General features: G+C 64.7%; 51 protein-coding genes and 1 tRNA gene (1 of these 52 running past the window's edge). 30 read left to right on the forward strand and 22 right to left on the reverse strand.

Annotated elements, in window-relative coordinates; all coding sequences use genetic code 11:
• Positions 1 to 330, forward strand: partial view of a fused DSP-PTPase phosphatase/NAD kinase-like protein gene (locus ACSSV4_RS15855; protein WP_454276066.1) — the 3' portion only. Its footprint begins 354 nt before the window's first position; the window shows 330 of its 684 coding nt (coding positions 355-684); the start codon falls outside the window, past its left edge; its stop codon occupies positions 328 to 330.
• An 8-nt stretch (positions 331 to 338) separates the two neighbouring features.
• Here the strand turns inward: ACSSV4_RS15855 and ACSSV4_RS15860 are convergent, their stop codons facing one another.
• Complete coding sequence (locus tag ACSSV4_RS15860; protein ID WP_454276067.1) at positions 339 to 1508, reverse strand: FAD-dependent oxidoreductase; 1170 nt, start codon at positions 1506 to 1508, stop codon at positions 339 to 341.
• Positions 1509 to 1593: 85 nt separating this feature from the next.
• A complete protein-coding gene (gene dksA / locus ACSSV4_RS15865) occupies positions 1594 to 2049 on the reverse strand; it encodes an RNA polymerase-binding protein DksA (RefSeq protein ID WP_454276068.1) in 456 nt (151 codons plus the stop codon).
• Between the two features lie 159 nt (positions 2050 to 2208).
• Here dksA and ACSSV4_RS15870 point away from each other — a divergent pair, with 159 nt between their 5' ends.
• The 6 genes from ACSSV4_RS15870 to ACSSV4_RS15895 all read left to right on the forward strand — a co-directional run bounded on the left by ACSSV4_RS15870 (position 2209) and on the right by ACSSV4_RS15895 (position 8586).
• Positions 2209 to 3048 (forward strand): AAA family ATPase, encoded by an 840-nt coding sequence (locus tag ACSSV4_RS15870; RefSeq protein WP_454276069.1) that lies wholly within the window; start codon positions 2209 to 2211, stop codon positions 3046 to 3048.
• Between the two features lie 174 nt (positions 3049 to 3222).
• A complete protein-coding gene (locus ACSSV4_RS15875; protein ID WP_454276070.1) occupies positions 3223 to 4587 on the forward strand; it encodes a DUF2927 domain-containing protein in 1365 nt (454 codons plus the stop codon).
• 3 nt (positions 4588 to 4590) lie between these two features.
• On the forward strand, positions 4591 to 4758 hold the full coding sequence (locus tag ACSSV4_RS15880; protein WP_454276071.1) for a hypothetical protein: 168 nt from the start codon (positions 4591 to 4593) through the stop codon (positions 4756 to 4758).
• A 5-nt stretch (positions 4759 to 4763) separates the two neighbouring features.
• Positions 4764 to 5948 (forward strand): vWA domain-containing protein, encoded by a 1185-nt coding sequence (locus tag ACSSV4_RS15885; RefSeq protein ID WP_454276072.1) that lies wholly within the window; start codon positions 4764 to 4766, stop codon positions 5946 to 5948.
• Between the two features lie 462 nt (positions 5949 to 6410).
• A complete protein-coding gene (gene secG, locus ACSSV4_RS15890) occupies positions 6411 to 6770 on the forward strand; it encodes a preprotein translocase subunit SecG (RefSeq protein WP_454276073.1) in 360 nt (119 codons plus the stop codon).
• A gap of 172 nt (positions 6771 to 6942) precedes the next feature.
• Positions 6943 to 8586, forward strand: coding sequence for a CTP synthase (locus ACSSV4_RS15895; protein WP_454276074.1), 1644 nt, complete (start codon positions 6943 to 6945; stop codon positions 8584 to 8586).
• Positions 8587 to 8613: 27 nt separating this feature from the next.
• Here the strand turns inward: ACSSV4_RS15895 and ACSSV4_RS15900 are convergent, their stop codons facing one another.
• Both ACSSV4_RS15900 and ACSSV4_RS15905 read right to left on the reverse strand, forming a co-directional pair.
• The gene (locus tag ACSSV4_RS15900; protein ID WP_454276075.1) at positions 8614 to 9564 is read right to left on the reverse strand and encodes a class I SAM-dependent methyltransferase; all 951 of its coding nucleotides are present in this window, start codon (positions 9562 to 9564) and stop codon (positions 8614 to 8616) included.
• Between the two features lie 108 nt (positions 9565 to 9672).
• Positions 9673 to 10245, reverse strand: a complete 573-nt coding sequence (locus tag ACSSV4_RS15905; RefSeq protein ID WP_454276076.1) for a hypothetical protein — start codon at positions 10243 to 10245, stop codon at positions 9673 to 9675.
• Between the two features lie 169 nt (positions 10246 to 10414).
• On the opposite strand from ACSSV4_RS15905, the gene ACSSV4_RS15910 reads away from it, so the two are divergent.
• From ACSSV4_RS15910 to ACSSV4_RS15935, 6 genes are all read left to right on the forward strand, one after another.
• Entirely contained in the window at positions 10415 to 10852 is a 438-nt protein-coding gene (locus ACSSV4_RS15910; RefSeq protein ID WP_454276077.1) for a tellurite resistance TerB family protein, read from the forward strand.
• Between the two features lie 52 nt (positions 10853 to 10904).
• Complete coding sequence (locus tag ACSSV4_RS15915; RefSeq protein ID WP_454276078.1) at positions 10905 to 11345, forward strand: tellurite resistance TerB family protein; 441 nt, start codon at positions 10905 to 10907, stop codon at positions 11343 to 11345.
• Entirely contained in the window at positions 11342 to 12085 is a 744-nt protein-coding gene (locus ACSSV4_RS15920; protein WP_454276079.1) for a phosphate/phosphite/phosphonate ABC transporter substrate-binding protein, read from the forward strand. The genes ACSSV4_RS15915 and ACSSV4_RS15920 overlap by 4 nt, the downstream gene beginning before the upstream one ends.
• A 156-nt stretch (positions 12086 to 12241) precedes the next feature.
• On the forward strand, positions 12242 to 12982 hold the full coding sequence (locus ACSSV4_RS15925; protein ID WP_454276080.1) for an ABC transporter ATP-binding protein: 741 nt from the start codon (positions 12242 to 12244) through the stop codon (positions 12980 to 12982).
• A gap of 30 nt (positions 12983 to 13012) precedes the next feature.
• Positions 13013 to 13732 carry a transporter substrate-binding domain-containing protein gene (locus tag ACSSV4_RS15930; protein WP_454276081.1) on the forward strand — a complete coding sequence of 240 codons (720 nt, stop codon included), beginning with the start codon at positions 13013 to 13015 and terminating at the stop codon, positions 13730 to 13732.
• A gap of 57 nt (positions 13733 to 13789) precedes the next feature.
• Positions 13790 to 14671, forward strand: a complete 882-nt coding sequence (locus tag ACSSV4_RS15935; protein ID WP_454276115.1) for an ABC transporter permease — start codon at positions 13790 to 13792, stop codon at positions 14669 to 14671.
• Positions 14672 to 14775: 104 nt separating this feature from the next.
• On the opposite strand, the gene ACSSV4_RS15940 is transcribed toward ACSSV4_RS15935, so the two are convergent.
• On the reverse strand, positions 14776 to 15648 hold the full coding sequence (locus ACSSV4_RS15940; RefSeq protein WP_454276082.1) for a WYL domain-containing protein: 873 nt from the start codon (positions 15646 to 15648) through the stop codon (positions 14776 to 14778).
• Positions 15649 to 15719: 71 nt separating this feature from the next.
• Here ACSSV4_RS15940 and ACSSV4_RS15945 point away from each other — a divergent pair, with 71 nt between their 5' ends.
• Together ACSSV4_RS15945 and ACSSV4_RS15950 are read left to right on the forward strand one after the other, a co-directional pair.
• On the forward strand, positions 15720 to 16526 hold the full coding sequence (locus tag ACSSV4_RS15945; protein ID WP_350136317.1) for an ABC transporter permease: 807 nt from the start codon (positions 15720 to 15722) through the stop codon (positions 16524 to 16526).
• A gap of 4 nt (positions 16527 to 16530) precedes the next feature.
• The gene (locus tag ACSSV4_RS15950; RefSeq protein ID WP_454276083.1) at positions 16531 to 17130 is read left to right on the forward strand and encodes a nucleotidyltransferase family protein; all 600 of its coding nucleotides are present in this window, start codon (positions 16531 to 16533) and stop codon (positions 17128 to 17130) included.
• 136 nt (positions 17131 to 17266) lie between these two features.
• Here ACSSV4_RS15950 and ACSSV4_RS15955 read toward each other — a convergent pair whose 3' ends face one another.
• Entirely contained in the window at positions 17267 to 20848 is a 3582-nt protein-coding gene (locus ACSSV4_RS15955; RefSeq protein ID WP_454276084.1) for a Hint domain-containing protein, read from the reverse strand.
• A gap of 348 nt (positions 20849 to 21196) precedes the next feature.
• Between ACSSV4_RS15955 and ACSSV4_RS15960 the strand changes: the two genes are divergently transcribed.
• Entirely contained in the window at positions 21197 to 21418 is a 222-nt protein-coding gene (locus tag ACSSV4_RS15960) for a hypothetical protein (protein ID WP_454276085.1), read from the forward strand.
• Between the two features lie 131 nt (positions 21419 to 21549).
• Here the strand turns inward: ACSSV4_RS15960 and ACSSV4_RS15965 are convergent.
• A tRNA-Leu gene (locus tag ACSSV4_RS15965) sits at positions 21550 to 21635 on the reverse strand.
• 132 nt (positions 21636 to 21767) lie between these two features.
• Here ACSSV4_RS15965 and ACSSV4_RS15970 point away from each other — a divergent pair.
• Together ACSSV4_RS15970 and ACSSV4_RS15975 are read left to right on the forward strand one after the other, a co-directional pair.
• Positions 21768 to 22346, forward strand: a complete 579-nt coding sequence (locus tag ACSSV4_RS15970; RefSeq protein ID WP_454276086.1) for a YqaA family protein — start codon at positions 21768 to 21770, stop codon at positions 22344 to 22346.
• Positions 22346 to 22810 (forward strand): disulfide bond formation protein B, encoded by a 465-nt coding sequence (locus ACSSV4_RS15975; protein ID WP_454276087.1) that lies wholly within the window; start codon positions 22346 to 22348, stop codon positions 22808 to 22810. The genes ACSSV4_RS15970 and ACSSV4_RS15975 overlap by 1 nt, the downstream gene beginning before the upstream one ends.
• A 104-nt stretch (positions 22811 to 22914) precedes the next feature.
• Here the strand turns inward: ACSSV4_RS15975 and ACSSV4_RS15980 are convergent, their stop codons facing one another.
• Together ACSSV4_RS15980 and mgtE are read right to left on the reverse strand one after the other, a co-directional pair.
• Positions 22915 to 23472, reverse strand: a complete 558-nt coding sequence (locus tag ACSSV4_RS15980) for a 5-formyltetrahydrofolate cyclo-ligase (RefSeq protein ID WP_454276088.1) — start codon at positions 23470 to 23472, stop codon at positions 22915 to 22917.
• A complete protein-coding gene (gene mgtE, locus ACSSV4_RS15985) occupies positions 23469 to 24854 on the reverse strand; it encodes a magnesium transporter (protein WP_454276089.1) in 1386 nt (461 codons plus the stop codon). Before mgtE ends, ACSSV4_RS15980 begins: the two co-directional genes overlap by 4 nt.
• Before the next feature lie 134 nt (positions 24855 to 24988).
• Between mgtE and guaD the strand changes: the two genes are divergently transcribed.
• Together guaD and ACSSV4_RS15995 are read left to right on the forward strand one after the other, a co-directional pair.
• Positions 24989 to 26272 (forward strand): guanine deaminase, encoded by a 1284-nt coding sequence (gene guaD, locus ACSSV4_RS15990; RefSeq protein WP_454276090.1) that lies wholly within the window; start codon positions 24989 to 24991, stop codon positions 26270 to 26272.
• Positions 26273 to 26340: 68 nt separating this feature from the next.
• Complete coding sequence (locus ACSSV4_RS15995; RefSeq protein ID WP_454276091.1) at positions 26341 to 26583, forward strand: hypothetical protein; 243 nt, start codon at positions 26341 to 26343, stop codon at positions 26581 to 26583.
• Between the two features lie 65 nt (positions 26584 to 26648).
• On the opposite strand, the gene ACSSV4_RS16000 is transcribed toward ACSSV4_RS15995, so the two are convergent.
• The 3 genes from ACSSV4_RS16000 to ACSSV4_RS16010 all read right to left on the reverse strand — a co-directional run bounded on the left by ACSSV4_RS16000 (position 26649) and on the right by ACSSV4_RS16010 (position 29287).
• Entirely contained in the window at positions 26649 to 27989 is a 1341-nt protein-coding gene (locus tag ACSSV4_RS16000; RefSeq protein ID WP_454276092.1) for an 8-oxoguanine deaminase, read from the reverse strand.
• Between the two features lie 85 nt (positions 27990 to 28074).
• A complete protein-coding gene (locus ACSSV4_RS16005) occupies positions 28075 to 28866 on the reverse strand; it encodes an inositol monophosphatase family protein (RefSeq protein ID WP_454276093.1) in 792 nt (263 codons plus the stop codon).
• 52 nt (positions 28867 to 28918) lie between these two features.
• Positions 28919 to 29287 (reverse strand): helix-turn-helix domain-containing protein, encoded by a 369-nt coding sequence (locus ACSSV4_RS16010; RefSeq protein ID WP_454276094.1) that lies wholly within the window; start codon positions 29285 to 29287, stop codon positions 28919 to 28921.
• A 301-nt stretch (positions 29288 to 29588) separates the two neighbouring features.
• Here ACSSV4_RS16010 and ACSSV4_RS16015 point away from each other — a divergent pair, with 301 nt between their 5' ends.
• Complete coding sequence (locus ACSSV4_RS16015) at positions 29589 to 30557, forward strand: NADPH:quinone oxidoreductase family protein (protein WP_454276095.1); 969 nt, start codon at positions 29589 to 29591, stop codon at positions 30555 to 30557.
• Here ACSSV4_RS16015 and ACSSV4_RS16020 read toward each other — a convergent pair.
• Positions 30538 to 31413 (reverse strand): LysR family transcriptional regulator, encoded by an 876-nt coding sequence (locus ACSSV4_RS16020; RefSeq protein WP_454276096.1) that lies wholly within the window; start codon positions 31411 to 31413, stop codon positions 30538 to 30540. The genes ACSSV4_RS16015 and ACSSV4_RS16020 overlap by 20 nt on opposite strands.
• A 105-nt stretch (positions 31414 to 31518) precedes the next feature.
• Here ACSSV4_RS16020 and ACSSV4_RS16025 point away from each other — a divergent pair, with 105 nt between their 5' ends.
• Both ACSSV4_RS16025 and ACSSV4_RS16030 read left to right on the forward strand, forming a co-directional pair.
• Entirely contained in the window at positions 31519 to 31731 is a 213-nt protein-coding gene (locus tag ACSSV4_RS16025; RefSeq protein WP_454276097.1) for a DUF1127 domain-containing protein, read from the forward strand.
• Positions 31732 to 31897: 166 nt separating this feature from the next.
• Entirely contained in the window at positions 31898 to 32677 is a 780-nt protein-coding gene (locus ACSSV4_RS16030; protein WP_454276098.1) for a Bax inhibitor-1/YccA family protein, read from the forward strand.
• A gap of 206 nt (positions 32678 to 32883) precedes the next feature.
• Here the strand turns inward: ACSSV4_RS16030 and rpmG are convergent, their stop codons facing one another.
• The 6 genes from rpmG to ACSSV4_RS16060 form a co-directional block, all read right to left on the reverse strand.
• Positions 32884 to 33051, reverse strand: coding sequence for a 50S ribosomal protein L33 (gene rpmG / locus ACSSV4_RS16035; RefSeq protein WP_007799108.1), 168 nt, complete (start codon positions 33049 to 33051; stop codon positions 32884 to 32886).
• A gap of 136 nt (positions 33052 to 33187) precedes the next feature.
• Positions 33188 to 33799 carry a cell wall hydrolase gene (locus tag ACSSV4_RS16040; RefSeq protein ID WP_454276099.1) on the reverse strand — a complete coding sequence of 204 codons (612 nt, stop codon included), beginning with the start codon at positions 33797 to 33799 and terminating at the stop codon, positions 33188 to 33190.
• A gap of 166 nt (positions 33800 to 33965) precedes the next feature.
• A complete protein-coding gene (locus ACSSV4_RS16045) occupies positions 33966 to 36506 on the reverse strand; it encodes a putative PEP-binding protein (protein ID WP_454276100.1) in 2541 nt (846 codons plus the stop codon).
• A gap of 242 nt (positions 36507 to 36748) precedes the next feature.
• Positions 36749 to 39004, reverse strand: coding sequence for a glycine--tRNA ligase subunit beta (gene glyS / locus ACSSV4_RS16050; RefSeq protein WP_454276101.1), 2256 nt, complete (start codon positions 39002 to 39004; stop codon positions 36749 to 36751).
• Positions 39005 to 39009: 5 nt separating this feature from the next.
• Complete coding sequence (locus ACSSV4_RS16055; protein ID WP_454276102.1) at positions 39010 to 39534, reverse strand: DUF6446 family protein; 525 nt, start codon at positions 39532 to 39534, stop codon at positions 39010 to 39012.
• Positions 39534 to 40463, reverse strand: a complete 930-nt coding sequence (locus ACSSV4_RS16060) for a glycine--tRNA ligase subunit alpha (RefSeq protein WP_454276103.1) — start codon at positions 40461 to 40463, stop codon at positions 39534 to 39536. The genes ACSSV4_RS16055 and ACSSV4_RS16060 overlap by 1 nt, the downstream gene beginning before the upstream one ends.
• Positions 40464 to 40630: 167 nt before the next feature.
• Between ACSSV4_RS16060 and ACSSV4_RS16065 the strand changes: the two genes are divergently transcribed.
• A complete protein-coding gene (locus ACSSV4_RS16065) occupies positions 40631 to 42406 on the forward strand; it encodes a serine protease (RefSeq protein ID WP_454276104.1) in 1776 nt (591 codons plus the stop codon).
• Between the two features lie 135 nt (positions 42407 to 42541).
• Positions 42542 to 42835, forward strand: a complete 294-nt coding sequence (locus ACSSV4_RS16070) for a hypothetical protein (RefSeq protein ID WP_454276105.1) — start codon at positions 42542 to 42544, stop codon at positions 42833 to 42835.
• A gap of 290 nt (positions 42836 to 43125) precedes the next feature.
• Here ACSSV4_RS16070 and ACSSV4_RS16075 read toward each other — a convergent pair whose 3' ends face one another.
• The gene (locus ACSSV4_RS16075) at positions 43126 to 44394 is read right to left on the reverse strand and encodes an RsmB/NOP family class I SAM-dependent RNA methyltransferase (protein ID WP_454276106.1); all 1269 of its coding nucleotides are present in this window, start codon (positions 44392 to 44394) and stop codon (positions 43126 to 43128) included.
• Positions 44395 to 44462: 68 nt separating this feature from the next.
• Between ACSSV4_RS16075 and ACSSV4_RS16080 the strand changes: the two genes are divergently transcribed.
• On the forward strand, positions 44463 to 44654 hold the full coding sequence (locus ACSSV4_RS16080; protein WP_454276107.1) for a DUF1674 domain-containing protein: 192 nt from the start codon (positions 44463 to 44465) through the stop codon (positions 44652 to 44654).
• Between the two features lie 25 nt (positions 44655 to 44679).
• Here ACSSV4_RS16080 and ACSSV4_RS16085 read toward each other — a convergent pair whose 3' ends face one another.
• Both ACSSV4_RS16085 and dapB read right to left on the reverse strand, forming a co-directional pair.
• Positions 44680 to 45033, reverse strand: a complete 354-nt coding sequence (locus ACSSV4_RS16085; protein WP_454276108.1) for a dihydrodipicolinate reductase — start codon at positions 45031 to 45033, stop codon at positions 44680 to 44682.
• Positions 45034 to 45092: 59 nt separating this feature from the next.
• Positions 45093 to 45911, reverse strand: coding sequence for a 4-hydroxy-tetrahydrodipicolinate reductase (dapB, locus tag ACSSV4_RS16090; protein ID WP_454276109.1), 819 nt, complete (start codon positions 45909 to 45911; stop codon positions 45093 to 45095).
• Between the two features lie 130 nt (positions 45912 to 46041).
• On the opposite strand from dapB, the gene ACSSV4_RS16095 reads away from it, so the two are divergent.
• From ACSSV4_RS16095 to ACSSV4_RS16110, 4 genes are all read left to right on the forward strand, one after another.
• Entirely contained in the window at positions 46042 to 46461 is a 420-nt protein-coding gene (locus ACSSV4_RS16095) for a TIGR01244 family sulfur transferase (RefSeq protein ID WP_454276110.1), read from the forward strand.
• Positions 46458 to 47189, forward strand: coding sequence for a 2-dehydro-3-deoxygalactonokinase (locus tag ACSSV4_RS16100; protein ID WP_454276111.1), 732 nt, complete (start codon positions 46458 to 46460; stop codon positions 47187 to 47189). The genes ACSSV4_RS16095 and ACSSV4_RS16100 overlap by 4 nt, the downstream gene beginning before the upstream one ends.
• 156 nt (positions 47190 to 47345) lie before the next feature.
• Positions 47346 to 48125: a 23S rRNA (adenine(2030)-N(6))-methyltransferase RlmJ gene (gene rlmJ, locus ACSSV4_RS16105; RefSeq protein ID WP_454276112.1), complete on the forward strand. Its 780-nt coding sequence runs from the start codon at positions 47346 to 47348 to the stop codon at positions 48123 to 48125.
• Between the two features lie 78 nt (positions 48126 to 48203).
• Positions 48204 to 48644, forward strand: coding sequence for a hypothetical protein (locus tag ACSSV4_RS16110; RefSeq protein ID WP_454276113.1), 441 nt, complete (start codon positions 48204 to 48206; stop codon positions 48642 to 48644).
• Positions 48645 to 48682: the final 38 nt, after the last annotated feature.

Raw genomic sequence — 48682 nt, forward strand, 5'->3', positions numbered from 1 at the left:
GCGGATATCGAGGCGCTGATCCGCGCCTTCCGCGAGATCGAGCGGCCTTTCGTGATGCATTGCAAGTCGGGCGCGGATCGCGCCGGGCTGGCGGCGGCGATCTATCTTATGGTGATCGAGGGTCGCACCGTCCGTGATGCGCGCCGGATGCTGGGGGTGAAATACCTGCATTTCAGATGGTCGCATACCGGCATTCTCGATGTGATTCTCGATCACTACGAGGCGCGGCACAGGCAGACGGGGATCGGCTTTGAAGACTGGATCACCATGGAATACGATCCCGACGCGCTGCAAGCCGCCCATGCGCAGGGGCGCAGGCCCCCGCGATAGCCGCCCGCTTAGGCGGCGCGGGTCACGTCATGCCCGTAAAGCCAGTCGAACTGGCGCATCATCCGGTCCGGCGCGACGCGGCCCCCGGCGCGCAGCGCGGCATGCGCGGCCCATCGCAGCGGCGGGAAGGACAGGTGATATTTCCACGCATTGCGGCTCGCCGCCGCGACCACCCGCGCCGCGCGCCCCTCACGCCGGGCCTGATAGGCGGCAAGGGCGGCCTCGCGGTCCGGCTCTGCGGCCAATGCATCGCCCAGCACCCAGGCATCCTCGAGCGCCATGCTCGCGCCCTGCGCCATGAACGGCAAGGTCGGATGCGCCGCATCCCCCAGGAGCGCCAGCCCGTCGCGCTGCCAGACCTTCGCCACCGGATGCCGGAACAGCCCCCACAGATGCACCTCCTCGACCGCGCCCAGCATGGCGCGCACCTCCGGCCCGAAATCGCCGAACGCCGCGCGCAGCGCCAATGGGTCGTCGCGCTGGCTCCAGCTTTCCTCGGTCCAGGCGGCGCGCTCCTGCACGGCCACGAGATTGAGCAAGTCGCCGCCGCGCAGCGGATAGCTGACCACATGGCGCATCGGGCCCATATGGACCTGCGCCTCGGGGCCGCGCGCCCAGAGGTTCGGCACGATCGCCCGCCACGCCACCTGACGGGTAAAGAACGGCACCGCAGGGCTGTTGAGGGCGTGGCGCACCACCGAATGCAGACCATCGGCCCCGATCACCAGGTCGGCCTCGGTCTGTGCGCCGCTGGCCAGATGCACGCGCGGCTGCGGGCCGCCCTCGACCGCCGCGACCTTTTGCAGAAGGCGGAGGCGCACGCCCGCCGCGCGCGCGGCCTCGGCAAGCACCTCGATCAGATCGGCGCGGTGGGTGAAGTAGTAATCGCCGCTGTCGAGCGCCCCGAGATCGAGCCGCAGCACTTCGCCCCTTTGATAGTCGCGCAGGCTGACCGCACGCGCCTGCACCGCCCGGGCCCGCAATTCGGCGTCCAGCCCGAGGGCGCGCAGAACCGCAAAACCGTTGGGGCTGATCTGCAGGCCCGCGCCGACCTCGGATATCTCGGGGGCCTGTTCGAGCACGCTGACATCGGCCCCGCGCAGCGCCAGCGCCCGCGCCACGGCGAGACCGCCGATCCCGGCACCGATCACGCATATCCTGAGCGCATTGATCTGCATTCCGCCCCTTTCAAGACAAAACGCGCCGGAGAGTGATCCCCGGCGCATCATTGGCAAAACGTGTCGTCGCGGCGCTCCGGTGCCGTCACTCGTCGCGGTGAACCTTCTCGCGCCGCTCGTGACGCTCCTGCGCCTCGAGCGTCATCGTCGCGATCGGGCGCGCATCCAGCCGCTTGAGGCTGATCGGCTCGCCGGTCTTCTCGCAAAATCCGTATTCGCCCTGGTCGATCCGGCGCAGCGCGGCGTCGATCTTGGCGACCAGCTTGCGCTGACGGTCGCGGGTGCGCAATTCCAGCGCGCGGTCGGTTTCCTCGCTCGCGCGGTCGGCCACATCGGGGATCGCGCGGGTGCCATCCTGTAGCCCCTCAATTGTCTCGCGGCTTCCCTCCAGCAACTCCAGCCGCCACTTGATCAGCTTGCGGCGGAAATATTCGAGCTGGCGTTCGTTCATGAACGGTTCGTCTTCGGCCGGCTGGTAATCCTCGGGCAGAAAAACTTCGGCTTTCATCTCGATCCCCTCATCAAGGCCAGTGTCTGGCATCGTGAACTCCTCAGACAGTGGGTGCCCCATTGCCGGGTGATCTACACGCGCCTGCCCGGATTGTCACTAGTCAATCACATGCCATTGATGTGAATTGTCGAACCGACTAGTTTAGCTGCGACACCGCTGCGCGCGGTCCCGAAAAGGATTGATAAACCGATGAAATTCGAAGGCACCGATGCCTATGTCGCCACCGCTGACCTGACCGTTGCGGTCAATGCCGCGGTTACGCTGGAGCGCCCCTTGCTGGTCAAGGGAGAGCCCGGAACAGGCAAGACCGAACTGGCCCGGCAGGTGGCGCAGGCGCTCGGGCTGCGGCTGATCGAGTGGAACATCAAATCCACCACCCGCGCGCAGCAGGGGCTCTATGAATACGACGCCGTCAGTCGGCTGCGCGACAGCCAGCTGGGCGAGGAACGCGTGCATGACGTGCGCAACTACATCCGCCGTGGCAAGCTCTGGGAGGCGTTCGACGCAGATGAAAAGGTGGTGCTGCTGATCGACGAGATCGACAAGGCCGATATCGAGTTTCCCAACGATCTGCTGCAGGAACTCGACCGCATGGAATTCCATGTCTACGAGACCGGCGAGACGATCCGCGCCCGCCACCGCCCCGTCATCATCATCACTTCGAACAACGAAAAGGAACTGCCCGACGCCTTCCTGCGGCGCTGTTTCTTCCACTACATCCGCTTTCCCGAGGCCGACACCATGCGCCGCATCGTCGAGGTGCATCATCCCGGCATCAAGCAGGCGCTGCTCACCGCAGCACTCACCCAGTTCTACGAGATCCGCGATCAGCCGGGCCTGAAGAAAAAGCCCTCCACCTCCGAGGTGCTCGACTGGCTCAAGCTGCTTCTGGCCGAGGATCTGGCCCCCGAGGACCTGCGCCGCGACGGCGCGGATGCGCTGCCGAAACTGCACGGCGCGCTGCTCAAGAACGAGCAGGACGTGCATCTCTTCGAACGGCTCGCCTTCATGGCCCGACGGCAGCGCTGAGCGATGCGGATGCGGGCACGCCCCGGCCGCGCAGAGACGCAGCACCGCGGCGTTGACGCAGGCGCGCACGGCCACGATTTCGCCCCGGTCGCACCTTATGCAGGTCAGGATGGGCCGCAACCATCCAACCCAGCCCGCACACCGGTCGCGGGCCTTTCCAATCCGGGGGGCCTGATGCGCCGCACCATTCTTCCGATCTGCCTGCTGCTGGGGGCCTGCGCCCCCGGCGAGACTGGCCGCGATGCCGCCGCCACGCGCGCCGCGCCGCCGCAGGAAAGTGTGATGCCGCCCATGCGGGCCTTTTCCACGCCCAATCCGGCGCCGCCGCAACGCTCCAACCGCGACATTGCCCGCGACTTTCTCGATCTCGCCTTCGAGCTGGAATCAGGCCGCAGGCTGCCGCATTTCTCCCGGTTCGACGAACCGATCCTGCTGCGCGTGACCGGTGCGCCACCACCCTCGCTGATGGCCGATCTCGACCGGTTGCTGCACCGTCTGCGCAGCGAAGCGGGGATCGAGATCCGTCTGGTGCGCGACGCCACGGCGCATATCACGATCGAGGCCGTCACCCGCGACGATATCCGCCGCCATCTGCCCACGGCGGCCTGTTTCGTGGTGCCCAACATCTCGCGGCTCAGCCAGTATCGCTCCGCGCGCGGCACCGACTGGACCCGCATCACCCGGCGCGAAAGGATCGCGATCTTCGTACCCAACGACACCAGCCCGCAGGAGATCCGCGACTGCCTGCACGAGGAACTGGCACAGGCGCTCGGGCCGCTCAACGATCTCTACCGGCTCACCGACAGCGTGTTCAACGATGACAACGTGCATGCGGTGCTGACCGGCTTCGACATGCTGATCCTGCGCGCCTATTACGCGCCGGAATTGCGCTCGGGCATGACGCTTTCGCAGGTCGCGGAACGCCTGCCCGCCATCCTCAGCCGCCTCAACCCCGCGGGCGACCGGATCGAGCCGCGATATCCAGAGGCCACGCCACGCGCCTGGATCGAGGCGATCCAGACCGCGCTCGGCCCCGATATCCGTGGCCCCGCGCGCCGCACGGCGGCGCTCGACGCCCTGCGCATCGCGCAAGGGCTGGGCTGGACCGACCACCGCCGCGCCTTCAGCCATTTTGCCTTGGGCCGCATCGCGCAGGCCGACGATCCGGGCTTTGCCGAGGATCAGTTCCTGCGCGCCGACCAGTTCTATCAGCGCGTGCCGGGCACCGACCTGCACCGCGCCTTCACCGCCGCGCAACGGGCCGGTTACACGCTCGCACGCGGCGATGGCGCGACCGCGCTCGACCTGCTCAACCCGCATCTCGGCACCGCCGAGCGCCACGAGAACGCGGCCCTTCTGGCGACCATGCAGATGCTGCGCGCCGAGGCGCTCGAGCTCACCGGCCGCGTGTCCGAAGCACACGCCGTCAGGCTGGACAGCCTCGGCTGGGCGCGCTACGGCTATGGGGCGGATTGGGCGGTGCGCGCGAAACTGCGCGAAATCGGCGCTCTCAGCCCCCTCAAGGGATCGGACGGGTAGAACATGATCGTCATCATCGGAGCAGTCATGGGGACCATCGGCGGCGCGACCGTCGCCTATCGACGCAAGGGCAAGCTGGCCGACATCCTGCTTTATGCCTTCGTCTATGGGCTGATCTTCGGGCTGGCCGGTCTCTTCGCGACGCTGATCATCCACCGCAGCACCATCTGAGCGCGATGTTCCTGCCGTTCTTCGAAAACTTGCGCAAGGCGGGCCTGCCGGTTTCCATACGCGAATATCTTACCTTTCTGGAGGCGATGCGCGCCAATCTGGTGATCTACGATGTCGAGGGGTTCTATTACCTCGCGCGCAGCGCGATGGTGAAGGACGAGCGCCTGATCGACCGTTTCGACCGGGCCTTTTCCGCCAGTTTCTCGGGGCTGGACAGCATCACCATGCAGGATGTGCTCGACGCGGTGGACCTGCCCGCCGACTGGCTGGAGAAGATGGCCGAAAAGCACCTGAGCGCCGAGGAAAAGGCCGAGATCGAGGCGCTTGGCGGGTTTGACAAACTGATGGAGACGCTCAAGGAGCGGCTGCGCGAACAGGAAGGCCGCCATCAGGGCGGCTCGAAATGGATCGGCACTGCGGGCACCTCGCCCTTCGGGGCCTATGGCTACAACCCCGAAGGCGTGCGCATCGGTCAGGATGAGAGCCGCCACCGCCGCGCCGTCAAGGTCTGGGACAAGCGCGAGTTCCGCAATCTCGATGACAGCGTCGAGCTAGGCACGCGCAACATCAAGGTGGCGCTGAGACGCCTGCGGCAATGGGCTCGCGACGGCGCGCGGGAGGAGCTTGACCTCGACGGCACCATCCGCGCCACGGCGGAGCATGGTTATCTCGACGTGAAAACCCGGCCCGAGCGGCGCAACGCCGTCAAGGTGCTGCTGTTTCTCGACGTCGGCGGCTCGATGGACCCGCATATCAAGGTGGTGGAAGAACTCTTTTCGGCGGCACGCGCCGCGTTCAAGCATCTCGAATACTACTATTTCCACAACTGCCTCTATGAAGGGGTCTGGCGCGACAATGTCCGGCGCTGGGATGCGCAGACGCCGACATGGGAGGTGCTCAATACCTACGGTGCGGATTACAAATGCATCTTCGTGGGCGATGCCAGCATGAGCCCTTACGAGATCGCCTATCCGGGCGGGGCCAACGAGCATTGGAACGCCGAGGCCGGTCAGGTCTGGCTGGAACGGGCGCGTGCGCAATGGCCCGATCACCTCTGGATCAACCCGGTGCCGCGTCGCGAATGGGACTACACCCAGTCCATCGGCATGATCCGCGAGATCTTCGACGACCGGATGGTACCGATGACGCTTGAAGGGCTCGATCAGGGAATGCGCGCGCTGGTGCGCTAGGAACGCGCCGAACCCGGCACATGCGGTGCTGCCGGTGGGACTAGCGACATCAGTGGCCTGAAGTGGACCTTTAGTATGAACGAGATGAGCCGCGCGGTGCCCGACCGCCGGGTGGACGCAGCAACCTCGGTGGACCGCACTTTATGTCGGCCAAACACTCCCGCGTTTTCAATGGCTTGAAACGTTGCAAAAGCGCCCGCCCGGTGGTGCGGTCGGGCGCTGCGCGGCGGTGCCTCCGGCACCTTGATTCCGCGCATTGGCACCAAGGTTAAACGGCAGCTCCAGGCCAGTTTCTTCCGGTCGCGCGCCACCAATCCCGGCGGGATCGGGCTGCGGCTCTCGGCCCTTATTTCTGGGCTTGGCGTGGCGTAACCCCGCCGCCCTATATTGCCGGGTTGCGGGCAGCACCGGAATTGCATAGATACCGCCCAGACCGCGATCAAGTGATAGGCCCTGTGACCCATGGAAAACGTCGTCCTGACCATCCACCTGCTTCTGGCGCTCGCGCTGATCGGCGTGGTGCTGCTGCAACGCTCCGAGGGCGGCGGGCTTGGCATGGGTGGCGGTGGCGGTGCCATGACCGGCCGGGCCGCGGCAACCGCCTTGGGCAAGGCCACATGGATCCTCGCGGCTGCCTTCATCGTGACATCGCTCACCCTCACCATCATTGCGGCGCAGAAGTCGGCGGGCAGTTCGGTGCTCGACCGTCTTGGCGACCAGCCTGCCCCGACCGAGCAAAGCGCGCCCGGCCTGCCGGGCGATGGCTCGCTCCTGCCGCCGCCCTCGGGCGACAATGCACCGCTGACACCCACCGCCGACTGACCACAAACCATTGAGGAGTGCGCGGCCACCGCAACATGATCTTGCGGTCGGCTTGCGCATTCCTTTCGAATCCTCTATTGGTTAAATCCCGTGATGGATGGCCTTTTCAGGGCCATTCCGGGCTTTTGATCAAGCATCACAAACGCAGCATCACGGGGGGCTTTGCGCGCGCATGGCACGTTACATCTTCATCACCGGCGGCGTCGTTTCATCGCTTGGCAAGGGCCTTGCCTCCGCCGCGCTCGGCGCGCTCTTGCAGGCGCGCGGCTTCTCGGTCCGGCTGCGCAAGCTCGACCCCTATCTCAACGTCGATCCCGGCACGATGTCGCCGTTCGAGCATGGCGAGGTCTTCGTCACCGATGACGGGGCCGAAACCGATCTCGATCTCGGCCATTATGAACGCTTTACCGGGGTGCCTGCGCGGATCACCGATTCCGTCTCCTCGGGCCGCATCTATTCCAATGTGCTGGAGCGTGAGCGGCGTGGCGACTACCTTGGCAAGACCATTCAGGTCGTCCCCCATGTCACAAATGAAATCAAAGACTTCCTCGCCGTAGGCGAGGACGAGGTCGATTTCATGCTGTGCGAGATCGGCGGCACCGTTGGCGATATCGAGGGCCTGCCGTTCTTCGAGGCGATCCGCCAGTTCAGCCATGACCGGGCGCGCGGGCAATGCATCTTCATGCACCTGACCCTGCTGCCCTATCTCGCCGCCTCCGGCGAGCTCAAGACCAAGCCGACGCAGCACTCGGTAAAAGAGCTGCAAAGCATCGGCATCGCCCCCGACATCCTTGTCTGCCGCTCCGAACAGCCGATCCCCGACAAGGAACGCGAAAAGATCGCGCTCTTCTGCAATGTCCGCAAGGAACATGTCGTCGCCGCCTATGACCTCAAGTCGATCTATGAGGCGCCGCTCGCCTATCACCACGAAGGGCTCGACCAGGCGGTGCTCGACGCGTTCCAGATCAGTCCCGCGCCGCGCCCCGACCTCACGGTCTGGCAGGATGTGGTCGACCGAATCCACAACACCGACGGCGCGGTCAATATCGCCATCGTCGGCAAATACGTGCAACTTGAGGACGCCTACAAATCCATCAAGGAGGCGCTCATTCACGGCGGCATGGCCAACCGGGTCAAGGTCAATGTCGAATGGGTCGATGCCGAGATTTTCGAGCGCGAAGACCCTGCCCCGCATCTCGAAGGCTTCCACGCCATTCTGGTTCCGGGCGGCTTTGGAGAGCGCGGCACCGAAGGCAAGATCAAGGCTGCCGAATTTGCCCGCACCCGCAAGATCCCGTACCTCGGGATCTGCCTCGGCATGCAGATGGCGGTGATCGAGGCGGCGCGCAACGTCGCCGGGCTCAAACATGCGGGCTCCGAGGAATTCGACCTTGAGTCGGGAAAAAAACGCTTCGAGCCGGTGGTCTACCACCTCAAGGAATGGGTCCAGGGCAACGAAAAGGTGAGCCGCAAGGTCAGCGACGACAAGGGCGGCACCATGCGGCTCGGGGCCTATGACGCGGTGCTCAAGGCGGGCTCACGCGTGGCGCAGATCTATGGCACGACCCACATCGACGAACGCCACCGCCACCGCTACGAAGTGGACACCAAGTATCGCGAGAAACTCGAAGACTGTGGCCTGACCTTCTCGGGCATGTCCCCCGATGGCCGCCTGCCCGAGATCGTCGAATGGTCGGATCACCCGTGGTTCATCGGCGTGCAATATCACCCGGAACTGAAATCCAAACCCTTCGCGCCGCACCCGCTCTTCGCCGATTTCGTGCGCGCGGCGGTCGAGACATCGCGTCTGGTGTGACGCGATGCCCGATCATGGGGCACGCGATCACTTGATGCAGAGGATACAGCGGCGGGTCTTGTTGCCATAGGGTTCCTGTTCGAACCCGGTCCAGCCCGCCTGCGGGATGCCATGAACCTCGACCACGTCGCGAAAACCGACGAGATAGGCCAGATCCACCAGCGCCCGATAGGTCGGGTGGAGCTCCATTCCCACTGCGGTAGCGGCGTGTTCGCTGGCCGCCGCGCCGGTCCCCAGAATGAACCCCGAAAACGGCTCGCGATGGGTCACCGTATCGAGAACGGCGACGTGTCGCGTCAACGCAAAGGTCTTTTTCATCATCTCTACCGGCTGCGTGATGTGATACATCAGCCCGAGATTCAACACCACGTCGAACGGCTCGGATGGGGTGAAATCATAGATATCGGCAACCGATAAATCCATCTCCACGCCGTAATGCGCCCGCAGCATGCGGGCCTTGACAATATTGCCGTTGCGTATGTCAAAGCCCTGTACCTGAGCGGCGCCGCGCAGCTTGGCCTCGACCGAGAAGCCACCCCAGTTGCAGGCGATGTCAAGCACGCTGCGCCCCTGAACCCCGCCCTCCAGGACCTGTTCCAGCCCCGTGAAAATCAGGTTCAGCCGGTAATCCGCACGCTTTCGGGCAAGGGCGTAGGCCCCCGACAGGCCGTCCAGCGCCCCCATGGTGCCATATCGCGCCGAGAGCGGCATATGGTAGCCCCAGCCATTCGGCCCTACCTTCTGCAACAGCGCCTCGGCTGCCGTATCCGACAGGTTGTCTCGCGCATGGGCTTCGGCCACCGGGGGACGAAAGGGAATGTCGTAGAAATCGACGACCTGCTCGATATCGGCCAACCCTGCCGCCTTGGCCGCAAAAAAATAATCGCCATAGCGTTGACCGAGTTCGGGGCTTTTGTGATCCAGCTCGCGCTTTGCGAAAGGCGCGAGCTTGCGTGTCGTCTTTCGTTTCAATGCCATTCTTCATATCCGTTCTTGTTCTTGTATCAACGCAACATATGTGCCGGGATAAGCAGGCCCTGCGCAAGAACAGATAATCGGGTCGCACGCGAACGTGGACTTTTTTTCTCAGCCGCGCGGCTCCTTGTATTTCAGGATATCGCGATCCACGCCCAGCCCGATCACCGGGGCCAGAAGGGCACGCCACAGGCTCGGGCGTTCGTTCCGCCAGGCGCTTTGCTCGGGCGGCGCGCACAGTTCGTCATTGAGCATCGGGCCGAGAATCGCCTCGTCAAGGATCCAGCGCCCCCGCCGCAACTCCTTGCGATCCGCCGCCTGATAGTCGAGCCAGCGGGTCACCGTGGCGTGACATTTCGGCTTGCGGCCCGGCTCGACCAGATAGAAGCCGCTGTTGATCCGCAGGCATATATTGTCCAGCACCCGCGTCACCGGTCGCAGTTGATCGGGCACGTGCGGTTTGGGCATGTAGTTGAACCGCTCCGGCCCGCCGTTGAAGAACACACAGACCGCGCTACCCAGATCGAGCCCCTTCTGCGCCATCGCCCATCCCAGCACCCGCTCGGGATGCAGCGTCCAGTCATAGGCGACCACCGCCTTCGACAGATCATCCGGGCCAAGGCCTCGAAAATGCGCCACCTGCGCCTCGGCCGACATCTCCGCCCAATCGTCCGGTAGCCGCATTTCAGTCTCCGTGAATTTCAAACACCCCTGCCGTCAAAATCACGCGACAAAGCGCGCATTCTTGGGAGCAATTGTGGCAGTGATGCGGCGCTGCACATTTTCGTGCGGATGCCGTGACATCGGCGAGATTTCGCTTGGGGAGACGCGTTGCCCGCATTAGGCTGGTCTCATGCTTTCCCGTATCCTGCACGCCTTTTCGGCGCCCAAGCCCGCCCCCCTTCCCGAACCGGACGAAAAGCTGGCGCTTGGCGCGCTGATGGTCCGGATCGCCAAATCCGACCGCCATTACGACCTGACCGAGATCAAGCGGATTGACCGTCTTCTGACACGGCTTTACGGGCTGGGGCCGATCGAGGCGGCCAAGATGCGCGCCATCTGCGAGAGACTCGAACATGCCGCCCCCGAGACCGACCGCTTCGGCCATCTGATTCGCGAAACCGTCAGCCTCGAGGCCCGCGTCGCCGCGCTCGAGACGCTGTGGGAGGTGGTGCTTGCCGATGGCGAGAGCGAGCCACGCGAACTTCAGGTGCTCGATGCGGCACGCGAGGCCATGGGCCTCAGCCCTGCCGACAGCGACACCGCCCGCGCGCAGGCTGAGGCACAATAGCCCGCGCGATTCGCCATTGGCCCGCGCGCCGGATCGCCCTATACCTGTGACCATGTTCGCAGATCTTCTCAACCGGCTGTTTCAGCCCGAACCCGACCCGCTCGACGATGGCGATGCCCGTCTGGCGCTCACCGCCCTTCTTGTCCGCGTCGCCCGCAGCGACGGTGACTATGCCGCCTCCGAGATCATCCGCATCACCCGGATCATCGAGGCGCGCTATGCACTGTCGCACGCTGAGGCCGAGACGCTGCGCATGGACGCCGAAACCCTCGAATCGGAGGCCCCCGATACCGTCCGATTCACCCGCGCGATCAAGGATGCCGTCCCCTACGAGGACCGCGTCGCGGTGATCGAGGCGCTGTGGCAGGTGGCCCTTGCCGATGGCGAGCGTGAGAGCCACGAGGATTCGCTGCTGCGGCTGGTTTCGAACCTGCTGGGTATTTCCGACCGCGACAGCGCGCTCGCCCGGCAACGGGTCACGCCCACCGAATGATCGCCGCCCTGCCGATGTATGACCGGCCCGAGACGGCGGCAGCCAATGACCGGCTCTGGCAGGGCCTGCGCGCCGGTTTGGGATACGGCCCCGAAACCCTCAGCCGCGACGGCGATCTCTGGGACATCTGGCAAAGTCCCGTTCTGCTCATCGCACAGACCTGCGGCTACCCGTTCCGCGCCCGACTGCACCCGCATGTGCAGCTTGTCGGCACGCCTGTCCTCGCCCTGCCCGACACGCCGCCGGGGCACTATCATAGCGCCATCGTCATCCGTGCCGACGATCCGCGCGAGACCCCGCAGGACTTTGCCAGCGCTCCCTTCGCTTATAACGAGGCGCTCTCGCAATCCGGCTGGGCCGCGCCGCAAAACTGGGCCGCCGCGCGCGGCTTCAGCTTCTCGAACCCGGTCAAGACCGGCGCGCACCGCGCCTCGGCCCTGGCCGTCGCCGAGGGCCGCGCCGACATCGCCGCCATCGACGCGCTGACCTGGGACATCCTGCACACTCATGATCGATTCACCGACGGTTTGCGGGTTCTCGCCCGCACCGACCCGACCCCGGCCCTGCCCTATATCACCGCACGGGCCAATGATCCGGTGCCGCTCTTTGACGCTCTGCGAACGGCCATCGCCGGTCTCTCGCAAGGCGACCGCACAACCCTCGGCATCACCGGCCTGATCCGTCTGCCCGCAACGGATTATCTTGCCGTGCCCAATCCCTCGCCACCGCCTCCGAATTGAGCTGACGATACGTCAATTCGGACGCCAGCCCCGCCATTCGCCCGCATTGCAAGTTGCATTGCACCATTTTTTCAGCCCTATTGTCATGAAAACGATAAACGACCAGCCAACAGGGTGACGCGCTTGACCACGACTCCGGTCCTCGAAATCCGTAATATGCACAAGGCCTACGGCGCGCTCGAGGTGATCAAGGGCGTCGATATCACCGCGCCCAAGGGGCATGTGATCTCGCTCATCGGCTCGTCCGGTTCAGGCAAGTCCACCATCCTGCGCTGCGCCAACCTGCTCGAGGACAGCCAGCAGGGCGATATCCTGTTCAAGGGCGAGCCGGTCAAATGGCGTGGCGAGGGGCTGAACCGCCACCCGGCGGATGCGCAACAGGTGCTGCGCATCCGCACCAACCTTTCGATGGTGTTCCAGCAGTTCAATCTCTGGGCGCATATGACCATCCTGCAAAACGTGATGGAGGCCCCCGTCACCGTTCTGGGCCGCGACCGCGCCGAGGCCGAACACGCCGCGCGCGGCTATCTCGACAAGGTCGGCATCGGCGACAAATGCGACGCCTACCCGGCGCAACTGTCGGGCGGCCAGCAACAGCGCGCCGCCATCGCGCGGGCGCTCTGCATGGAACCCGAGGCGCTGCTCTTCGACGAGCCCACCTCGGCCCTCGACCCCGAGCTTGAACAAGAGGTGATCCGCGTGATCAAGGATCTGGCCAACGAGGGCCGCACGATGATGATCGTCACCCATGACATGAGCATGGCCCGGGATGTGAGCGACCATGTGGTCTTTCTCCATCAGGGCCTGATCGAGGAACAGGGCGCACCCGACGCGCTGTTCCGTGCACCGAAATCCGAGCGGCTGCGGGGCTTTCTCAGCTCCACCATGGCCGCCTGAGAGCAACCAACCAAAGGGAGAAAACCACTCATGAAGAAACTCATGCTTTCCACCGCCGCCTTCGCCATGATGGCGGGCATGGCCATGGCACAGGACGTCGTCCGCCTCGGCACCGAAGGCGCCTACCCCCCGTGGAACTTCATCAATGACGCGGGCGAGGTCGACGGCTTCGAGCGCGAGCTTGGCGACGAACTCTGCAAGCGCGCCGAGCTCAACTGCGAATGGGTGACGAACGACTGGGACAGCATCATTCCCAACCTCGTCTCGGGCAACTATGACGCCATTATCGCCGGCATGTCGATCACGGACGAGCGCGATCAGGTCATCGACTTCACCCAGAACTACACGCCCCCCGATCCGTCGGCCTATCTCGGCATGTCCGAGGGCGTGGACGTGACCGGCGGCGTGATCGCCGCGCAGACCGGCACCATCCAGGCGGGCTATGTCGCCGAAACCGGCGCGACCCTGCTGGAATTCGCCACGCCCGAAGAAACCGTCGCCGCCGTCAAGAACGGCGAGGCCGATGCCGTTTTGGCCGACAAATCCTACCTCGCGCCCATTGCGGCGGATGATCCCAACCTGATGTTCGTCGGCGAAGACGTGCCGCTTGGCGGCGGCGTCGGCATGGGCGTGCGCGAATCCGACGGCGAGTTGCGCGAAACCTTTGATGCCGCGATCCAGTCGATGAAGGATGACGGCTCGCTCAACGAAATGATCAAGAAGTGGGAAGTCTCCTCGACCTTCGAGTGATCCAGTCCCGCCCCCGCGCGCCCTGCGCGGGGGCCTCTCCACCCGAGGGAGGCCGCCATTTTTTCCTTCTGCGCCGATCCTGCCAGCCTTGAGGGCCTGAAATGGCTGTCGTGCTACCTCACCACGGGCAAGCACGCCAATCTCTATGTCGCCACCGGCACCGTGCTGCTCTTGCTGGCGATCACCGCCCCCACCGCGCTCGCCTTCGGCTTCGGCGGAGCAATGGCCGCGCGCTCACGCTTTGCGCCGCTCAGCTGGTTCGGCAAGGGCTATATCGCCATCGTGCGCGGTGTGCCCGATATCGCCTTCTTTCTGTTCTTCGTCATCGCTCTCGATCAGCTCTTCGAGGCGATCCGCCACAAGGTCAAATGCCCCGACTGGGATCAACCCATATGGCAGGGCAATGATTTCGTGGTCTGTCAGGCGGCCAAGCTGCCGCTTGGCAATGATCCGCAATGGATGCATGAAACCTACGGCTTTTTCCTCGCCGTGCTGACCTTTGCCATCGTCTTCGGGGCGTTTGCCGCCAACGTCCTCTATGGCGCGATGCGCGCCGTCCCGCATGCGCAGCTTGAGACCGCCGCCGCCTACGGCTTCTCGCGGCGTCAGACCTTCTGGCGCATCCTCGTACCGCAGATGTGGGTCTATGCGCTGCCCGGCCTCAGCAACCTGTGGATGGTGCTGACCAAGGCCACGCCGCTGCTCTTTCTGCTGGGTGTCGAGGATATCGTCTACTGGGCGCGCGAGCTGGGCGGCACCGCCAACCCCCGCTTTACCGATTACCCGCATGGCGACTGGCGGATGTGGTATTTCCTCGGCCTCATGGTCTTCTACCTCGGCCTCACCCGCATCTCCGAGATCTACCTCGAACGCCTGATGCAGCGCCTCACCCACGGCCAGGCCACCACCGGCGGCGAAGCGCAGAGGAAAGCGGCATGATATGCCTCCTTTCCCCGCGTCATCCCGGGCTTGACCCGGGATCTCTCAACCACAAGAGACCATGCCTGACGTCCTGTCGCGAAGACACAGTTTGGTGTGCAAACCTACTGAACCTGCTCTTGCGCCCACTCGGTCATTTCGCGCAGAAATTCAAATTCACTCGGCACGATAACACGATCAGCCTGGATCACTCCCGAAATGCTTTGAATAAGCCTTTGCAGCCTCGCTTCTGGCCAATGCACGATTACGGTAAGTGCTTCATCAAGTTCGTTTTGAGTTGGTCTCATTCGACAAACCAATCTGCCAAGCTTGTCGAAGGTATCAAGGTCCGGGAGTTCCGTGATAATGCCTTCCTGTGCCAAACACTCGGCTTCCGTTTCGGTGAAAAGCATGATCCTGTCAGTTTCTTCAGGATGCAAAAGGTTGTCGACCCTTGCCGCCGCCGCGAGAACCACAATAGCCGGCTTCAACTCACGCCGAAGCAACGTGTATGGAGAAGCAGAAGTACTAGAAACTGCTTTTTTCGGATTGTTGGCAGGGTTCTCCACCTCGTATCCGGTGTCACCCGCAATCACCTCAGCGAAGAACGGAATGGCCGCTTCAACGACGCCGTCGTCGTCAATCACGCCCTCAATGCGGTCCATTCGGAAAAGCCTGTGAGCGCGCCTCTCGTGACAAGTAGCTCCTACGTAACTCACATTACCGCGTTTCTCGATCCAGCGCGTCGTAACTCTCCGACGACTGCAATTCCCGGCAGCGTCGCGGTAATCGATGACGAGAAAAAGTGGTTCAAGGTCAAACCGGATCGCTTTTTCCACCGGTTGAGCCACTTGCTCAAAACCAGCTTCGTGGATTTCATTTCGTTGATCTTCGGACAGGTCAACAGTCACGAAGAAATCAGGTGGCGGAGCAAAAGTGATCTCAACGATGGCGGTTTCGCTTGGCGTTCTTTGCCTCAACCAAGAAAGAATACCCACAACGCCACTCCAATAATTCTCGTGATTAGGATGTATCCAAGATACTCAACTCTCCATATGAGGCAAGCGGCATGAGTTGCTGGCAGACCGTTCAAGACTACGCCTTTCGCTCGCTCGGCTACGGCGAACGCCTGCTCCCGCGCGAGGGCTATACGCTGTGCGAGCATTTCACCCTGATCGGCTCCGGCCTGATCTGGAACGTCTATTTCGGCACGCTCGCCCTGCTGGCCGGGTTTTTCCTCGCCACACTTGTCGCCCTCGGCAAGGGCGCGCAGAACCCGGCAATCCGCAAGCCCTCGGAATGGTTCATCTTCGTCTTTCGCGGCTCTCCGCTCTTCATCCAGTTCTTTTTCGCCTATTTCCTGTTCCTCTCGCTGAAATCCGTCTCGCCCGTGTTCGACGCCTTCACCTCCGCCTGGCTCGGGGCACTGATCGTTCTGTTTCTCAACACCGCCGCCTATTCGGGGGAAATCTTCTACGGCGCGCTGCGCTCCATCCCCAAGGGCGATGTCGAGGCCGCCGATGCCTATGGCTTCACCGGCATGGCACGGTTTCGCCGGATCATCTGGCCCACCATGCTGCGGCTGGCCTGGCCCGCCTATACCAACGAGGCGATCTTTCTCTTCCACGCCACCACGCTGGTGTTCTTCTCGGGCTTTCCGGCCTGGCAACAACGCGGCGACGCGCTCTATTACGCCAATTACTTCGCTGACAAGACCTTCAACCCGTTCGTGCCCTACCCGATCCTTGCGGGCTATTTCATCCTGCTCACGCTGGTGATCATCGGGATCTTCGGGCTGATCAACCGCCACCTCAACCGCCACCTGCCGCAAGAGGCACGGCGCGGGCTGAAACTGCGGATGAACGTGATCCGCTGACGGCATGGCCGATGTGCTCATCCTCATTCCCGCCGCCGGTGCCTCGTCGCGGATGCGCGGGCGCGACAAGTTGCTGGAAGAAGTGCGCGGTGCGCCCCTCCTGCGCGACCGGGTCGAGATGGCGCTCGGCCTCGGGCACCCCGTCCTCGTCACCCTGCCCCCCGACCGCCCCCTGCGCGCCAAGGCGCTGCGCGGTGTCACGGATCCGACCCTCTCGACGGTCGTCGTCGAGGACGCCGCCACCGGCCTTTCGGCCTCACTCCGGGCCGCCGCTGACCGGGCGATGCGCGACGGTCATGCGGGTCTTATGGTGCTGCTGCCGGACCTGCCGGACCTCACCAGAACTGACATCAAGACCGTTCTGGAGGCCCATGATAATATTGGAATTACACGCGCCACGTCCGAGGATGGTGTCGCCGGGCATCCGGTTGTATTCCCATCACATCTGCTCGCCGGGATGCGCCATCTGACCGGCGACCGGGGCGCGCAGGATCTGCTGCGCCGTCATCCGGTGACACTGGTGGCCCTGCCCGGAGCACATGCCACAACCGATCTCGACACACCCGAAGCCTGGGCCGCATGGCGCGCACGACAGACAGGCTGAGACAGCACTGTCTCCAAAACAGAAACAATCCCGGCACATGGCCGGGATTGTTTCCACTCGAAACCGGGACAGCCCCCGCAACCGATTCCTTTTTGGTCGGCCCTCACCGAAGGCCGACCGGCTGCAAAGGGGTTAGTTACTCGACCAACAAACGCGCTTCGTGCTTCTTGAGCGACCGGCGCGCGGCCTGATAGGCCGTCAGGCCCTGCGCATCACGCAGTTCCGGGAAAAGCTCGAAAATCTCGTCCCGCTGCTCGACACCCATGCCATCCAGTACCTGCTCGCCGGGCTGGAAGCTTTCGGTCCAGGCACCGTTCGACAGGACCACCTCATGCTGGTCGAACATGAAGTGAATATAGGTCGTGCCGCTCGCCTCGACCTGATCGACGCCTTCCATGCCGGTCAGGTGCTTGGCCGCCGCCAGAACCTCGCGCTCCTCGAAATAGAGCGCGGCACGCTCGGAATTGAGCAGCAGACGGTGCTGCGGGCTGACCAGCATGTCGCGTTCCGGCAGGCCATGACCAAGCGCACCGGCGCGGATCAGGACCGGCTTGAGATGCGGAGAATTCCGCAGGTCTTGCGCGTCGAGCGCACGATGCCCGACCCAGCGGATTTCCTGCAACCCGTTGTCGCGGGTGATCACCCGGTCGCCCGGCTGCAACTCCTCAACCAGCTTTTCCCCGCGCGGCGTCGCGATCAGCGTGCCGGGCGTGAAGCAGGGGATCAGGTTCTCGATTTCACGGAATTCCAGCGAGCCGGTGACACTGTCATCGGACCCAAGGAAATTCACCGTGCCAGAGGTCGAGTCGCCATCCGCATCGGTCGTTTCGCCAACGATCTCGAACCGGCCCAGACCGCGCAGGTCGAGCGTGTCGACATCGTCGTCCACGCCGTCATCGGTGCTGTCGCCAGTCTCGCCGTCGATCGTGTCACCCGCGCCGACATCGAGGAACACATCCCGGTCGTTGCCGCCAGACATGAAATCGGCCCCGCTGCCTCCGGAAACCGTGTCATTGCCGTTATTGCCGCGCAACTCGTCATCGCCGTCGCCGCCGGAGACGACATCGTCGCCGTCGCCGCCGTTGATCACGTCCTCGCCCGCGCCGCCCTCGAGGCTGTCATTGTCGAACAGGCCCCGGATCGTGTCGTCGCCGTCGCCGCCGAGGATGGTGTCATTGCCGAAATTGCCTTCGAGCGAGTCGTTGTCGATCCCGCCGTCGATGAAATCGTCGCCGTCCCCGCCGATGATCGTGTCGTTGTCATCCTGACCGAAGATCGTGTCGTTTCCGGCCCCGCCATTGATCAGGTCGTCGCCATTGTCGAGCACAGGATCCGTGGCATCGGGGATGTTGAGAGAGTCGGGGAACCTCGGGTCGAGCCCGCCATAGACGATATCGTCGCCATCGCCTGCATTGATCGTATCCGACCCCTCGCTGCCGATGATCGTATCGTTCCCGTCGCCGCCCTCGACGCTGTCGGCGTCAATCCCGGCGTCGATCAGGTCATTGCCCGCGCCGCCAAAAATCGTGTCGGCATCGTCACCGGTCGAGATGACGTCATCGCCATCGCCACCGTCGACGAAGTCGCGGTCGTCATTCGGGAAGGGATCCGCCGGCACGTCGGGCGGAAAGCCGAGGTCGGGCAGCGGCCTCGCCGACAAAGGCGCGCCCGCGTCGATCGTGTCATTCCCGGCCCCGCCAAAGATCGTGTCGCTGCCGACATCGCCAATGATGCTGTCGTCGCCGCCAGCACCCTCGACCTCGTCGTCGCCCAGACCTGCCAGGACGGTATCGTCGCCGTCACCCGCACGGATGCTGTCGTCATTGGGCGCGGCCCCAGGCAGGAGCGCGTCCTCGGCATCAACGAAATCGCCGTCCGGATCGCCATCATAGGCCGTGTCGATCAGATCGGCCCCGACCGTGCCGTCAATGATACCGTCGCGGGTCGGCGGCGGCGCGTCGCCGACCGTGACCGTGACGGTGGACGTGGCGCTGCCGCCATTGCCGTCCTCGACAGTATAGTCGAACGTATCGGTACCGCTGAACCCGGCATCGGGCGTATAGGTCACCGTGCCATCGCCATTGACCGTCGTGGTGCCATTGGCCCCGTCCGTGGCGCTCGCGACGCTGAGCGGATCGCCGTCCACGTCGCTGTCATTGGCGAGCACGTCAATCGTCACCGGCGTCTCGAAATCGGTGGTGCCGCTGTCAGGCCCGGCAACCGGATCGTCGTTTACCGGGTTCACCGTCACCGTCACCGTGCCGGGTGTCGTGTTCCCGTTGCCGTCATCGGCGGTATAGGTGATGGTGTCGGTGCCGTTGAAATCCTGGTTCGGCGTATAGGTCAGCGTGTTGTCATCATTGATCGTCACCGTGCCGTTGGTCGCGGTCGAACTGCCGATGGTCAGCGTGTCGTTCTCGGGGTCGCTGTCATTGGCCAATACCGGAATATCGACCGGGGTGTCCTCGTCGGTCACGGCCGTATCGGGCTGCGTCACGGGCGCGCCGTTTTCGGGCAGGATCAGGTTCTCGATCTCGGCAAAACTCATCTCGCCCGAGACCGTGCCATCTGTGGCGATGAACTCGATCCGCCCCGAGGTGGAGTTGCCGTCGGGATCGTCGGTTTCCTCGGCCACGCGCAGCGGGCCCGAACCGCTCAGGTCGAGCGTGTCATTGTCCACGCCGGTGCTGCCGCCATCGACCACATCGCCCGCAGTTCCGCCGATGATGATGTCCTCATCCGCGCCGCCGATAATGGAATCGGCCCCTGCCCCGCCGGTGAGCACGTCATTGCCGTCCTCGCCCAGCAGCGTATCGTCGCCCTCCTCACCGATCAGCGTGTCGTCTCCCGGCGCGCCGGTATCGACGACGCCACCGCCCTCGGTGTTGAAATACACATCGGTAACGTTGATGCCGTCGGAATCGCCCACCGGATCGGTGTAGCGGATTACGAGTTGTGACACCGGCCCCGCGATACCGACCTGCAGCGCGTTGTCGGGGCTGTCATCATTGCCCGACCCGCCGCCTTCGGCCTCTTCGCCACTGACCACCGATACGTTGGCGCCGCCCGTCAGCGTCATCGGAAGCAGATTGTCATCGGCATCGAAGGCGAAGATCTGTACATTCTCGGTGCCGTCCAGATCGTTGATCTGGAACGAAACATCCGTCACATCTCCCGAGAATTGCAGCTTGAGATCGGTGGTGTTGGCATTCGCGAACGCCGCCGAAAGCGAACTGTTGGCATCGGCAGGCGCGCCGCCGGTCACCACGCCGGAGACGTCCTGTGTGTTGTCGGCGAATTCCGTCTCGACCTCCCCGGTGGAGGAGAGAACCGAGAAGGTCACGTCAACCGAACCGGTATCCTGCGTGAAAAACACGATCGGATCGCCCGACTCGATCGGATTGGCATCGTTCAGGTCGGGTGCCAGGTCCCACTGAAAGACCTCACGTCCGCCACCGCCACCAGAGCCGTCGCTGTCGCCCACGAGCAGATCATTGCCCGCGCCACCCTCGACCGAATCGCTGCCGGAACCGGCAAAGACCGTATCATCGCCCGCACCCGACAGGATTGTGTCATCCCCGCCGAACCCGTCAACGACATCGTTATCGGTGCCGCCCGGACCGTCGCCCGCGTCGATGCGCTCGCCCTCGGGGTCGGCAGCAAATGTCGCATCGATACGATTGTCGCCGTTATCGCCTTCAACCCTGTTCGTCGCCATGTTCTTCTCCCACTACACTCCAGGACGGACATCCGCCGCAACCTGCTAAAATCATCGTCCCCATGCGGATGTTGCCATCAAGCGGGGCGACCGTCGCAACCGGTTTTCAAGAAGAGTGACCACAAGGTCCGTGACGGACGGGATCAAACGATCCCGACCCAAAGCCGCACGTCGATTTCTCAATCAACACACTAGACGATCACACTCTGTCACGCGTGACGGATCACGCGCCGGATTACGTGCGGTCGCCCCCAGACCTAGCAACTTCACCCCCCAGTTGGGCTATTCTTTTCTACGCCAGACGGGCATCCCGCCCAAGGGGAAATTGGGCCAAAACATGCCGAAACCATGTCGTTGCCGGATCCAAACAGCCGTGAAAATCATGAGATGGACACAATTGAGGTGACCCATTGTTTCCAGAATTTCACCTTGGAGGGGCATGAATCACGCGAAATCGCCTTATTGCAAAGGGATGTCCCGCCTGTGCCCGATGCGATTGTTTCCCGGTCGGCATGGATCAACGGCAGATTGCCGTGGCCCGAATTCGGCAGAAATGTGGCAGGGGCATAATGCACCGGATGCGATCAATAAGACTAGTTGACCACGATTGGTTCGCATTGCGCAACAAACCCGACGGCACAAGTGATTCGCCCGGCCTATGCGTTCACAATCCGGCCTACACGTTCACAATGAAGAGAGGGTGGTGCCCAAGGCGAGACTCGAACTCGCACGCTGTTGCCAGCGGGGGATTTTGAATCCCCTGCGTCTACCATTCCGCCACTTGGGCCCGAAGCCGTCCTTAGCCCAGCCCGCGCGCCTCGTCCAGTGCCCTCGCGCAAATTCCCGGCCCGGCGCCCGAGGGCTTGACCGCGCCCGCCGCGCATGGTGTTTCCCCGCAGACCCGGACAGGACAACCAACATGATCAGACCGCTCTACGACTGGACGCTGCGCATGGCCGACCATCGCCACGCCTTGTGGGTGTTGGCCTGCGTCAGCTTCATCGAAAGTTCGGTTTTCCCGATCCCGCCGGATGTGCTGATGATCCCGATGATCCTGGCCCGACCATCGCGCGCCTGGCTGATCGCAGGTGTTGCACTCGCCTCGTCGGTGCTGGGCGGGATGCTGGGCTATGCCATCGGCGCCTTCGCGTATCAGGAAATCGGCCAGCCGATCCTGACCGCCCTCGGCAAGGGCGAGTCGATGGCGGCCTTTGCCATCCGGTTCAACGACTTCGGCTTCTGGGCGGTGCTGACGGCGGGAGTGACGCCCTTTCCCTACAAGGTGATCACCATCATGTCGGGCTGGACGGCGATGCCGCTCGGCGTCTTCATCGCCACCTCGATCCTCGCCCGTGGCATCCGCTTCTTCCTCGTGGCCGCTCTCTTGTGGAAATTCGGCACCCCGATGCGCGACTTCATCGAGCGCCGCCTCGGGCTGATGACAATTCTCTTCGTACTGCTGCTGTTCGGCGGCTTTTATGCGACAAGGTTCCTGTGATGCGCCTCAGCCAACGCCAATTGATCCTGCTTGCCGCCTCGGGCTCCGCCGCGCTGATGCTGGGGGCGCTGGCCTTTCAGCATATCGGCGGCATGGCCCCGTGCAAACTGTGCCTCTGGCAACGCTGGCCACATGTCATAGCCATCGCGCTCGGGGCTGCGGGTTTGTTCGCCCTGCCCCGCCTCATGGCGCTTGGCGGGCTGCTGGCAGCACTCGCCACAGCGGTCCTCGGCGGCTTTCACACGGGCGTCGAGCGCGGCTGGTGGGAGGGGCCGTCGGAATGCTCCTCGACCGGTGCGGCGGGGCTCAGCACCGATGAGCTGTTCAACCAGATCATGTCCGCGCCGCTGGTGCGCTGCGACGAGGTGCCGTGGGAGATGCTCGGGCTCTCGATGGCCAGTTGGAACATGGTGGTGTCGCTCGGCCTCGCAGCGCTCTGGCTGAGGGCGCTGAGGGCGCGCTGACATCCAGAACAGGCCCGAAACGGTTGTTCAAGGCGCCCGCGCGAAACCGGGACGCGTTGCGCGGCGGCGGCGCATGGCCCACCGCTCGCCACATCCCGGCCGCGCTAGAACGAGATCACCTCGGCCTCCGTCACCACCAGGTCGAGCGGCTGATCGGTCGGCTCCAGCGGCAGGCCATCGGCCTCCTGCGCGGCATAGGCAAAGCCGATCGCCAGCGTCGCGCGACGGCGGCGCAACCGTTCCAGCGTGCGGTCATAGAACCCGCCGCCATAGCCCAGCCGCCCGCCCGCGCGATCAAACGCCACCAGCGGCACGATCAGAATCTCCGGCTCGATGAACCGGTCGACCTCGGGCACCATCGCGCCGAACGGCCCCTCGCGCAGCGCGCAACCCGGCTCCCACAGCGAGAAATCGAGCGGCAGCCCCGCGCCCGCGATCACCGGCACGGCAACAGGGCCATGGGCTGCGGCCTCGGCCATGGCTGGCAGCGGGTCGATCTCGGACCGGATCGGCATGTAACCCGCAAGGCGCACGCCGCGATAGCCCGCCAGCACGCCGGACAAAAGGCCCGCCCCGGCCCCGCTGTCCGCGCGGTGCGCCGCTGCCCGCCTGGCAAAGGCAGCCTTGCGCGCCGCCTGCTTGATCTCTGCCAATTCGGTCACAACAGGAATACCGCCGCCAGCCCAAGAAAGGCGAAGAACCCGACCACATCGGTCACCGTGGTCACGAACGTGCCCGAGCCCAGCGCCGGGTCCACCCCCAGCCGATCCATGACCACGGGAATGCCCGCCCCGGCTAGCCCCGCAACGACCAGATTGATCACCATCGCGGCGGCGATCACATAGCCAAGCTCGGGCCCGCCGAACCAGACCATCCCGACGATGCCCATCGTGACGGCAAAGATCACCCCGTTGATCAGCCCCACCAGAACCTCGCGGCGCAACACCCGCCACACGTTCGAGCCGGTCAGATCCTTGGTTGCCAGGGCCCGCACCGCGACGGTCAGCGACTGCGTGGCGGCATTGCCCCCCATCGAGGCCACGATCGGCATCAGCACCGCCAGCGCCACCAGCTGCGCGATCGCCGCCTCGAACTGCGCGATCACCAGCGAGGCGAGGATCGCCGTCGCAAGGTTTACCGCCAGCCACGGCACCCGCTGTTTCGAGGTCGCGATCACGCTGTCATTCAGCCCCCCCTCGCCGACACCGGCAAGGCGCATGATGTCCTCTTCATGCTCCTCATCCAGCACGATCATCGCGTCGTCGATGGTGATCACGCCCACCAGCCGCCCCTCTTCATCCACGACCGGCGCCGAAATCAGGTGATACTGGTTGAACGCATAGGCCACGTCGCCCTCGTATTGGGTGACGGGGATGACATGGAAGGTCTCCTCGACCAGATCCTTGAGCGCCACCTCGCGCCGTGCCGCCATGATCCGCCCCAGCGTCACGTTGCCCACCGGATGCAGGCGCGGATCGACCAGGATGATGTGATAGAACTGCTCGGGCAGGTCCTCGGCATTGCGCATGAAGTCGATCACGTCGCCCACGCTCCAATGCTCGGGCGCCATCACCACCTCGCGCTGCATCAACCGGCCGGCGGAGTACTCCGGATAGGTCAGCGATTGCTGCACCGCCAGACGGTCGCTGTCCTCGAGATATTCGAGAATCGCATCCTGCTGGCGATCCTCCAGATCCTCGACCAGATCGACCACATCGTCGGAATCAAGCTCGCGCACCGCCTCGGCCAGCACCTCGGGATGCAAGAGGCCGATCACCTCCTCGCGAATCGATTCGTCGAGTTCCGACAGGATGTCGCCGTCGAATTCCACGCCGTAGAGCGTGATCAGCCGCCGCCGGTCATAGGCGTTGCTCTGTTCCAGAAGGTCGGCAATGTCGGCGGGGTGCAGCGGCTCCATCTCGGCCCACAGCATCTCGCGGTCATCGGTATCGACGGCATACATGATGCGCGACACGGCCTGCCTGTTCAGCGGATAGCCGTCCTCGTCGCGCTCGTGCTCCGCGTCCTGATCCTGCTCTGCCATCTCGCCCTCCCGTCACGCCACCGTGGCGCAGGAGTACTCAAGCGCCGCGCGAAAAACAATGACAATGGGATGATTTACCCCGCCCTCCGGTGCGCGTATCCTGGCCCTGCACAGCCCTTCGCCAGACAGGCACCATGACCGACCAGACCCTTATCACCGGCCAGATCCTGGCTTTCGACCGCGCGCCCTTCGACGGTGACCCGGCGCACTCCGCCCGCCTGCACGAGGCGCTGGTGATCGAGGGTGGCCATATCGCCGCGATCGGCCCCGCCGCCGAGTTGCGCGCCGCCTGTCCCGCGGCGCGGCATCACGACATGGGCGCGCATCTGATCACGGCGGGCTTTGTCGATGCCCATGTCCATTATCCGCAGACCGCGATGATCGCCAGCTGGGGCAAGCGCCTGATCGACTGGCTCAATACCTATACCTTCCCCGAGGAAATGCGCTTTGCCGATCCCGCCTATGCCGCCGGGATCGCGGCCCGCTATCTCGACCTGACGCTGGCGCATGGCACCACCACCACCGTCAGCTATTGCACCATCCACCCCGCCAGCGTGACGGCGTTTTTCGAGGCGGCGCAGGCGCGCGGGCTGCGCGCCGTGGCGGGCAAGACCTGCATGGACCGCAACGCGCCCGAGGGCCTGCGCGACACGCCGCAATCGGCCTATGACGAGTCGCGCGCCCTGCTTGACCGCTGGCACGGGGTTGACCGGCTGTCCTATGCGATCACCCCGCGCTTTTCGCCCACCTCCTCGCCCGCGCAACTCGACGCCCTGGGCAGACTTTGGGCGGACCATCCAGACTGCCTGATGCAGACCCATCTCAGCGAGCAGACCGACGAGATCGAGTGGGTCCAATCGCTCTACCCGCAGGCCCGCGATTATCTCGACACCTACGAGATGCACGGCCTTCTTGGCGCGCGGGGTCTCTACGGCCATGCCATCCACCTCACGCCCCGCGAACGCGACCGGCTGCGCGAGGTGGGCGCGGCGCTGATCCACTGCCCCACCTCGAACACCTTCATCGGCTCGGGGCTGTTCGACATGGCCGCCCGCGTGACCGAGGGCCAGCGCGTGGGACTTGCCACCGATACCGGCGGCGGATCGTCCTTTTCGATGCTGCGCACCATGGCGGCGGCCTATGAGATCGGGCAGCTGACCGGCACGGCGCTGCATCCGGCGCAACTGCTCTGGCTTGGCACCGCCGGATCGGCCCGGGCGCTGCATATGGGTCACCTCATCGGCAACATCGCCCCGGGGATGGAGGCCGATCTGGTGGCGCTCGATCTCGCCTCGACCCCGGCCATCGCGCAACGCGCGGCGCGCGCGGAGGATATATGGGAGGCGCTCTTTCCGACGATCATGATGGGTGACGATCGCGCGATTGCGCAGGTCTGGATCGCCGGGCGCCCGGTCTGACCATGACTCGGGCAGACATTCTGCACCGCCGCCCTATCTCGTCCTGCGGACAGTGACAGGAGCCCGCAATGACCGACACCACCGCCGCCCGCCATCTCGCCAACGCCGTTCACGCCATCGACGCCCAGTTCGGCGAGGGCTACGCCCGCGACCATCCCGACCTCGTCGCGAGCCTCATTCAAAGCGCCACCATCGAGGCCGCCGTCGCCACCGGTTACGGTGCCCACCAGGAGGCCCTCGCCGCCGCACACAGGATCAGCGCCGAGATGGGCGAGACAATCCTCAAACTGAAACCACGCATCTTTGGCTGAGCCCCCTTGCAAATGTCGCGTCCGATGCCCGCATTGTACATCCGCATTCTTAACAAGGGGTGTGCTTAGATCCGCTCCGCCAGACGCCGCGCCAACCGGGTCTGCTGCGCAATGACCTGCGGCAGATCGAGTGTCACGATCTGCCCGTCCCGCACCACCTGACGGCCCTCGACGAACAGATCACGCACCTTTTGCGGACCCGCCAGCACCAGCGCGGCGGGGTCCCAACTGCCCGCACTCTCGATCCCGCTGACGTCCCAGATTGCGATATCCGCGCGTTTTCCGGGTGAAATCTGGCCGCAATCCGTGCGCCCCAGCACTTCCGCACCACCCCGCGTCGCGATCTCCAGCGCCTCACGCGCGCTCATCGCACCGGCTCCGCGCGCAACCCGCTGCAACAGCATCGCCTGCCGTGCCTCGCCGATCAGGTTGCCCGAATCATTGCTCGCCGGGCCATCGACGCCCAACCCGACCCGAACACCCCGGTCCCGCATCTCCCTGACTGGCGCGATCCCCGATCCCAACCGACAGTTGGAACATGGACAATGCGCAATCCCGGTTTTGGTTTTTGAAAATAATTCAATCTCTTGTCCGTCCAACTTGACGCAATGCGCGTGCCAGACATCCGGTCCCGTCCACCCCAGATCCTCGGCATATTGCCCGGGCCGACAGCCGAAACGGTCCAGTGAATAGGCCACGTCTTCGGCATTCTCGGCCAGATGGGTATGCATCATGACCCTTTGATTGCGCGCGAGATTCGCCGTTTCACGCATCAGATCACGGCTGACGGAGAAGGGTGAACACGGGGCGAGCCCCACCCGGCACATCGCCCCCTCCCGTGGATCATGAAATCGATCTATCACGCGTATACAATCACTTAGGATGTATTTCTCATCTTCCACCAGCACATCCGGCGGCAAACCTCCGGCGCTTTCCCCGATACTCATCGCGCCCCGCGTCGGATGAAACCGAAGCCCGACCTCCACCGCCGCCTCGATCGTGTCATCGAGCCGCGCTCCGTTGGGAAAAAGGTAGAGATGATCGGAGCTTAGGGCGCACCCTGAAAGTGCCAGTTCGGCCAACCCGATCATCGCCGAGACGCGCATTTCCTCGGGTCCGAACGCCGCCCAGGTCGGATAGAGCGTCTTGAGCCACCCGAACAAAAGCGCATCCTGCCCGCCCGGTACGGCACGGGTCAGCGTCTGATATAAATGGTGATGGGTGTTCACCAAGCCCGGTGTGACCACGCATCCGGTGGCCCGGATCACCTCGCCCGACGTTTCCAGCCCATGCCCGACCTGCACGATCACGCCATCGCGGATCAGGATATCCGCGCCCTGCATCTCTAGGCGTGCGTCATCCATGGTCAACAGATAATCCGCATCCTTGATCAGGTAGTCCTTCATGAAAACATCCCCTTAAACGTGCTTCCTTACCCCCTCTGGAAGCAGACGCACGGCGGAAAGGGGCCAGAACCGCGCATCGGTCTGGCTAGGCGATCCGTGACAGGATTTCAAGCGCCGCCGCGTGTTGCTGCTGCCCTGCCGCAGCCACCACACGGCCGCCCGCATGCGCCACGCCACCCTGCCAATCGGTCACGATGCCGCCTGCCGCCTCGATCACGGCGATCGGGGCCTGAATGTCATAGGCGGCCAGTCCGGCCTCGATCACGAGGTCGATCTGCCCGGCCGCGAGCATGCAATAGGCATAACAATCAATGCCATATCGGGTAAGCCTCACCTGCCGCGCGACCTCGGCAAAACCCGCGCCCTCCGCCTCGGTTCCCACCTCGGGAAAGGTCGTGAACAGAATCGAGTCGTGCAACGCACGGTCGCCGATGACCTGCAACGCGCGATGCCCCTGCGGCCCGTTCAGCGCCGCATGACCAAATCCGCCCTCAAAACGTTCTCCGATATAAGGCTGGTCGATGATCCCATATAGGGGGCCGCTCTGGTCCGAGACCGCAATCAGCACCCCCCATGTCGGTGCACCGGACAGAAAGGCCCGCGTGCCGTCAATCGGATCAAGCACCCAGGTCAAGCCGCTTGTCCCGGTCTGCGCCCCGTATTCCTCGCCAAGGATGGCATCCTCGGGCCTCATGCGGGCCAGAACCTCCCGCATCGCGCGTTCGGTCGCCCGGTCGCCTTCGGTCACAGGGTCAAAACTGCCGTCAGACAATTTGTTGTCGGCGGTCAGTCCCGCGCTTCGGAAATACGGCAGAACCGCCGCACGCGCCGCGTCTGCGACCGCATGGGCGGTTTGCCTGATTGCGTCAATGTCCATACCCGTCCCGATCAAATCATGCGGACAGGCTTAACGCGCGGAGCGGTGTGGCTCAAGCCACCTCGCTCAAGACCCGCGCGAGGTCGAACAGGCGGCGGCGTTGGTTTTCGGGGATCGCGTAGTAAGAGCGAACCAGATCAAGCGCTTCCTTGTCCCCGATTATATCGACAGGCAAATTGCCCGGCTTCGGCATTGCTTCTTCTTTTCCAAGACCTTCAAAGAAGAAACTGATCTCGACATCCAGCGCGTCCGCGATATCCCAAAGGCGCGACGCACTCACGCGATTGGCCCCCGTCTCGTATTTCTGGATCTGTTGGAACTTGATTCCGACCGCTTCGGCCAATTGTTGTTGAGTCATCCCCACCAGCCACCGGCGATGACGAATTCTTTTCCCGACGTGCAAATCAACGGGGTGCGGCATACGACAATCCTCTCACTTTCAGTTCCGGACCTTTTTCAGTCCGGCTCATACTCCAATACCGACACGCCACGCATCCCAGCAGCGCGTGCTGCACGTTAGCAAATCCCGATCCAAATACAAGAAGTATCGCTAGCCATTTGCGTGCCTTGGTCAAAAGTCACTCAATCTAGACGGGCGCCTATCCTTTAGGATATGCCAATTCCCCCCTGCACGTCACCGTTTACCGCAATGGCCGCGAATCGAATTGAACCGATGCCGTCCGGAAGGTAGCGTCTCAGGCCAGGAACAAGGCGGAGATCTCATGCGCGCGTACCACATTCCCGTCACCGGGGCCGCTCCGGCCCTGCTCGATATTCCGCAGCCGCAGCCGCGTCAGGGCGAGATCGGCCTCAGGATCGACGCCTGCGGTCTCAACTTCGCGGATCTCCTGATGATCAAGGGCGACTATCAGGACACCCCCGACGCCCCCTTCACTCTCGGAATGGAGGTGGCGGGCACGGTCGACGCACTTGGCCCGGACACCCAAGGTCCGGCAATTGGCGCGCGCGTGGCGGTGTTCGGCGGTCACGGTGGTCTGGCCGAGTACGGCTGCTTTCCCGCAGAGCGCGCCGTGATCCTGCCCGATCGGATGGATTTCACCGATGCCGCCGCCTTCCAGATCGCCTATGGCACGAGCCATGTGGCGCTCGAACACAGCGCCCGTCTGCAACCGGGCGAGACGCTTTTGGTGCTGGGCGCGGCAGGCGGCGTCGGCCTGACGGCGGTGGAGATCGGCAAGCTGATGGGCGCGCGGGTCATTGCCTGCGCGCGGGGCGCCGACAAGCTGGAGGTGGCGCGCAAGGCTGGGGCAGACCACCTCATCGACACCGAAACCGACGACATTCGCGCCATCTGCAAGGATCTGGGCGGCGTTGACGTGGTCTACGATCCGGTGGGCGGCGTGCCGTTCAAGGCGGCGATGCGCGCCTGCAACCCCGAGGCGCGCATCCTGAGCATCGGTTTTGCCAGCGGTGAGGTGCCGCAAATCCCGGCCAATCACCTGCTGGTCAAGAACCTGAGCGTGATCGGGTTCTACTGGGGCGGCTACCTGAAATTCCGCCCCGAGGTGGTGACCGACAGCCTGCGCAGCCTCTTCACATGGTATGAGCAGGGGCGCATCAAGCCGCATGTCAGCCACGTCCTGCCGCTTGAGCGCGCGGAGGAGGCGCTGGAGTTGCTGCGCAGCCGCAGATCGACCGGCAAGGTCGTGATCACGCCATCCGCAGGCTGAGCGGCGCGGGCTGTGAAAAGAAGCCCTGCCGCAACATGTCCGACAGCGGGTCAAGCAAGGCGTCGCCGCCTGCCCGTGCATAAAGATTGATCTTCTGCACGCCGAGATCGGGCAGCGCGGTGCCCGGTTCGATTGCCTCCTGATGCGGCGGAATACTGTCTTCCAGAAGCGCCCCGACGGCCAGATCGGCACTGACAAGGGCTTCGACCGCGCGGTCATCCTCTGACAATACGGCCATCTCCCAGTCGATACCCGCCTGTTCCAGCCGGCGCAGAACGATGGGGCGGAAGATGCAGTTGCTGCAAAAGGCGAGCCGCAGCGGGCGACGTTTCCACGATGTCCCGCCCGGCGCCCCGGTCCAGCGCAGCGCCATTTCGGTGAGCGTCTCGCCGCCCTCGTCCACGCCCTCCTCGGTGGTCAGGATCAGATCCACCTCGCCGCGCGCAAACTCCTCGCGCAGCTTCATCGTGCTCGATGAGCGCAGATGCACATTGACGCGCGGATAGGCAGCGTTGAACTGCTTGAGCACGCGCGGCACCACCGGATAGACGATGTCATGCGGCACGCCGAGACGCAACTCGCCCTCGTAGAGATCCTCGGTCAGCCGCCCGACCGCCTCGTCATTCAGCGTCAGGATGCGGCGCGCATAGCGCACCAGCTGCTCGCCCGACGCGGTGAGCGACACCCGCCGGTTGCTGCGATCAAAGAGCGCGAGGCCCAGCATCTCCTCCAGCCGCTTGATCTGCATGGACACGGCGGATTGCGTGAGGTTCAGCATCGCCGCCGCCCGCGTCACACCACCATGGTCAGTCACGGCCACAAGCGCCCGCAACGTCGTGATATCAAGATTTCTCATTCATCAACCTCCGTGATGAAACTGCCGACAAACATTCATTTCCAAAATTGATGCAGTTGCGGCAAAAGATCAACATGAAAAATGAATAGACACGAATTCATCAGCATGAGGAAAGGAAACGCCATGACCTGCCACATCGACGCCCCCAGCCTGCCGCGCAACACGCGGCCACGGCGCATCACGCTTGGCCTCCTGCTCGACGTCCGTCGTCAACGGCGCGCGCTGTTGCGCCTCGACGACGCCGCGCTCGCCGATCTCGGACTGACGCGCCGCGCCGCATTGCGCGAAGCAACGCGCCCGTTCTGGGACCTTCCCTAACCCTGGCCCTGACCCTGGCCCTGATCCTGGAATGCCCGGCCTGGATGCCGCGCCGGACGAAACATGTCGAAAACTGTCGGGAAAAACTTGAAAAGAGGTCACCGCTCTCCGATATTACCTGCAAAGCCTCAATACCGGGGCCGCCATTCACATATCGGAGGTATATATGGCAGAGTTCAACACGATCCGGACGGCGACGGGCACACGCACCGCCCAGATTGACGCGGGCCTGCGCGCGCATATGAACAAGGTCTACGGCACGATGTCCGTGGGCATGCTCATCACCGCGCTCGCAGCGTGGGCAATCGCGGGGCTCGCCGTCACAACCGATCCCTCGGCCGCCGCAGCCCAGATGGGCAACGGCAAGATGCTCACCAGCTTTGGTGCGACCATTTACCTGTCGCCGCTTCGCTGGGTGATCATGCTGGCCCCGCTGGCCTTCATTTTCCTCGGCTGGGGCGCGCTCCTGCGCCGGGCACCGGCGGCGGGGGTGCAGCTTGGCTTCTTCGCCTTCGCGGCGCTGATCGGCCTCTCGCTCAGCTCGATCTTCCTGGTCTTCACCAGCTTCTCGATCGCGCAGACCTTCATCGTGACGGGGATCGCCTTCGCCGGTCTGTCGCTCTGGGGCTATACGACCAAGAAGGATATCTCCGGCTGGGGCAGCTTCCTCATCATGGGGGTGATCGGGCTCATCGTGGCGATGATCATCAACATCTTCCTGCAGTCGCCCGCGATGATGTTCGCGATCTCTGCCATCGGTGTGCTGATCTTTGCGGGTCTCACCGCGTTCTACACCCAAGAGATCAAGAACACCTATGTGGCGCACGCCGCGCAGGGCGATCAGGACTGGCTCGACAAGGCCGCCTATGACGGCGCGCTGAACCTCTACATCAGCTTCCTGAACATGTTCCAGTTCCTGCTGATGTTCATGGGGCAACAGGAATAGCGGGCAATCCAGTCTGACATGGAAAGGGCCGGTCAAAGCGACCGGCCCTTTTTCATGCCAGCCCCCAAACCCATTTCCAATTGGGGGCCAGCCCCCAAACCCCCGGAGTATTTCGGCCAAAAAGAAACGGAAAGAAACCAGATCGTACACATGAAAAAGCCGCGCCCGAAGGCACGGCTCTTGACGGTATCGACCGGCTGGCGATCTTACTTGATCTTGCCTTCCTTGTATTCGACATGCTTGCGCACCACGGGATCGTACTTACGTACGGTCATCTTTTCGGTCATCGTGCGCGCGTTCTTTTTGGTCACGTAGAAATGGCCCGTGCCCGCGGTCGAGTTCAGACGGATCTTGATGGTCGTCGGCTTCGCCATTGGTTATCTCCTGCGCCAGGCGCGACACGCGCCCGTGAATATCTCTTGAAGCCTGCCTTTTACCGACGCCCGCGCCCGAGTCAACCGCGTTTGTCCGCCCAAGGGCAGGAATTCCCATCTTTGTCGCAGCCCCCCGTCAGTTCTGCGACAGCTGCGTGGGCTTGCGGTAGAAATGATGCACGCCAATGGTCGCCGTCCGGGGATAGACGCGCGCCCAGCGGGGGTTCACGGCACGGGTGTGGTAATGCGTGGCCCCGTCGGTCAGACGGCGCGGTGCGCCCTGCACCATGAGGCGGGCCACCTTGTCCACCTGATCGAAGGCCAGCGGATTGGCGATATGCTCTTCATGCCCGTCGCAGGTATAGGTGAACTGGCACTGGAACTTGCGGCCCGTGCCCTGATGGATCACGCCACAAACCGTGTCGGGAAAGGCGGCGCTGTCCACCCGGTTCATGATCACCTCGGCCACCGCGAACTGGCCGCGCACGCCCTCGCCACGCGCCTCGAAATAGAGCGCCTCGGCCAGGCAGGCGGATTGCGCATTGCCGCCGCCGACATCCAGACCGGCAAGCCAGTTGCGCGAATACTCGATCCCGATCTCCGGGCGGCTGAGATAGCTGGCCATCCGGTCCCCCGAAATCGACCGCAGCGCGCGGGTTTCCTGCTCCATCAGCCGGGTCACGGGCGTGTCCGCCGCCACCGGCCCCGCCATGACCGCAAGCGCGGCGATGAGTAGCGCTCGTTTCATGCGTGTTCTCCTTGCCATCGGGGACAGCCCCGTTGTCATCCGGCGGCGTTTAGACAAATAGAAGCTATCCGTCCACCCCGAGGGGCGGCGGGAAACCGCTCATGGATCTCTTCGGCCTAAAAAAACCCTTGCGCCCGCATCTATATTGCGTGTGTCAGCGCGTCGGCTACCCGATCTTGTCGCGCACCGTCAGCTGTGCGGCAGCAAGTCGCGCCACCGGAACCCGGAACGGCGAGCAGGACACATAGGTAAATCCGGCATCCCGGCAGAACGCAATCGATTCGGGATTGCCGCCATGCTCGCCGCAGATCGACAGGACCACGTCCGGATTGGCCGCGCGCCCGCGCTCGGCGCCGATCTTGAGCAACTCGCCCACCCCGTCGATGTCGAGCATGTGAAACGGGTCTTCGGGATAGACCCCCTGCTTGACATAGTCCGACATGAAGCGCCCGGCATCGTCGCGCGACAGGCCATAGGTCATCTGCGTGAGGTCATTGGTGCCAAAGCTCAGGAACGAGACCAGATGCGCGAACTCGCCCGCGCGCAGGCAGGCGCGCGGGGTCTCGACCATGACCCCCAGACGATAGGTGAAATCGCGCCCGGTCTCGTTGCGCACGGCGGCGGCAACCGCATCGACGCGGGTCTTGACCAGTTCGACCTCGCGCTTGGCGCTGACCAACGGGATCATGATCTCGGGCACCACCGGCGCACCGTCCTTGCTCGCCTCCAGCGTCGCCTCGAAGATCGCCCGCGCCTGCATGTCGTAAATCTCGGGCACGGTGATGCCCAGGCGCACGCCGCGCATGCCCAGCATGGGATTGTATTCGCTCAGCGCCTCGACCCGGCGGGTCACATCCGAGAGCGGCAGGTCGAGCGCCTCGGCCAGTTGCAGATGCCCGGCGCGATCGGTGGGCAGGAATTCGTGCAGCGGCGGGTCAAAGAGCCGGATGCAGACCGGCAATCCGTGCATGATCCGAAACAGCGCGGCCAGATCCTCGCGCTGCATCGGCAGGAGACGTTCCAGCACGGCGGCGCGATCCTCGCTCGCATCGGCAAAGATCATCTCGCGCATCACCGTCAGCCGGTCGGTCTCGAAGAACATGTGCTCGGTCCGGCACAGCCCGATGCCGCGCGCGTTGAAATTGCGCGCCATCTCGGCATCGGCGGCGGTGTCGGCATTGGCGCGCACGGCGATGTCGCGGACATTGTCGGCCCAGCTCATGAAGGTCTGAAACGAACCGTCGCGCGCCGCCTCGAGCAGCGGCGCCTCGCCGGCCAGCACGATCCCGTTGGTGCCGTCGATGGTGATCATCTCGCCCACCTTGACGACCCGCCCGCCGGGCATGACCAACTGCTTGCGCCGCGACTGGAAATGGATCTCCGACGCCCCCACCACGCAAGGCAGCCCGATACCGCGCCCGATCACCGCCGCGTGGCTGGTCATCCCGCCGCGTTCGGTCAGCACGCCCGCGGCGGCATGCATGCCGCGGATATCCTCGGGGCTGGTCTCGCGCCGCACCAGAATGCAGGCCTCGCCGCGCGCCTGCGCCGCCTGCGCCTCGGCGGCGGAAAACACCACCCGGCCCGACGCCGCTCCGGGGCTTGCGGCGATGCCGCGCGCCAGCACGTCGCGCTTGGCCTCCGGATCGACCTGCCGGTGCAAAAGCTCGTTAAGCGCGCGCGGCTCGACCCGCATCAGCGCCTCTTCGTGGCTGATGATGCCGTCCTCGGCAAGCGCCACCGCGATGCTCACCGCCGCGCGCGCATTGCGCGCCACGCGCAGCCCGTCGAGCAGCCAGACCTTGCCGTTCTCGATGGTGAATTCCGCCTGCATCTCCTCGCGCAGATTTTCACGCATCAGCGCGGCATAGGCCTTGATCTCGGCGAATGCGTCAGGGTCCAGCTCCTCCAGAGACGGCCCGCGCGTGTCGCGTTCCAGATAGAGCGCATCCGCGCCCCGCTCCAGCGCATCGCGGCCCTGGCTCTGGCTCAGGTAGCGCCCGGTGATCTGGCGCGCGCCGGTCTGGCTGTTCACCAGTTGCATCACCCCCGAGCCGCATTCCCCCGCGCCGAGACCCAACGCCAGTTCCTGCACCACGAGGCCGAGGCCTGCATCGGCGGGCGCGCCCTTGGCCTGCCGCAGAAGGCGCGCGGTCGTCCCCTCCCAGGCCCGCGCCATCGAGCGCAGCACCTCGCTCAGCTGCACCGCCGGCTCCTGCGGGAATTCCTCGTCGGTCTCGGCCTCATAGGCGCGCAGCGCCTGCGGCAGGCCGGTCACCGGGTCCTCCGACACATCCTCGAAGATGTCCGGGTCGAGCCGCGCCACATGGACCGCGTAGGACTGCACGAAGCGCAGATAGATTTCCGCCGCCGCCCGGCTGCCGATGCGCTCCGCAAGCTCCTCGAGACGCGCGTCATTGATGCCGATGTTCAGAACCGCCCCCGGCCCGCCCCAATCAGGATCTTCCGAGGACGGGCGCACGCAGAGCAGCGGCGCCTCGCCGAAGGGCGCGAGCAGCGCCGCCATGTCGGGCAACTCGCCCGCCGCGATGCGATGCACCGCCCGGAACGACAGCGCGATGGTGCGCGGCACCGGCAGGTCGAGCCGCACCAGCCGTTGCAGACATTTCGCCCGTCCTCCGTGGGTGCGCGTATGCACCGGGGCCGTGGCGGTGATCAGGGTGATATCGGGGTCATCTTGCTGCACTGCGGCACCTTTCCTTTGCCCGCACCATACGCCGCGCGGCGTGCAAGGCAAGGGAAAGGATAACAGGCGTTTGACAGGAAGTCGTGGCCGTCATCCTCGGGCCTGACCCGAGGGTCTCCCGTCCCGCCTCCACCCCGTCATCCTCGGGCGTGACCCGAGGATCTCCCGCCACGCCCACGCGACACACATGAGACATCCCCGCCTGCGCGGGGGATGACGCCGGTATGGGGGCAACCGGGGCCCTACCCCTCCACGCGGGTCAGGTCGGCGGCCTGCAGGCAGATGCTGCGGATGCGGCTCAGGAGGTTGAGGCGGTTGCGGCGGATCACCGGACTGTCGACATTGACCTGCACCGCGTCGAAAAACGCATCAATGGGCGCGCGCAGGGCGGCCATGGCGGACATGGCCCCGGCGAAATCCTCGGATTTGAGGGCCCGCGTGATCTGCGGCTCTGCGGTGTCGAGCGCGGCAAAAAGCGCGTGCTCCTCGTCCGTCTCGGCGAATTTCACATCCGCGCCATAGGAATATTCCACGCCGTCCTTGGCCTCGGCCTGTGTCAGGATGTTGTTGGCCCGCTTGAAGCCCTGCAACAGGTTCTCGCCATCGTCGGTGCTCAGGAACGCCCCGAGCGCGCGGGCGCGGTGGACCAGCAGGGTGAGGTCGTCATTGAACGGCATCGCAAGGCAGGCGTCGATCACGTCATGGCGCAGGCCCTCGTCCTTGAGATGGACCTTGAGGCGGTCGTGTAGGAAGGACAGGAGGTCAATTGATTTGCTTTCACCAAAACGCCCGAAAGCATAAATCAAGCCCGGATTTGGAAGCTCGCCGTAGTTTCGAGCGTTTAAACCATCCAAGTGACCGAGTTCAGATAATTGCGCGACAAGTTCGGGACCAAGGACTTCACCGTAATCATTCAAAAGGTTCGAGACTTCTCGCTTCTGTTCCCTACGCAAAAGATCAAAAAGTGCATCTAGGCACAAATCAAAGAAGATGTCTTTTAGATTGGTCTTAACCCCATTCCCCAACACCAACCGAATGACCCCCAAGGCCGCGCGGCGCAGGGCGTAGGGGTCTTTCGAGCCGGTGGGTTTCTCGTCAATCGCCCAGAACCCCGTCAGCGTGTCGATCTTGTCAGCGAGCGCCACGGCGACCGACACGGGCGCAGAGGGCACGGCGTCGCCCGGCCCGAGGGGCTTGTAATGTTCTTCGCAGGCGGCTGCGACGGACGGATCAAGCCCTGCGGCTTCGGCGTAATAGCGCCCCATCAGCCCCTGCAACTCGGGAAATTCGCCGACCATCTCGGATTGCAGGTCGGCCTTGGCCACGCGCGCCGCCTGTTCCGCCAGATCGAAATTGGCCAATACCAGCGGCGCGATGTCGATCGCCAGCGCGGCGATGCGTTCCACCCGGTCGGCCTGTGATCCCAGCTTGTTATGGAAGGTCACATCGCGCAGCCCTTCGGCCATGCCTTCAAGGCCCTTTTCCCGCACCGTGCGCAGGTCATTCTCCCAGAAGAATTTCGCGTCACTGAGCCGCGCCGCCAGCACCTTCTGATTGCCCGCCAGAATGGTCGCGCCATGATCTGCCGTCTCGACATTGGCGACGGTGACAAATCGTTCGATGCGGCCGGTCTTGGGGTTCTTCACCGAAAAGAACTTCTGATGCTCTTTCATCGAGGTCTGCAACACCTCGGGCGGCAGGTCGAGAAAGGCGTCACCGATCCGGCCCATAAGCACCACGGGCCATTCCACCAGCCCCGCGACCTCTGACAAGAGCCCGCGATCCTCGACCACCTCGCAGCCTGCGGCAAAGGCCTGATTGGTGGCCTCCTGCCAGATCGCCTCGGCCCGCTCGGCGGCATCGAGCACCACATGCGCGCGCTTGAGCTTCGCGGCGTAATCCTCGAAAGAGGCAACGGAAAACGCGTCAGGCGCCATGAACCGGTGCCCGCGCGTCGTGTTGGCCGCGCGGATGCCGTCCACCTCCATCTCCACCACCTGCGCCGCGCCATCCTCGCCGGTCAGGATGCAGAGGATGGAATGCAGCGGGCGCACCCAGCGAAGCGCGCCGCTGCCCCAGCGCATCGACTTGGGCCATGGGAACGAGCGGATCAGCTTTTCCAGTTCCTCGGCCACGATCTGCGCCGCGGGCCGTCCGGGCCGGGTGATGGTCGCGTAATAGACCTGCCCCTTTTTCTCATCGCGGATCTCGAGATCCTCGCGGGCCACGCCCGCACCGCGCAGAAAGCCCTCGATGGCTTTCTCGGGCGCATCGACGCGGGGGCCCTTGCGCTCTTCGCTTGTGGTGGGGCTGGTGGCAAGCAGCCCCTGCACCGTCAGCGTCAGCCGCCGGGGCGTGGAGAACGCCGCCGCCCCCGCATAGGTCAGCCCCGCCTCGACCAGCGCATCGGTCAGGCGCGCGCGCAGGTCTTGGGCCGCCTTGGCCTGCATGCGCGCGGGGATTTCCTCGGAGAAGAGTTCGATCAGCAGATCAGGCATGTGGGTCAGTATCCTTGCGGCGGTTCGGGGCAATCCTCGGGGGCGGGCTGGCCGTCGAACACCACCTCGCCGCAGCGGTTGATCTGGTGCCAGACATAGCCCTTGCCGTCCTCGGTGATGGCGACGATCCGGTCGATGCCGTATTGAATGTCCTTCTGGCCCAGAAAGGCCAGCGCGCGCCCGTCCTCGAGCGCGGCCCCGAGGGCCTGCGCATCGAAACAGTCGAACCAGCCAGGCGCGTTGAGCGGCTCGGCGCGCTCATATAGCTCATAGGTCTCGGTGAGCATCGGATGGCGCATCGGGGTGGTGAAACAGGCGCGGTAGCGGATCGGGCTGCTATCGGCGTCGATCGCCTGAAACGCGTCATAGAGCACCGGCTCGGGTGCGCCGGTGACGAGCGAGGTCAGTTGCACATCATCGGTGCCGGTGGCCGCCACCTCTTCGTAGAAGTGATAGACCTGCAGATAATACATGGCCGCCCCGGCCACCACTGCCGATATCAAGATCGCCACCGCGAGAAATTTGCCCATTACGCTGCCCGCCCCCCGGCCTCTGTCTGCACAAAGGCATCGGCGCATTGCTTGGCCAGTGCCCGTACCCTGCCGATATAGGCCTGCCGCTCGGTCACGGAAATGACGCCGCGCGCATCAAGCAGGTTGAAGATGTGGCTTGCCTTGATGCACTGGTCATAGGCGGGATGCGCCATGATGATCCGCTTGCCGGTCTTGGGGTCCACCGCCTCTTGCGCGAGGATGGCCCGACATTCGGCCTCAGCTTCCTTGAAGTGATCCAGCAGGACCTCGGTATTGGCCACGTCGAAATTCCAGCGGCTGTATTCCTCTTCGGTCTGGCGGAACACATCGCCATAGGTCAGCGGAATGGGGGCTGCGGGGTCGTTGAAGGGCATCTCCATCACGTGGTCGATGCCCAGCACATACATCGCCAGACGCTCCAGACCATAGGTCAGCTCGCCCGAGACGGGGTGGCAGTCGTGCCCGCCGACCTGCTGGAAATAGGTGAACTGCGAGACTTCCATGCCGTCGCACCAGACCTCCCATCCCAGACCCCAAGCCCCGAGCGTCGGGCTTTCCCAGTCATCCTCGACAAAGCGGATGTCGTGCAGGGCCATGTCGATGCCGATGGCGCGGAGCGAGCCGAGATAGAGGTCTTGCAGGTCGGGCGGCGAGGGTTTGATCAGCACCTGGTACTGGTAATAATGCTGGAGCCGGTTGGGGTTCTCGCCATAGCGCCCGTCGGTGGGGCGGCGCGAGGGCTGCACATAGGCCGCAGCCCAGCGGCGCGTGCCCAGAGAGCGCAGCGTGGTCGCCGGGTGAAACGTGCCTGCCCCCACCTCCATGTCATAGGGCTGCATCACGGCGCAGCCCTGCGCGGCCCAATAGCTTTGCAGCCGCAGGATGATCTCCTGGAAACTGCGCGGTTTGTCTGTGGCCTGCGTCATGCTCTCCCCCGGGGCTCAGCCCTGAAATTGCCGCCTTTCTCTAGGCGTGTCGCGCGGCAGGGTCAATCGCGCGGGGCTGCATATTTTGGGTGCATCGCCCGGCAGTTTTGCTACAACGCCCTGAGGGGACTACATCTGTACTAACCGGTCTTGACCAAGGAAATCTAATGGCGCGTATCGTTCTGGCACTTCTTGCCGCAGTTCTGCTCTACCCGACCCTCGCGCGCGCGCAGTCCGCGCCGCTCACCGACGCCACCGGCGATCCCCTCGTCTGGGTGCAGATCGAGGCCCAGCCCAGCCTTGCCGAGGCGCAGCAAAGCGCGCGCGGCTATGCGGGCGATCTGTCGGACGTGAACGGCTTTTCGCTCGGACGGGGCTGGTATGCCATCGCTCTGGGCCCCTACCGGCGCGAAGAAGCCGAACGCGTGCTGCAGGTCTATCGCCGCGAGGGCGTGATCGCGCGCGACAGCTATATCGCCGAGACCTCGGATTACGAGCGCCAGTTCTGGCCCATCGGGGCCAACCTGCTGGAGCAGCCGACGATTGCGGCGGCAGACGCCTCTGACGACGCACCCGACGAGGCCATCGCCGCAGCAGAACCCGCGCCCGCGCCTGCGCCCGTCGATGAAACCCCGCGCGAGGCCCGCGCCAGCGAAAGCCTGCTCGACCGCCAAGAGCGCGAAGAATTGCAGGTCGCGCTCAAATGGGCCGGGGTTTACGGCGGCGCCATCGACGCCGCCTTCGGTCAGGGCACGCGCGGAGCGATGGCCCGCTGGCAGAACGAGAACGGCTTTGACGCCACCGGCATCCTGACCACCCGGCAGCGCGCCGAGCTGCTGCGCCAGTACAACGCCGTATTCGACGGGCTGGGGTTGAAGCGCGTGGCCGACAATGCCACCGGTATCGCCATGCAGATCCCGACCTCCGTGGTGGCATTCGACCGCTACGAGCCGCCCTTCGCGCATTTCAACCCGATCGGCGATCTGGACGCGCGCGTCCTGCTGATCAGCCAGAGCGGCGACCGCAACACCATGGCCGGGCTCTATGACATCATGCAGACCCTCGCAATCGTGCCCGAGACCGGGCCGCGCAGCCTGGACTCTGACAGCTTCACCCTGATTGGCGAGGGCGCGCTGCAAATCTCGCACAGCCAGGTCTGGCACCGCGATGGCGAGATCAAGGGCTTTACCCTGATCTGGCCCGCCGGGGACGAGGAACGCCGCAACCGCCTGATCCAGAAGATGCAGGACAGTTTCGAATCGCTGCCCGGCACGCTTGACCCGGCCGAGGGTGCGCAATCCGAACAGCGCATTGATCTCATCGCGGGGCTTCAGGTGCGCCAGCCGCGCCTTACCCGCTCTGGCTTTTACGTCGATGCGGGCGGCGCGGTCCTGACCACGGCGGACGCAGTACAGCAATGCGGACGGATCACCATAGACGAGACCTATACGGCAGCGGTCGCGCTGATCGACGAGGCGCTCGGCGTGGCGGTGCTGCAACCGCAAGAGACCCTCGCCCCGATGCAGGTCGCCATCTTTCAGGAGCTGGCGCCGCGCCTGAAGTCCGACGTGGCGGTCGCGGGCTATTCCTATGGCGGCCTTCTGGGGGCCCCCACCGTGACCTTCGGCCAGGTGTCCGACCTCAAGGGGCTGCATGGCGAGAGCCATCTCAAGCGCCTGGCGCTCGCCTCGCTCGACGGCGATGCGGGCGGCCCGGTGCTCGACACCGGCGGCGCGGTGCTTGGCATGCTGCTGCCGCATGAGGTGGATGGGCGCAGCCTGCCCGACGGGGTCAGCTTCGCCGCCACCAACGGGGCCTTGCAGGATGTGCTTGCGCGCGGCGGGATCACCCCGCGCAAGACTGCAGAAATCGACGCGCTCACCCCCGAATCCCTGACCGACCATGCCAGCGCGATGACCGTGCTGGTCAGCTGTTGGGAATAATTTTCCCTAAACGCCGTTTTCCTGACACGAACCCGTCCTGCACCCGCCCTCCGAGGCGGATGCAATCGGCCTCACGCTGCACTGCCTGGCGCGTCTGGCCGGTGCGGCCTCAGTCGGAAAACGGAGTATGAAACCATGAAAAAAATCCTGTTCGCCACCACCGTGGCGGTGACCGCCCTCGCCACCGTCGCCACCGTCGCCACCGCGCAATCCGCCCCAAGCTACGGCTACACCACCGCGATCAAGGGCGGGACCAGCACGGTCATGCCGCCCGCCAACCATGCGGGACAATGGTGGACCCATCCCAGTGGCTGCGAATATTCCCGCACCGGTCGCCCCGGAGAGGTGGTGTGGTACCTGATCATCAACACCTCGCGCCCCGAATGCCCCACCTATATCGCGACCAAGGGCGGGACGGATATCTATTAGGCCGGAGGCCGGGAAGGGGGTGGTTTGCGGCCTGCAGTGGACCTTCGCCGTTATGCCCCCGCGCGGAATCAAGGCCGAAGGCCGCCGCGCATCGTCATGCCAGAGGCATGCCTCCGGCATGACGCCGCCCCCCGGCGCGGCGATTTGGCTGCAACCTGCTCTGCGCTCGGAGGTTTTTCGGGCTTGGCTGATATAAAGCGCGACAAAACGGACGTTGGATCGCCACACCGCGGCACGACGATGCGCGACTCAGTCCAACGACCGCTCCAGGCCAAAATCCACCCCGTCCCTCACCCGCGCCGCAGGCACGCGACATAGAACCCGTCCATGCCGCCCAGTTCCGGCCAGTAATCCGGCCGCAGGCGCAGCCCGCCCTCCTCGGTGATCCATTCCGGCGCGATGCCGGGGCGCTCCAGCGCCGCGCGGTCGACCGTCAGACCGTCATGCCGCGCCAAGGCCTCCTCGACCTGACATTCCCCCTCATCGGGCAATAGCGAACAGGTGCAAAAGACCAGCCGTCCGCCGGGCGCCAGCAGCCCCAGAGCATGGTCGATCATCGCCGCCTGCAACGTGATCAGCGCGCCGAAATCGGACCCATCCTTGGCATGCGGCAGATCGGGATGGCGGCGAATCGTGCCGGTGGCCGAACAGGGCGCATCAAGCAGAACGGCATCATACACCCCCTCATGCTGCAACGCGTCCCCGACCACGCAACCGGCCTCAAGCCCGGTGCGCGCAAGGTTCTCGGCCACCCGCGCCATCCTCCGTTCCGAGAGGTCGAGCGCGGTCACAACCGCGCCGCGAGCCGCCAGTTGCAGCGTCTTGCCCCCGGGCGCGGCGCAAAGATCAATCACCCGCTCGCCCGGCTTCGGGTCGAGCACCTGAACCGGCAGCGCGGCGGCGGCATCCTGCACCCACCACGCGCCGCTCTCATAGCCGGGCAGCGCCGAGACCTGACCCGCGTTCCGCAGACGGACGGACCCGGTGGGCAACACGCTGCCGCCCAGTTTCGCGGCCCAGCCCTCGGCGTCGCTCTTGACCGTCAGATCGAGCGGCGCACCGGCGAAATGCGCGCGCTCCATCGCCGCCACCGGCCCCTTGCCCCACGCCTCCACCAGAGGCGCGCGCAGCCAGTCGGGCAACCCCGGCTGACGCAGATCATTCCACTTTGAGGGCGCCTCCTCGGCCATCTTGCGCAGCACCGCGTTGATCAGGCCCTTGAGCCGATTGTGCCGGGGGTGCCGCCCGATGATCGCCACCGCCTCGTTGACCACGCCATGCGCATCGCCCCCCTGCGCCAGTTCCACCGTGCCCGCCCGCAGCACGTTGAAGACCGGCAGCGGCGGCGGCTTGCGCAGGTGCTTCGACAACAGCCGATCCGCCCGCGCCAGCCCGCGCAAGGTATCCGCCGCCAGCCGCTGCGCCCGCGCCCGATCCGCGGGGGCCAACGCGTCGAGCGCGCCGCCCGCGATCAGTTCGGACATCAGCCGCCCCTCGCCCAACACCTGATCGAGCAGGTAAACGGCGGCGGAACGGGCGGAGGGGGCGGCTTTTTTCACGGGCTGATCCTTGGCGAGACGGCAGGCGCGCGATATATCAGCGAGACACGCACAAGGAAAGCCCGACCATGAGCACCGAAGACACCTCCGAGACTCGCGACCTGCCCCCCGCCGCGCAACGCGCACTGGCCGAGGCCGAGGCCCGCCGCAAGGCGGCCCAAGACGCGGACATGCCCACCGAACTGGGGGGCCGCCGCGAGGGGCTGGAGCCGGTGCGCTACGGCGATTGGGAAAAGAAAGGCCTCGCGATCGACTTCTGAACGATCGCGACCTGCCGCAACCGCCCTACTCGAGATAGAGATCCGCGTATTGCCCGCTGCCCTGATCCGAGATGAAGCGCATCGTGTTGCCTTGCAGCCGCACCGCCTGACAGTTGGCACCCAGTTCCGTGCTGCCCCAATAGAGATCGCGACAGAAGTAATCGCCATTCCACTGCCAGGCACCGGTCACATCGCGGCCAAAGGCACGGCCCTTGATCTGGCCCTCCGGGGTGACATTGAGGGAGATCCCGAACCGCGTCAGATCGCGGTCCTTGATCAGCGACACAAAGCGGTCGCGATCGGTGATCGAGTTGAAGCCTTCGGCCGCCGCAGGGGCCGCAAGACCGAGACACAGAATGGAAATCAGCAGAGCTCGCATATCACAACCCTTCACATCGCGTGATTTGCAGTGACATACGCGTGACGGCCGGATCTGGATCAGTTGTCGTTCAGCCCGAGCACGTCGATCATATCATATTGCCCCGGCTTGCGCCCCTGCCCCCAGAGGGCGGCCTTGAGCGCGCCACGTGCGAACACCGCGCGGTCGGTGGCGATATGGCGCAGCACGATGCGTTCGCCGACGGCGGCAAAGATCACGTCATGCTCGCCCACGATATCGCCGCCGCGAATGGCCGAAAACCCGATATGGCCGCGCTCGCGCTTGCCGGTGATGCCGTCGCGGGCGCGGTCGCTGACATGATCGAGCATCACGCCGCGCCCGCCTGCTGCCGCCTCGCCCAGCATCAGCGCGGTGCCCGAGGGCGCATCGACCTTCTGATTGTGATGCGCCTCGACGATCTCGATGTCGAAATCCTCATCCAGCGCCTGTGCCACCTTTTTCGTCAGTTGCGTCAGCAGATTCACGCCGAGCGACATGTTTCCCGCCCGCACGATCACCGCATGACGCGCGGCGGCCTCGAGCTTTTTCAGGTGGCCGTTGTCAAACCCGGTGGTGCCGATCACATGCACCACCCGCGCCTGCGCGGTGAGCGTCGCCATCTCGACCGTGGCCTCAGGCGCGGTAAAGTCGATCACCGCATGCGCGCCCGCCACCAGTTCCAACGGATCATCGCTGACCGTGACACCCAGATCGGCGCCGCCCATGGCCGCGCCCACATCCTGCCCGATCCAAGGGTGGCCGGGCCGCTCGACCGCGCCGATCAGACGCGCGCGCGGGCTGTCGCTGACCGTGCGGATCAGCATCTGCCCCATCCGCCCCGAGGCCCCGGTGATCACGATACCCGGCAATTCGCTCATCGCTGATCGCTCCCTTGTCTGGCGTTTCGGGATGCATAGCGCGCAGGCGCAGGCGCGGCAAGACGCGCGCGGCATTGATCTTGCGGGCGATTCTCGCGCATATGTCGGCAACGCTTTCAGGGAGGGCCACATGGACCTGCGCAAGATCACCGAAGATTTCTCCGTCTCGCCCCAGATCACGCCCCAGGACGTGCCCGCCATCGCCGAGGCCGGGTTTCGAACGATCCTGTGCAACCGGCCCGATGGCGAGGAATTCGGCCAGACACCCTATGACGCCGTGGCCGAGGCCGCCCGCGCGGCAGGGCTCGAGGTGCGCTGCGTGCCGTTCTCGTCGGGCCAGTTGACGCAAGACGTGATCGAGGAGTTCCAGACCGCCCTTGCCGAGATGCCCGGCCCGGTGCTGGCCTATTGCCGCACCGGCACGCGCTGCACGATGATCTGGAGCCTTGTGAAATACGACGATCTGGGTGCCGACGAGGTGCTGCGCGCCACCTCGCAAGCAGGCTATGACATGTCGGGCCTCGTGGCCCAGCTTGACCGCAGGGCATGAGCGATTGGGCGATTGTCGGCCATGACGGGCATTGTGCGCGGGCCTTTGTGCTGCGCGGTGGCAGGGTGGTCGATAGTGCCGATGGTCCGGACCGAGACGCGGCGCTCGCCGCATTGGTGGCGGTGCCGGAGCGGATCTTTCACATTGGCGACGGCGTGCCGGACGGCCTGCCCGCCGCCCTTTTGCCCGCAGCCCCGGGGCGCGGCTTGCCCGGCCTCACCCAGGAGAGCCCCGCCGATGTGCTGGATGGCTGGGTGCGCCTGCTGCTCCTGGGCTTTGTCGAAGCACGACCCGACTGGGACGGGGTCGCCCTCGTGCTGACCGGGCAACTCAGCCATTGGGTGCATCTGAGCGCGCGCGAGGCGGTGAGTTGCCAGAGTTTTCTCACGCCGCGTCTGATGCATGGCCTCGGCGGCACACTGCCCGCCGACATGAGCGCGCTTGCCGACAGCCTGAGCCGCCCCGAACGCCTCGCCACGCATCTGCGCAGCGCCGAGGTGACGGGACATCCCGGCGCGATCACCGGACACCTGATCGGCGCGGAACTCGCCGCCGCCCGGCCCTATTGGCTGGGTCAGAGCGTTGCCATCATCGCCCCGAACACCGCCGCCGCAGGCCATGCCGAGGCGCTCGAGGCGCAGGGCGTCCCGGTGACGGTCGAGCCTCCGGAACCGCTTCTTGCACCAGCCTTCGCGGCACTCGACACGCAACAGGGCAACCGGAGCTAAACGGACCGCGCTGGAAAGGGATCACGATCTGTCACGAGATCCTCGGGTCAAGCCCGAGGATGACGAACGTCCCGGACCGCCTCGCCAGAGGCCTGAGGAGGACAGCACCGCGTCGCGCCATCTTCCCCCGCCCCGCACCGCCTGCTATTGGGCGGCATGCTGAGCTATCAACACCATTACCACGCCGGGAACGCGGCGGATGTCCACAAGCACGCACTGCTGGCCTGGGTGCTCGACTACCTCACCCGCAAGGACAAGCCGCTCAGCTATATCGAGACCCATGCGGGCCGCGGCCTCTATGATCTGGAGGACGCGGCGGCGCGACAGACGCATGAGGCGGCACAGGGCGTCGGGCGGCTCGAGGCCCGCTTTGCCCCCGGCCACCCCTACCGCCTGCGGCTCGACGCCGTTCGCGCGCGGCATGGTGCGCATGCCTATCCCGGATCTCCGCTGATCGCGGCGCTCGGCCTGCGGTCGGACGACAGCCTGCACCTCGCCGAACTGCACCCGGGCGAGCATCGCCAGCTTGCGGAGCACATGGCCCCCTATCGCGCCCAAATCCACCGGCAGGACGGCTTTGCCATGGCGCGCGCGCTCTGCCCGCCCACACCGCGCCGGGGGCTGCTGCTGGTTGACCCCAGCTATGAGGTGAAGGCCGAGTATGACAGCATCCCCGACCAGTTCGCGCGGCTCAACCGGGTCTGGAATGTCGGCATCCTGATGCTGTGGTATCCGATCCTGACCAGCGCCGCGCATGCCCCGATGCTGACCCGCCTCACCGCGCAGTTTCCCGACGCGCTGCGTCACGAGGTCGGCTTTGCCCCCGCCCGCCCCGGGCACCGGATGGTCGGCTCGGGCGTGGTCGTGGTGAACCCGCCCTACGGGTTGCAGGAGGAAGCCGCACGCCTCACCGGCATCTTCGCGGCAACAAGCTGAGTTTTGTGCCAGCCGGGGATTGCCCTGATCGCCCAGTCTCGCCAAGGTTGAGGGGCGCGTGGTTGAAGGGTGCCCAACATGAATGACGGAGAACCACGACAGGATATTCTTGACTGGATGCACATCAAGAACGCACCCAACTGGAGGGTGGCGCGACCTCTTGGCCCCCTTGTCGCGGTGATACTTTCTCTCCTTTTCGCAATCGCGCTTGCAGCGGCATTTGCTCTGCTGATCCGGACGTTCGCAGGCAGCCCAACCAGCCCCGGGGCCAACCTTGGAACTGGCGCGCTAATAGTGGCGATCTTGGGCGCACCATTCCTGATCTGGGGCACAGTGCTCAAACACCAGACAGTGCGGTATCAGAAGGAAGGCCATATCACCGACCGGATCAACAAGGCGGTTGAGCAGTTGGGAGCGGAAAAAAACGTTGACCGAATTGGCCGACCCGCAACCATTTGGACTGTAAGCGGCGGCCACGCCCCATTGATTTTGCACTTGCGCGGCGTCGCGATGGGATGAAGCGGAGGGCGGCCGGTAGCTCGTCAGGGACTACGAGA

It is taken from the genome of Roseovarius sp. MBR-154, from assembly GCF_053628595.1.

Bases quoted from the DNA above. Each gene is read 5' to 3' on its own strand.
- ACSSV4_RS15915 (WP_454276078.1), top strand. From the start codon at position 10,905: ATGTTCGCAGATCTTCTCAACCGGCTGTTTCAGCCCGAACCCGACCCG.
- ACSSV4_RS16010 (WP_454276094.1), bottom strand. From the start codon at position 29,287: ATGCCGCACCCCGTTGATTTGCACGTCGGGAAAAGAATTCGTCATCGC.
- ACSSV4_RS16000 (WP_454276092.1), bottom strand. From the start codon at position 27,989: ATGAAGGACTACCTGATCAAGGATGCGGATTATCTGTTGACCATGGAT.
- ACSSV4_RS16110 (WP_454276113.1), top strand. From the start codon at position 48,204: ATGAATGACGGAGAACCACGACAGGATATTCTTGACTGGATGCACATC.
- ACSSV4_RS16100 (WP_454276111.1), top strand. From the start codon at position 46,458: ATGAGCGATTGGGCGATTGTCGGCCATGACGGGCATTGTGCGCGGGCC.
- ACSSV4_RS16025 (WP_454276097.1), top strand. From the start codon at position 31,519: ATGAGGAAAGGAAACGCCATGACCTGCCACATCGACGCCCCCAGCCTG.
- glyS (WP_454276101.1), bottom strand. From the start codon at position 39,004: ATGCCTGATCTGCTGATCGAACTCTTCTCCGAGGAAATCCCCGCGCGC.
- ACSSV4_RS15960 (WP_454276085.1), top strand. From the start codon at position 21,197: ATGTCGTTGCCGGATCCAAACAGCCGTGAAAATCATGAGATGGACACA.
- ACSSV4_RS15910 (WP_454276077.1), top strand. From the start codon at position 10,415: ATGCTTTCCCGTATCCTGCACGCCTTTTCGGCGCCCAAGCCCGCCCCC.
- ACSSV4_RS16065 (WP_454276104.1), top strand. From the start codon at position 40,631: ATGGCGCGTATCGTTCTGGCACTTCTTGCCGCAGTTCTGCTCTACCCG.
- dapB (WP_454276109.1), bottom strand. From the start codon at position 45,911: ATGAGCGAATTGCCGGGTATCGTGATCACCGGGGCCTCGGGGCGGATG.
- guaD (WP_454276090.1), top strand. From the start codon at position 24,989: ATGACCGACCAGACCCTTATCACCGGCCAGATCCTGGCTTTCGACCGC.
- ACSSV4_RS16020 (WP_454276096.1), bottom strand. From the start codon at position 31,413: ATGAGAAATCTTGATATCACGACGTTGCGGGCGCTTGTGGCCGTGACT.
- ACSSV4_RS16080 (WP_454276107.1), top strand. From the start codon at position 44,463: ATGAGCACCGAAGACACCTCCGAGACTCGCGACCTGCCCCCCGCCGCG.
- ACSSV4_RS16085 (WP_454276108.1), bottom strand. From the start codon at position 45,033: ATGCGAGCTCTGCTGATTTCCATTCTGTGTCTCGGTCTTGCGGCCCCT.
- mgtE (WP_454276089.1), bottom strand. From the start codon at position 24,854: ATGGCAGAGCAGGATCAGGACGCGGAGCACGAGCGCGACGAGGACGGC.
- ACSSV4_RS15895 (WP_454276074.1), top strand. From the start codon at position 6,943: ATGGCACGTTACATCTTCATCACCGGCGGCGTCGTTTCATCGCTTGGC.
- ACSSV4_RS15955 (WP_454276084.1), bottom strand. From the start codon at position 20,848: ATGGCGACGAACAGGGTTGAAGGCGATAACGGCGACAATCGTATCGAT.
- rlmJ (WP_454276112.1), top strand. From the start codon at position 47,346: ATGCTGAGCTATCAACACCATTACCACGCCGGGAACGCGGCGGATGTC.
- ACSSV4_RS16055 (WP_454276102.1), bottom strand. From the start codon at position 39,534: ATGGGCAAATTTCTCGCGGTGGCGATCTTGATATCGGCAGTGGTGGCC.
- ACSSV4_RS15870 (WP_454276069.1), top strand. From the start codon at position 2,209: ATGAAATTCGAAGGCACCGATGCCTATGTCGCCACCGCTGACCTGACC.
- ACSSV4_RS15880 (WP_454276071.1), top strand. From the start codon at position 4,591: ATGATCGTCATCATCGGAGCAGTCATGGGGACCATCGGCGGCGCGACC.
- ACSSV4_RS15860 (WP_454276067.1), bottom strand. From the start codon at position 1,508: ATGCAGATCAATGCGCTCAGGATATGCGTGATCGGTGCCGGGATCGGC.
- ACSSV4_RS16005 (WP_454276093.1), bottom strand. From the start codon at position 28,866: ATGGACATTGACGCAATCAGGCAAACCGCCCATGCGGTCGCAGACGCG.
- ACSSV4_RS16030 (WP_454276098.1), top strand. From the start codon at position 31,898: ATGGCAGAGTTCAACACGATCCGGACGGCGACGGGCACACGCACCGCC.
- ACSSV4_RS16015 (WP_454276095.1), top strand. From the start codon at position 29,589: ATGCGCGCGTACCACATTCCCGTCACCGGGGCCGCTCCGGCCCTGCTC.
- rpmG (WP_007799108.1), bottom strand. From the start codon at position 33,051: ATGGCGAAGCCGACGACCATCAAGATCCGTCTGAACTCGACCGCGGGC.
- ACSSV4_RS16060 (WP_454276103.1), bottom strand. From the start codon at position 40,463: ATGACGCAGGCCACAGACAAACCGCGCAGTTTCCAGGAGATCATCCTG.
- secG (WP_454276073.1), top strand. From the start codon at position 6,411: ATGGAAAACGTCGTCCTGACCATCCACCTGCTTCTGGCGCTCGCGCTG.
- ACSSV4_RS15925 (WP_454276080.1), top strand. From the start codon at position 12,242: ATGCACAAGGCCTACGGCGCGCTCGAGGTGATCAAGGGCGTCGATATC.
- ACSSV4_RS15950 (WP_454276083.1), top strand. From the start codon at position 16,531: ATGGCCGATGTGCTCATCCTCATTCCCGCCGCCGGTGCCTCGTCGCGG.
- ACSSV4_RS15875 (WP_454276070.1), top strand. From the start codon at position 3,223: ATGCGCCGCACCATTCTTCCGATCTGCCTGCTGCTGGGGGCCTGCGCC.
- ACSSV4_RS16040 (WP_454276099.1), bottom strand. From the start codon at position 33,799: ATGAAACGAGCGCTACTCATCGCCGCGCTTGCGGTCATGGCGGGGCCG.
- ACSSV4_RS15995 (WP_454276091.1), top strand. From the start codon at position 26,341: ATGACCGACACCACCGCCGCCCGCCATCTCGCCAACGCCGTTCACGCC.
- ACSSV4_RS15920 (WP_454276079.1), top strand. From the start codon at position 11,342: ATGATCGCCGCCCTGCCGATGTATGACCGGCCCGAGACGGCGGCAGCC.
- ACSSV4_RS15930 (WP_454276081.1), top strand. From the start codon at position 13,013: ATGAAGAAACTCATGCTTTCCACCGCCGCCTTCGCCATGATGGCGGGC.
- ACSSV4_RS15975 (WP_454276087.1), top strand. From the start codon at position 22,346: ATGCGCCTCAGCCAACGCCAATTGATCCTGCTTGCCGCCTCGGGCTCC.
- ACSSV4_RS15945 (WP_350136317.1), top strand. From the start codon at position 15,720: ATGAGTTGCTGGCAGACCGTTCAAGACTACGCCTTTCGCTCGCTCGGC.
- ACSSV4_RS16095 (WP_454276110.1), top strand. From the start codon at position 46,042: ATGGACCTGCGCAAGATCACCGAAGATTTCTCCGTCTCGCCCCAGATC.
- ACSSV4_RS16070 (WP_454276105.1), top strand. From the start codon at position 42,542: ATGAAAAAAATCCTGTTCGCCACCACCGTGGCGGTGACCGCCCTCGCC.
- ACSSV4_RS15905 (WP_454276076.1), bottom strand. From the start codon at position 10,245: ATGCGGCTACCGGACGATTGGGCGGAGATGTCGGCCGAGGCGCAGGTG.
- ACSSV4_RS15885 (WP_454276072.1), top strand. From the start codon at position 4,764: ATGTTCCTGCCGTTCTTCGAAAACTTGCGCAAGGCGGGCCTGCCGGTT.
- ACSSV4_RS15970 (WP_454276086.1), top strand. From the start codon at position 21,768: ATGATCAGACCGCTCTACGACTGGACGCTGCGCATGGCCGACCATCGC.
- dksA (WP_454276068.1), bottom strand. From the start codon at position 2,049: ATGCCAGACACTGGCCTTGATGAGGGGATCGAGATGAAAGCCGAAGTT.
- ACSSV4_RS15900 (WP_454276075.1), bottom strand. From the start codon at position 9,564: ATGGCATTGAAACGAAAGACGACACGCAAGCTCGCGCCTTTCGCAAAG.